We start from the raw sequence: 57,671 nt of genomic DNA, 5'->3' as shown, positions 1-57,671 counted from the left end.
GCTTCGCTAACGGCTGCGGAGTTTTGCGTATAGGGTGAACAGAAGATTAGCAGAACAGATCAAATTCCACTCGAACCCGATGCCCCGACCCGCGCGCGGCGCGGTCCCGCCAGGCAGGCAACCAGGAGCACAACACCGGCCACTGTGGCAATCATCCCGGCCGCGCTGACGGCGTTGTCATAGCCGAGCAAAATCGGTCCATAGCCTGCCAAAACATAGCCAATCACTGCCGAAAATGCAGCAAAGGCGACACTCCAGCCGATCTGGCGCACGAGACTGTCCGTCATCAGACGGGCAGCGGCTGGAGGACAGATGAACATAGCGATGACGATGATCGATCCGACCGCGTCAAAGGCCGCAACCGCCGCCAGTGCCGCCGCCATGACCAGCCCCAGTCCGATGAGGCCGACCGGCAGACCGATCGCGGCGGCATAGCCCTCGTCAAAGGTCGACAGCTTGAGCGGGCGCCAGAAGATCACCGTCAGCAGGATGATCAGTCCGGCGACAATGGCCATCCGGGACAGTTCCGGCGGCAGGTCGGCAAGGGCGACGGGATCAAGCAGCGAGTTCCAGCTTTCAGCCGACAGCCAGATGAGACTTTCCAGATTGCCGTAGAGCGCATGCTCGACATCAAGATGAACCCGGCTGGTGTTGCTCTGCTCCAGGAGCAGGACGCCGGCGGCAAAGAGGCCGGTGAAGACAACGCCCATGGCCGCGCCCGGTTCGATGCGGCCAAGACGCCGGATTAACTCGATCAGCACAACCGACACCAGCGCCGCCCCTGCCGCCCCGAGCAGCATGGGCCAGGTTTCCAGCGATCCGGTGACAAGGAAGGCAATGATGATACCGGGCAGGACAACGTGGGAGATGGCATCGCCCACCAGCGCCTGGCGCCGCAGGATGAGGAAATTGCCCGGCAGGGCGCAGGCGATGGCCGCAAGCACGCCGATCAGCAACGGGGTCAGGCTGAGCTGGACGAATTCCGCACCCATCGGTCAGGCTCCTGCGGCTTTGGGACCGAGATGACGGTCGAGACTGGCGATCTCGTCAGCGGTCAGAACTTCGGCGATCCCGGTCAGTCCGTCATAGCGGCCGGTCACGGCCTCCTGCGGATGCAGCTGCCGGGCAATGCGCCAGCGGTTTTCATCCAGCAAGGCCCGTGCGGCCTCCGCCCTGCCCGCTTCCGTCGGCTGCCGGTCGGCGCGCAGATACCCGGCCCGGGCGAGAACGCGGAGCGTCAGCCGGTCGTGGATCGGCTCGCCATGCGCCAGCGCGAGCAAACCCTGCCTGAGGTGAACCTTGTGCTGGAACCGGCGGTGCGCCACTGCGCTCGCCAGCACGCCGCGCCGCGGCGCAACGAGCAGCGACAAGACGAACAGCCCGACGCCCACCAGGACGATGATCGGACCCGTCGGGAGATTGGGGGAAGACGCGGAAATGGCCGAGCCGACATATCCGGCAAGCGCACCAAATACCCCGGCGAGCACGGCGACCGTTCCCGTCCGCTCGCTCCAGAACCGGGCTGTCACCGGGGGAATGACCAGCAGCGCAACGATAAGGATGAGGCCGACCAGCTTCAGGCCGATGACGGTGATCGCCAGCACCAGACCCAGCATGACCGCATCCATGCGGGTGACTGAAATGCCGGTCGCCTCGGCATAGCCAGGATCGAAACAGACGATGGTAAGCGGCCGGCGGAACAGGAGAATGAGCAGCGCGCAGAGCGCGCCACCGGCGGCAATCAGCAGGGCATCCGCGAACAGCATGCCGGCGGTCGAGCCGAGCAGGAAACCCTCCAGCCCCGCCTGCCGGCCGCGGTCCATCACCTGGATGACCGTCAGCAACACAATGCCGAAGCCGAAGAACACCGACAGCACGGCGCCGATGGCGGTGTCCTCGGCAAGGCGCGTGCGGCGGGTGATGGCCGTAACAGCCAGCAGCCCCAGCCCAGCGGAGAGCGCAGAGCCGATCAGAAGGCCGACCAGGGAACGGCCACTGCCGCCGAAGGCGACCATGATCATGAAGGCAAGGCCGACGCCGGGCAGCGTCGCATGCGCAATGGCATCGCTTACCAATGTGCGCTTGCGCAGGAACAGGAAGGTACCCGCCGCACCGGCGGACCCGCCAAGCAGGGCCGCACCGATGCCGACGAGCGCGGCGTTGTAGCCAGCGCCAAGTGTCAGCGCCTCGAGGAAGCTGGCCAGAGCAGGCGGCAGGACGGAGAGGAGCGTGCTCATCGGATCAGGCCGGCAGCCGCAGCTGTTCAAGATGGCCGCCAGCCAGCCGGCCGCCATAAGTCGCCTGCAGGTTGGCCTCTGTAAAGGTAGAGGCAACCGGTCCTTCGGCGATCTTGCGCAGGTTGATCATCAGGCAATGATCGAAATAGTCCGTCACGGTGGCGAGGTCATGATGGACGCAGACCACCGTCCGCCCCTCATCCTTCAGCGACTTCAGCACATCGACAATGGCGCGCTCGGTCGCGGCATCGACACCGGCGAAAGGCTCGTCGAGCAGATAGAGATCAGCGCGCTGCGCCAGGGCGCGGGCAAGGAAGACGCGTTGCTGCTGGCCACCGGACAGCTGCCCGATCTGCCGGCTGGCGAAATCGGCCATGCCGACGCGGTCAAGACAGGCGGCAGCAAACTGCCGGTGCCGGCTGCGAACGAAGCCGAGGAGCCCCAGCTCGCGCGACAACCCCATAAGCACGACATCCTCGACGGTGGTGGGAAAATCCCAGTCGACGGAGGCGCGCTGCGGCACATAGGCAATACGGTGCCGGGCGCGGGCAAGCGGAACACCGAAGACCTCAACCCGGCCCGACAGCCGCGGAATAATGCCGAGAGTGGCCTTGAGCAAGGTGGACTTGCCGGCGCCATTCGGCCCGATGATCGCGGCCATTGCCCCCTCGGGGATCCTGGCTTCGACGGAAAAGACCGCCGGTTTGCCGCCGTAGGAAACGGTCATTTCGGACAGGGCCAGCGCGGCCACACGGTCCCGGGCGTCAGACTGGCCGGATGTGTCGGAGGCAACGAGTTCAAGCGAGGGAGATGTCATGATCCTGTCCTGTTGCCGCACATCCGTGTTGCCTTTGGTTCAAAGCCCGGCGGAAAGCCGCCCGGTCCTGCCATCAGCGGGCGCTGTCCCGCCCGATGCCCTGGTGATCAGGGTGACGTTGTGGTCGATCATTCCAAGATACGTACCTTCATAGGTGCCGGTTTCACCCATCGCATCGGAGAACAGCTCGCCGCCAATGCGCACCTCGTGACCCTTCGCCGCAGCCCCCTCGATCAGGGCGCGGATGTTGCGGTCAGAGACGGAACTCTCGACAAAGACCGCAGCGATCTTGCGGCTGACCAGCAGATCAACGAGCTCGGACACACGGTTGAGGCCGGCTTCGCTCTGGGTCGAAATGCCCTGGATGCCGATCACCTCATAGCCATAGGCGCGGCCGAAATAGCTGAAGGCATCATGAGCCGTCAGCAGCACCCGCGACCCCTGCGGCACGCTGGCGAGAACCTCCCGGCTGTAGGTATCCAGCGCGGCAAGCTCGGCCAGATAAGCCTCGGCATTGGCCTTGAACGCTGCGGCTTCAGCTGGCTGTGCCTCGGTCAGCGCATCCCGAACAGCGACAACGACGCCGGTCCACAGCGCCGGATCCATCCAGACATGCGGGTCATAACGCCCGGCGTAGTTCTGGTGCCCGAGCAGACGGGACTTGTCGACTGCCTCGGCAACCGCGACGACCCGGCGCTTCTTGCCCAGATCGGCGAAGAAGTCCTCCATCTGCGCCTCGAGATAGAGACCGTGCCACAGCACCAGATCGGCCTTGGCCATGGCGACAATGTCGCTGCGGGTCTGGCGGTAAGAATGCGGATCAACGCCCGGGCCCATCAGTGCGGTAACCGTTACCGCATCCCCGCCAACGGCGCGGGCCGCGTCGGCAATCATGCCGGTGGTCGCGACCACAGTCAGCGGCGCTGCCGAAAGAGCTGGCACCCCGCCGGAGAGCAGAACCGTGACGGCGATCAACGCCGATTTCAGAATTCCCCGTCGAGCGAACACCATGTCTCAGGCCCCTTCCCTGCCACTGTCGCGCGGCAGCGCAACAAAGGCAAATGCTTTTAAGAATGACTTGCAAGAAACATGGTGCAATTGCGAATGAGTTGCAAGAGCGAAAATGAAGAAGGTCGATGGCATGGGCGAGAGTGCGAGATGCGAAGCGGCGCGGCGGAGGAGGAGCAGCCAGAGCAAGGCCCCTCCCTCGTCGCTCCTGAGAAGGCAGGAGCCCAGTAACCCGGGCGGCTTCGGCTGAAACACCCAACGCCCACCGGGAGTACTGGATCCCCGCCTTCGCGGGGATGACGGCAGAGGGGAGGATAGCGGAGCGGAGACGGCTCGCGGAGTGGCGAAGCGGCGCGGCAAAGCAGCCAGAGCCAGCGCCCATCCCTCGTCGCTCCTGCGAAGGCAGGAGCCCAGTAACCGGGGCGGCCTCGGCTGAAACACCCAACGCCCACCGGGAGTACTGGATCCCCGCCTTCGCGGGGATGACGGCAGAGGGGAGGATGGCGGAGCGGGGACGGCGGAGGGCGCTGCGGAGGGGCTCCGGGGTTACGAAACGGCGCGGCAATAGCCGTCCGCGCCTGACCTATCCCCTCGTCGCTCCTGCGCAGGCAGGAGCCCAGTAACCGGGGCGGCCTCGGCTGAAACACCCAACGCCCACCGGGGATACTGGATCCCCGCCTTCGCGGGGATGACGGCAGAGGGTAGGATGGCGGAGCGGGGACGGCTCGCGGGGCGACGCAGCGAGGGGCGGTGGAGAGGGCGGCGAAGTGGGAAGGCGCGCTGAGAGACGGCGCGCGACTCGAAGACCGCGTCAGTGGTGACTATTGAACCAACTACCGGCAGGCCAGGTCGGCGTTGCAATGGGTTTGGCGGAAGCGGGATATCAGCTGCTGCATGGCGCTGCCGTCGTCGCCAGTCTCCGGCATCGAGCAAACGAGTTCGGGGTGCTCTGCGAGAAGGCCATTGAAGGTGCCTTCCCAGTGCGGCTCGCTGTCGAGCATCTGTTCAGCTGAATATAGAAGGTGGTCGACAAAGGCCTCATACGCCCCGGCCTTCGGCCCTTTCATCAAGGCGCAGGCGTCCTCGGGCTGGGCAAACTCCGGACTGCTGATCGCAAGTGCGAGATGGCCACGATAGGCATCGCGCGCGGACTGGAGCCGTTGAAGCCTGTCTGCCTCGTCAAGCTGGATTTTCACGGCCAGCAGCGCACCAAGGGCAATGAAAGCGGTAAGAAGAGCCGCTACGGCATTCAGGGTCTGCGCATGTCGGGTCAGCCAGTTCATGCCGCAGGCACCTGCTGTGTGGCGCAGTGGATTCCGCCGCCGATTTCGCCAAGAGCATCTGTGTTCAGCATGATGATGCCCCGTCCGGGGTAGTGCCGGGACAGAGCATCGTGTGCGACAGCGTCCGTTTCCGGGTCGCCGAACTCCGGTGCGATGACTGCCCCGTTACAAACAAAAAAATTGACGTAGGAAGCTACGAAGTCATCGCTCTTCACCCGGCGCCGGTTCGGCTCTGGAATGACATCAATGCTGAGCCCCGCCGAACCAAGTGCGCTATGAGTTGCAAGCGCTGCTTTGTGGAATGCATCACGCGGGTCCGGGTGATCGGGCAAGTTGATCAGGACACGGCCGGGACCAGTGAGCCGGGCCAGACTGTCGATGTGGTAATCGGTGATGTCCTGATCCTTCACCCCGGCGGACCAGATCATCCGGTCCGCGCCATAGGCCGCCAGCAGTCGTTGTTCGATGTCATCGCGTGACAGGCAGGGGTTGCGGTTGTCATGGACCCAGCAGCTTTCATGAGCGAGCAACAGTCCGTGCCCGTCATGTTCAACGCCGCCGGCCTCACCGATCAGGCCGCTGTCAACAAGCGGGACGCCAAGCCGTTCGCCAACACGGCGTGCTATCTGTCCATCTTTGACGTGAAGCTGGCGGTTGCCCCAGCCGTTGAACGCGATGTGGCTGATGACCGGGCGGCCGGTCGCAGTACGGGCAAATAGCGGACCGGAATCGCGGCACCACAGGTCTTCGGTCGGGATATCCCAGAGCTCGACAGTGGCCGACAACAGCTTGCGGGCAGACCCGTGCAGGCTGGCGTCGGCCAGCATGTAGACCGGCTCGAATTCTGAAATCGCATTTGCAATATCGGCGATGGTTTCCTGCAGCATCAGCAGGAAGACCGGGTCAGTGTGCACCTTGCGGCTGGCAGGCCACTGCATCAGCGTCGCTTGATGTGGCGCTTCTTCGGCTGGCACGTGCAAACGCTGAACGGAGCTGGCCATTCCGTTTCCGGGCATCAGCAGGGACGCACCGGCTGCAAGGGCGGACTGGCCAAAACGACGTCGGGTCATGAACACTGAAAGCACCTTCCCTAAGGGTTACATCTATCCGTCAAATTGCCATGGAAGGGAAGTGGGCTTTCGCAGCTTCTGGCCTGCAGGGCTTGCCATCCTACAACACGCTGTGCAGGAGTGTCGGCGGACGCGAGCAATCCGGGGGACCGGCACGGCCCCCTTTTCCCTTTTCCGCAAGGAGCCGACATGCGCCGCGAAACCGACAGCATGGGGGACATCGATGTTCCCGCCGACCGTTACTGGGGAGCGCAGACCCAGCGATCCCTGACCTATTTCGACATCGGCATCGAGAAGATGCCCATCGAGCTGATCCATGCCTATGGCGTGCTGAAGGAGGCTTGCGCCGAGACCAATCGTGACCTCGGCCTGCTGCAGCCGGATCTGGCGGCGCTCATCATCGCAGCGGCGAAGGAAGTCACCGCCGGCACGCATGATGACCATTTTCCGCTGCATGTCTGGATGACCGGCAGCGGCACCCAGACCAACATGAACGTCAACGAGGTCATCTCCAACCGCGCCATCGAAATGGCCGGCGGTGTGCTCGGCTCGAAGAAGCCGGTGCATCCCAATGATCATGTGAACATGTCGCAGTCCTCGAACGACACGTTCCCTGCGGCCATGCACATGGCAGCCGTGCTCGAGGTGACGGGCAAGCTCCTCCCCGCCGTCCGGTTCCTGCGGGACGGGCTGGATGAAAAGGCAAAGGCCTGGGATCACATCATCAAGATCGGTCGCACGCATCTGCAGGACGCAGTGCCGCTGACGCTGGGCCAGGAGTTTTCCGCCTATGTGACCATGCTGGACGAGAACATCGCCCGCATCGAATGGGCGCTGGGGGATGTGTACAAGCTGGCCCTCGGCGGCACGGCGGTGGGCACGGGCATCAACGCGCCAAAGGGCTTTGCCGAGGCGGCGGCAGCCCGGATCGCAGCGCTCACCGGCCTGCCTTTTGTCAGCCATCCCAACAAGTTCGCCGCGCAAGGGGCCCATGACGGGCTGGTGATGCTGCATGGCGCGCTGAAGACGCTGGCAGGCTCCCTGTTCAAGATCGCCAATGACATCCGGCTGCTGGCCTGCGGTCCGCGTTGCGGCTTGTTCGAGCTGATCCTGCCGGCGAACGAGCCGGGCTCGTCGATCATGCCGGGCAAGGTCAACCCGACCCAGTGCGAGGCGCTGGCCATGCTCTCGGCTCAGGTGATGGCCAATGACGTTGCCGTGGGTTTTGGCGGGGCCAGCGGCTATCTCGAGATGAATGTCTACAAGCCGCTGATGATCAACGCGATCCTGCAGTCGGTGCGGCTGCTCACGGACGGCTCGCGTAATTTCCAGAAGTTCCTCGTCGAGGGTCTGGAGGCCAACGAGCCGCGCATCGCCGCCTATGTCGAGCGCTCGCTCATGCTGGTGACGGCGCTGTCACCGGTGATCGGCTACGACAAGGCCAGCCACGCCGCCCATCACGCCTTCGAGCACGACCTCTCCCTGCGCGAGGCCTGCCTGGCGCTGGGCTTCGTGGCGGAAGAGGACTTCGACCGGCTGGTCGATCCAAAGCTGATGCTGGGGCCGTCGTTGTAGCGCCACCGTTGGCAATTTGCTCCGCGTCACCCCGGCCAAGCGCAGCGCGAGCCGGGGCCTACTCGCTCCCTGAGCGGTGGGAGAATGTCGAAGCGTGGCGGCGGGTGTCACATATGGCAATTCTGCCTGTGACGCCACAGGGCCGGCCTTAACTGCTCTGGAAATGAGTAGGCCCCGGGTCTCCGCTTCGCTGCGCCCGGGGTGACGTCCGTGGCAGCTTCTCAAAGCAAAAGGGCGGCGCGAGGCGCCGCCCTTTATCCTCTCAGCCGTGCCTCATTTGCGGCCGCGGTTCATGGCGGCGGCGAGGGCGGCGGCCATGGCGCTGTTGCCGCCGCCGCTGGGGGCAGGAGCACCGCCCGGCTTGCTACCACCACGCGGACCGCCACCACCACCCGGACGCGGACCGCGTGGGCCATCGCGATCAGGACCGCGCGTGTCGGCCCGCTCGCGGCCGGCCTGATAGTCGGCGGCCTTCTTCATCGTCAGGGCGATGCGCTTGCGCTTCACGTCGACCTCGACGACGGTGACGGAGACGATGTCACCGGCCTTCACCACCTTGTGCGGATCATCGACAAACTTGTCGGCCAGCTGCGACACATGCACGAGGCCGTCCTGGTGCACGCCAATGTCGACAAAGGCACCGAAGTTCGTGACGTTGGTGACAGTGCCTTCCAGCTTCATGCCCGGTTTGAGGTCCGAGACCTCCTCGACACCGTCCAGAAGCGTCGCGGTCTTGAACTCCGGGCGCGGGTCACGGCCGGGCTTTTCCAGCTCAGCAATGATGTCGCGCACGGTGGGCAGGCCGAAGCGCTCGTCGGTAAACTGGGCCGCATTCAGCGTCTTCAGGAAGGCGCTGTCGCCCATGATCTGGCGCACATCGCGGCCGCAGGCCTGCACAATGCGGGCAGCGAGCGGATAGGCTTCCGGATGCACGGAGGAGGCATCGAGCGGATTGTCGCCTTCGCGGATGCGCAGGAAGCCGGCGCAGAGCTCGAAGGCTTTCGCGCCAAGACGCGGCACATCCATCAGCTGCTTGCGGCTGCGGAAGCCGCCGATCGTGTCGCGGTGCTCGACGATGGCTTTCGCCAGACCCTCGCCAAGGCCAGAGATGCGGGCGAGCAGGGCCGGAGAGGCGGTGTTGAGATCCACGCCAACAGCGTTCACCGCATCTTCCACCACCGCGTCCAGTGCACGGGCGAGCTTGGTCTGGTTGACGTCATGCTGATACTGGCCGACACCGATGGACTTCGGCTCGATCTTCACCAGTTCGGCCAGCGGATCCTGCAGGCGGCGGGCAATGGAGGCCGCCCCGCGCAGCGACACGTCGACGCCCGGCATTTCCTTCGAGGCAAGTTCCGAGGCCGAATAGATCGACGCGCCAGCCTCGTTGACGATGACCTTGATCGGACGCATGGCGACCGGAATATCGGCGATCACCTCGGCGGCGAGGCGGTCGGTCTCGCGGCTGGCGGTGCCGTTGCCGATGGCAATCAGCCCGACCTTGTGCCGGGCGATCAGCGCCAGCAATGTGTTGCGGGCCCCGGCGACATCGTTCTTCGGCTGGAACGGATAGACCGTTGCCGTCTCCACCAGCTTGCCGGTGGCATCGACCACGGCAACCTTCACGCCGGTGCGGATGCCGGGATCAAGACCCAGCGTGGCGCGGGCACCGGCGGGAGCGGCCAGCAGCAAGTCCTTGAGGTTGCGGGCAAAGACCTGGATCGCTTCCTCCTCGGCCTTGTCGCGCAAGGTGCCCATCAGGTCGAGTTCGAGATGCAGGGCGAGCTTCACCTTCCAGGTCCAGCGGGCGACATCCATCAGCCACTTGTCGGCCGGGCGGCCCTGATCGGAAATGCCGGCGGCATGGGCGACCATGCGCTCGGCCGGCTTCAGCCCCTCGGTGACATCGGCGTCCACCGTCAGCTCCACCGCCAGCACGCCTTCGTTGCGGCCACGGAACAGGGCGAGCGCACGGTGGCTCGGGATCTTGGCCCAGGTCTCGGTGTAGTCGAAATAGTCGGCGAACTTTGCGCCGGCTTCCTGCTGACCGTCGATCACCTTGGAGGTGACGACGCCCTTGGCAACCAGATGCTCGCGCAGACGGCCGACCAGTTCGGCGTTTTCGGAAAAGCGCTCCATCAGGATCTGGCGGGCCCCATCAAGAGCGGCCTTGCCGTCGGCCACGCCCTTTTCCTCGCTGACGAAGGCAACGGCCTCGCTCTCCGGCGACAGCATCGGATTGGCCAGCAGCGCATCGGCCAACGGCTCCAGTCCGGCCTCGCGGGCGATCTGGGCCTTGGTCCGGCGCTTCTTCTTGAACGGCAGATAGAGGTCTTCCAGCACGGCCTTGGTGTCGGCCTTGGCGATCTTGAGCGCCAGATCGTCGGTCAGCTTGCACTGTTCCTCGATGGATTTCAGGATCGCGCCGCGCCGGTCTTCCATCTCGCGCAGATAAATCAGCCGTTCTTCCAGCTTGCGCAGCTGCGTGTCATCCAGCCCGCCGGTGACTTCCTTGCGGTAACGGGCGATGAAGGGAACGGTTGCGCCTTCATCGAGGAGCTGGACCGTTGCATTCACCTGCGCCGGCTGGCAGGCGATTTCCTCGGCAATGCGCCGGGCGATGCGCAGGGCCACCTCGGGCGCGACCTGGGTCTTCCGGGCTGCGGCGGGCGTTGCGGCAAAGCCTTCGGGGCTTTCGCTGAAATCGGACATGGGCGGCGCTCCAGTGATGTCGGTCATGATCGGGCGGCGACCATAGAGCGGAGCTGTGCGGCAATAAAGCGGCATCCCGCAGGCGATTCACAGTTGCCGCGCCTGCCTGACCCTGTGCCGGCCGAAAACACCCCTGCCAGAAAAATGCAAAAGCGCCTGAAACTTTCCGGCGAGGCCCGCCGTAACTCCTCCTGAACGCCCCGAGAGAGGGCGCTTCGTCACGCAAGAGGAGACTTTCGATGCAGACCCTGATCAAGACCTCGCTTCGTGCCGGCATCGCTGCTGGCGTCCTGGCCCTCATGGGTGTCACCGCCATCGCGGCCGGCATGACCAAGGAAGTCGGCGGCGCTCCGATGTATCCGGAAAAGAACATCGTCGAGAACGCCGTGAACTCCAAGGATCACACCACGCTGATCGCCGCCGTCAAGGCCGCTGGCCTCGTCGACACCCTGGCTGGCACCGGCCCCTTCACCGTTTTCGCCCCGACCAATGACGCCTTCGCCAAGCTGCCGGCCGGCACGGTCGACACGCTGCTGAAGCCGGAAAACAAGGCCCAGCTGACCAAGATCCTCACCTGCCATGTGGTGGGCGCGGAAGTCATGTCCGACGCCCTGTCGAAGATGATCACCAGCGGTGAAGGCAGCGCCAAGATCGAAACCGTCGGCGGCTGCACCTTCACGGCCAAGGCCATGGACGGCAAGATCATGATCGAGGATGGCCAGGGCAACATGTCCACCGTCACCATCGCCGATGTCGATCAGTCCAACGGCGTCATCCACGTCGTCGACACCGTCCTGCTGCCGGCCAGCTGATCAGCGTCTCTCCTCGCAACAAACCCCACCCCCGGTGCCCAGCGCCGGGGGTGTTCTTTTTGGTCCGCGAATTGCTCCGCCATCCTCCCCACGGTCGTCATCCCCGCGAAGGCGGGGATCTAGTACCCCCAGTGAACCTTGGGTGCTCCAGCCGAAAGCGCATCGTTTACTGGGCTCCTGCCTGCGCAGGAGGGACGAGGTAGTAGGTAAGGCGGGACCAGATTTCAGGTCAGCGCGGTTCGGGGATCAGTTTGCCGGAGTAGACGACGGGGCCGGTCGGGTCGCCGTTGGGGGAGCCGCCCTTGGGTTCGAGGGTGATGGCGATGGCGGCATCGGTGCGGCCATAGTCGGCATCGCGGACCGGCAGATGGGTGATATCGGCGCTGTCCGCCAGAACGCCGAGAGACAGCGGCGGGCGGCTGCCGTCACCAGCAAGATACCAGACTTCAAGGCTGCGGTCGGCCGGCTGCTCGGCGCCGAGATCCCGCAGGGAGACGATCCCGGTTTCAATATCGACGCTGACAACAATCGCCGGCTGCGCGCCGTCGCGGTTGACGACGGCAAGATACTTCTGCCCGGCCACGACAGGCTCCGCCTCAGGCAGGGGGGCCAGCAGCAGGGCCGCAAGGCTGGCAGCAAGTGCTGTGCTGGTGGCGGCAGCGGCAAGCGCAGCCGCGCGCCAGCGGTTCAGGCGGCGCAGGAGAAGGTCAGACGCCGGTGACACGGATGAAGCGGCCAGAACCGGCGCAGCGGCGGTCTCGTTCTGTCTTTCGAGCTGGGCCTCGATACGCGCAAAGAGATCGGCCGGCGGAGCAACGGGAGGTACGCTGTCATCCAGCGGGGCAAGGCGCTGGCGCCAGTCCGCGACCAGCCGGGCGAAGTCCGGATCGGTTGCCAGACGCAGGTCGGCATCGCGTCGCTCACTCTCAGACAGGCTGCCCAGCACGAATTCACCGGCCAGAGCGTCAAGCTCGAGCCGGTCATCGGGTCCGGTGGGGGCAGTTCCTGGCGGTGTGGAGCGTCCTGTCATTCGCGGTCCATGCAATCCTTCAACCGCATCAGGCCGCGGCGGAGCCATGTCTTGATCGTGGCCTCGGGCCTGTCATATCGCACGGCCAGTTCCTCGCGGGAATAGCCTTCGCAATAGGCAAGCACGACGCAATCGCGCTGGATATCCTCCAGTTCGCCCAGACAGACGCGCAGGGTGCTGCGGTCGGCATGACCCATGAGCCCGGCGGCCGGATCGGCAATCGCCTCCAGTTCGCCCTCCTCCTGCACGACCTCCAGCGACTGGGCCCGCCCACGGCGGATCTGGTCGATGGCCGCGTTGCGCGCGATGGCGGCGAGCCAGGTGATCGGGCGGCCGCTTGCCGGGTCATAGCGGGCAGCGTTCTGCCAGACCTTCACATAGGCTTCCTGCAGCACCTCCTGCGCCTTGTCCCTGTCCCTGCAGATACGCAGGACCACGCCGAAAAGTTTCGCCGAGGTTGCATCATAAATCGCACGGAACGCCGACCGGTCGCCCCGCGCCGTCGCGCTGATCAGCGGCGCGAGGTCGAAGGCCATCTCGGCGGCAAGAGTGTCGGCAACGTCCGGCACAGGATCTCCCCGTTCCTGCAGGGCGCGTTGCCGGAGGGCAAGGCCAGGTCGGTTCATGGGGAAGATACGGCAACCGGCGGAGGGTGGATCAGAACCAGAGCCTCATTAGCCCCTTCACCTGACGATGGTGAGCCGTTCCGCGGCGCGGGTGACGGCGGTGTAGAGCCAGCGATCGCGGTGTTCGCGGAAGGCGAAGCTTTCGTCGAAGAGGACGACGCTGTCCCATTGCGAGCCCTGTGCCTTGTGCACGGTGAGGGCATAGCCGAAGTCGAACTCGTCGGCCTTGCGCTTCAGGGCATAGGGGATCTGCTCGGCCCCTTCCTCGAACATCGCCGGCAGCACCTTGACCTCGACGGACTGCTTGGACGGTTCATCCTCCGGCATGATGTCGAAGCGCAGCGTGTTGCCGCGCGGCGGCTTCAGGCGCTTGACCTGCCACAGGCCGCCATTCAGGAGGCCGCGAGCCTTGTCGTTGCGCAGGCAGACGAGCTTGTCGCCGACGGCCGGCATCGGCGTCAGGAAGCCCTTCAGCTCGCGGATGCGGTTGTTGTAGAGGCGGCGGGTGCGGTTGGTGCCGACAAGCACCTGGTCGGCGGCAAGGATCTGGTCCTTGTCGATGTCGCGGCGGGAGATAATGCTGCTGGCGCCGAAAACGCCGTAGTCCAGCGTGCCGCCCTCGCGGATGGTCATCGACATGCGCACGATCGGATTGTCCTGCGCCTGGCGGTGCACCTCCGTCAGCATCACGTCTGGCTCGGCCTCGGTGAAATAGCCACCGCCCTTGACCGGCGGCAGCTGCGCCGGGTCGCCCAGCACCAGAACCGGGGTGCCGAAGGAGAGAAGGTCACGGCCGAGATCCTCGTCGACCATCGAGCACTCGTCGATGACGATGAGTGAGGCCCGCGCGGCGGCGCTGTCGCGCTTCAGGGCAAACTGCGGCCCGGCATCCTCCCCCTCCTCGACGATTTCCTCTTCCTTCGAGGCGCGCGGACGGTAGATGAGCGAATGGATGGTACCCGCGTCGGTGCAGCCCTTCTGGCGCAGGACATGGGCAGCCTTGCCGGTGAAGGCGCCGAAACAGACGTCGCCATCAATGCCCTCGGCCAGATGCCGTGCCAGCGTGGTCTTGCCGGTTCCGGCGAAGCCGAACAGGCGGAACACCTGCTTGTCGCCGCGCTTCAGCCATTGCGCGGCATCCATCAAGGCCTTTTCCTGCTGCGGCGACCAGAGCATCCGTGCGATTCCCGTTTCGTTCGCTGAAGGCAATAGCGGGTTTTGCCGCTTGGCGCACGTCTCAATCAATCCCGGTTTCACAGACGTGCGCATCCGGCTATGACAGGGCGAGATGGAGGGCCTTGATCCGATGGATGCGCTTGAACGAACCCTGATGACGATCAGCTGTGGCGACTGCGACAGCCTGCCGAAGGTGGCCGATGCCGGACGGATCGTCGATGGGCCAGGGTTTCCCGTGCAGATCATGCATAACGGGGTGAAGGTGCGCGCGGGCGGATATCACGGCGACTGGATGGCGCAAGTGATCCGGTCGCTGCGCGGACACCATGAACCGCAGGAAGAACTGGCCTTCAGTGCCCTGCTGCGCCTGTGCCGGCACAACACGCTGATGGTGGAGCTGGGCTGTTTCTGGGCCTGGTACAGCCTCTGGTATCTCGACGAAATCCCCGGATCGCGCACGATCTGCGTCGAACCGGACGCCCATAACCGCAGCATCGGCGAGACCAACGCGGCGCTGAACGGATGCGCGAGCCGCATGGCCTTCCACAGCGCCTGGGTGGGCGGGGAAGACCTTGCCGCAATGACGCTGCACGCCGAAAGCCTGCGCCAGGACGTGACCCTGCCCTGCTACAATTTCGACAGCGTGATGCGGCTCGCCGGCGGGGAGCCGATCGAGATGCTGCATCTTGACGTGCAGGGCGCGGAGACGTCCTTCCTGCGCTCCATCGGCGCGGCGGGTCAGGCGGGCAAGGTGCGGTTTGTCGTTGCCTCCACCCACCACAGCTCGATCTCGGGATCGACGACGACGCATCAGGATTGCGTCGCCGCGCTGGCGGGCCTCGGTGCCCGCATCCTGGTGGAGCATTCGGTGCAGGAATCCTTCAGCGGCGACGGTCTGGTGGTGGCAAGCTTCGCCAGCCAGGACCGGCATGTGAGCCTGCCGCCGATCTCCCGCAACACGCCGGAGCGCTCGTTGTTCCCGGACCTGTGAGGCGAGCGAAGTCCTGCAAGACAACGGCACTTCGACCAGCCGCACCACTGCTACCCCCCTCTGCCCCCTGACGGGGGCATCTCCCCCTCAAGGGGGGAGAGGGGCGCAGCAATCGGTGCCAAGTCAACAGCAAGCCAAAGCCCTCTGCTGCAAAAAGGCCCGCGCCGGGGAACCGGGCGGGCCTTTTGATTGGGGGCAAGTGTGTGACGGGTCAGGCCGCGGTAGCGGCCTTTTTGGCGGCAACGCGCTTGCGGATCGCCTCGACGCCGGCGTCCGGGGTCGCGGCGAAGAGCGTCTTGGTATAGGCATGCTGCGGATTGTCGAAGACGGCTTCACGCGTGCCGTATTCCACAACCTCGCCGTAGTACATCACCATCACCTTGTCGGCGAGGTAGCGCACGACCGAGAGATCGTGGCTGATGAAGACATAGGTGAGGCCCATCTCGTCCTGCAGGTCCTTGAGCAGGTTGAGGATCTGCGCCTGGACCGAGAGGTCGAGCGCGGAAACCGGCTCGTCGAGCACCAGGAGCTTCGGCTTCAGCATGATCGCCCGGGCAATGGCCACGCGCTGGCGCTGGCCACCGGAGAACATGTGCGGATAGCGGCCGTAATGCTCCGGCTTGAGGCCGACCTTTTCCAGCATGGCAAGCGCAGCATCGCGGCGCTCGTCTGCGCTCATGTCGGTGTTGAGCAGCAGCGGCTCCTCAAGCACGTGCCCGATCTTCTGGCGCGGATTGAGCGAGCCATAGGGGTTCTGGAACACGATCTGCACCTTGCGGCGCATTTCCTTGGAAATGCCGGTCTTGCTGATGTCGATCTTCAGGCCGTCGATCTCGACGGTCCCTGCGGTCTGCGGGTCGATCATCGACAGGATGCGGGCCAGGGTCGACTTGCCACAGCCGCTTTCGCCGACGACGGCGAGGGTCGAGCCGCGCTCGACGTCGAAGCTGACACCCTTGACCGCCTGCAGCACGCGCGGCTTGGAGAACAGGCCGCCGCCGATGACATACTCGCGGGTGACGTCGCGCACCTTCAGGATGGGATCACTCATGCGCGGGCCTCCTCGGCAGCGAAGGACTTTGCAAAATCGCTGACGGTCGGCAGCCGGTCGCCCGTGGCGTTTTCCGGCAGCGCGGCGAGCAGCGCGCGGGTGTAGGGGTGCTTCGGCGCCTCGAACAGGGAGAGCACGTCGGCCTCCTCCATCTTCTTGCCCTGGTACTGCACGATGACGCGGTCGGCGGTTTCGGCCACGACGCCCATGTCATGGGTGATCATGATCAGCGCCATGCCGCTGTCGCGCTGCAGCTGCATCAGGAGGTCGAGGATCTGCTTCTGGATCGTCACGTCGAGCGCGGTGGTCGGCTCGTCCGCGATGAGCAGCTTCGGCGCGCAGGCGATCGCCATGGCGATCATGACGCGCTGGCACTGGCCGCCCGACATCTGGTGCGGGAAGGAGTTCATCCGCCGTTCCGGCTCGGGGATACCGACCGAGCGCATCAGCTCCAGCACCCGTTCGCGGCGCTGGCGGCCGGAGAGGTTGGTGTGGACCTTCAGCGCTTCCTCCAGCTGGTAACCGGCGGTGAAGCAGGGATTGAGGCTGGCGATCGGCTCCTGGAAAATCATGGAGATGTCCTTGCCGATCACCTTGCGGCGCTGCTTCGGCGTCAGGGTGCGAAGGTCGAGACCTTCGAACTCCATCTTGTCTGCCGTGATCGTCGCGGTGTCGGGCAGGAGCCCCATGGTCGCCAGCATGGCCACAGACTTGCCCGAGCCGCTTTCGCCGACGATGGCCAGAACCTCGCCGGCATCAACCGTGTAATCGACCCCATCGAGCGCCCGGAACGGGCCCTTGGCGGTGTCGAATTCAACCCGAAGGTTGCGGATTTCGAGAAGCGCCATGGATTTAGCTCCGCTTCAGCTTGGGATCGAGCGCATCGCGCAGGCCGTCGCCGACCAGGTTGATGGCAAGCACCGTGATGAGGATGGCAAGGCCCGGGAAGGTGACGACCCACCAGGCGCGCAGGATGAACTCGCGCGCTTCGGCCAGCATGGTGCCCCATTCCGGGGTCGGCGGCTGTGCACCCACGCCGAGGAAGCCGAGGGCGGCCGCATCCAGGATGGCGTTGGAGAAGGACAGGGTCGCCTGAACGATCAGCGGCGCCAGACAGTTCGGCAGGATCGTCTTGAACATCAGCCGGAAATGACCGGCACCGGCAACACGGGCGGCGACCACATAGTCACGCGAACGCTCGGCCAGGACAGCAGCGCGGGTCAGACGGACGAAATGTGGTTGCAGCACGATGGCGATTGCGAACATGGCATTCATCAGGCCAGGCCCCAAAAGCGCGACCACGACGAGGGCCAGCAGCAGCGACGGGAACGCCAGGATGATGTCCATGATGCGCATGATGAACGTGTCGACAGCGCCGCGCATGTATCCGGCGATAAGGCCGATGATCACGCCGCCCGTCAGCGCCACGAACACGACAACACAGCCGATGAACAGCGAGTACTGCGCGCCGTAGATCAGACGGGACAGCATGTCGCGACCGACCGGATCAGTGCCCAGAAGGAAGTCCCATTTGCCGCCCTCCTGCCAGACCGGCGGAACGAGGAAGCTGTCGCGATACTGCATGTCCGGTGCATGCGGCGCGATCAGCGGCGCGAACACGGCGGTCACGACGAGGACCAGGAACACGGCAAGGCCGATGACGGCGCCGCGGTTCTGGGAGAAATAGTACCAGAACTCGGCCAGCATTGCCCGGGTGGCATTGCGGCTTTCGCGTTCAAGTTTTTCGACGAGGGCGGAGCTGTCCGCCTTGGGAGAGGTGCTCATGAGAGTTCGGTCCTTCCGCTCAATTGTGGCGGATGCGCGGGTTTACGAGCCCGTACAGGATGTCCACGATCAGATTGACCAGCATGATGATGGCAGCAATCAACAGCAGGCCGCCCTGAACCACCGCGTAGTCGCGACGAGCAATGCTGTCGACAAGCCACTTGCCGATGCCAGGCCAGGAGAAGATCGTCTCGGTCAGGATCGCACCGGCCAGCATCACGCCGACCTGAAGGCCGATGGTGGTGATGACAGGGATCAGGGCGTTGCGCAGGGCGTGCAGGCCGATGATCCGGTGCGGCGGCAGACCCTTGGCCCGGGCCGTGCGGACATAGTCCTCGCCCAGAACCTCAAGCATCGCCGAGCGGGTCTGGCGCGCGATCACGGCCAGGGGAATGGTTGCCAGCACGATCGAAGGCAGGATGAGATGCCGGACCGCTGACAGGAACGCCCCCTTCTCGCCTGACAAAAGGCTGTCGATGAGCATGAAGCCCGTGACCTGCGGGAAGAAATACATCAACGAGATGCGGCCCGAGACGGGCGTCCACTGCAGGATGCCGGAGAACAGGATGATCAGCAGCAGGCCCCACCAGAAGATCGGCATCGAATAACCGATCAGCGCCGTGCCCATCACCGTCTGGTCGATGAACGAGCCGCGCTTCACCGCAGCCAGGATGCCGAGCGGAATGCCGATGGCAACCGCGATCAGAATGGCGCAGAACGAGAGTTCGACAGTGGCCGGGAAAAGTTGCAGGAACTCATCAAGCACAGGTCGCTTGGACGCAAATGACGTGCCGAGATCGCCCTGGAACAGGTTTCCAAGATAAGCAAGGTACTGCTCCCAGATGGGAAGGTCCATGCCCATCTGGCGCATCAGTTCCGCCTTGCGCTCTGGCGACATTCCACGTTCGCCAGCAAGCAGCTCAAGCGGATCCGCGGGCAGAATTCGGACAAGTCCGAATGCGACGATTGTGACACCGAGAAAGGTCGGGATCAGCAGGCCTAGGCGACCGAGAAAAAAGCGAAACATGGCGATGTCCGGATTTGAGAGAACCGGCTCGCAGGGGGAAAACTCCCGCTACGGCCGGTTCGCCAAAAGCGAAGGCACCGGCGGGTTTTCCGCCGGTGCCGCTGAATGCCGGGATTATTCGGCGACGTCGACGCCCTCGAAGGAGTGGCCGCCGAGCGGGTTCATGACGTAGCCCGAGACCTTCTTGGACATCGGCATGAACACGACGGAGTGAGCGATGGTTGCCCACGGAGCCTGTTCCTTGAACACGACCTGAGCCTGCTCGTACAGCTTGGTACGCTCAGCCTTGTCGGTTACGACCTTGGCCTTCTGCACCAGAGCTTCGAACTCGTCGTTGCACCACTGGGCGCGGTTGGAACCACCCACAGCGTCGCAGCCGAGCAGAACGGCGAGGAAGTTGTCCGGATCACCATTGTCACCGGTCCAGCCGAGGAGCACGGCACCGTCACGGTCCTTGGCGCTCGAACGCTTGAGGTATTCACCCCACTCGTAGGAAACGATCTCGACCTTGACGCCGACCTTCTCGAAGTCAGCCTGGATCAGCTCGGCCATGCGGCGGGCGTTCGGGTTGTACGGACGCTGCACCGGCATCGCCCAGACCTTCATGCTGAGGTCCTTGACGCCAGCTTCCTCGAGCATCTTCTTCGAAGCTGCCGGATCGTAGGCGTCGTCCTTGATCTGGGTGTTGTAGGACCACATGGTCGGCGGGATCGGGTTGGTCGCGGCCTGGCCGGAACCCTGGAACACGGCGTAGAGGATGGCGTCCTTGTTGATCGCCATGTTCAGCGCCTTGCGGACCTTCGGATTGTCGAAGGGAGCCTGGGTGGCGTTGTAGGCCAGGTAGCCAACGTTCAGACCCTGCTGTTCCATCATCTGGAGGTTCGGATCGGTCTTGATGGCAGCGATATCGGCCGGAGCCGGATACGGCATGACATGGCACTCACCGGCCTTCAGCTTCTGCAGGCGAACAGCTGCGTCCGGCGTGATGGCGAAGACGAGGTTGTCGACCTTCTGCTTGCCACCCCAGTAGTCCTGGTTGGCGGCGTAGCGGATGACGGCGTCCTTCTGGTAGCCGACGAAGGTGAACGGACCGGTGCCGACCGGCTGCTGGTTCAGGTTGGCCTTGGTGCCAGCCTTGTCGAGCTGTGCGGCATATTCGGCCGACATGATCGAGGCGAAGTCCATGGCGAGGTTCGCCAGCATCGGAGCTTCCTGGCGGGTCAGCACGAACTTGACCGTGTTGTCGTCGACCTTGACGATTTCCTTGATCAGGGTCGGCAGCGACATGCCATCGAAGTATTCCCAGGTCGCGCCTTCCGTGTAGGTGTTCCACGGATTGTCCTTCTTGCCCTGACGCTCGAAGGAGAAGATCACGTCGTCGGCGTTGAAGTCACGCGACGGGGTGAAATAGTCGGTCTTGTGGAACTTCACGCCCTTGCGCAGGTTGAACGTGTATTCCAGGCCGTCCGGCGAAACAGTCCAGGATTCAGCGAGGCCCGGAACAACTTCCGTGGTGCCCGGCTTGAACTCGACCAGACGGTTGTAGATGGCCTTGGACGAAGCGTCGAACGTGGTGCCGGAGGTGTAGAGCGCGGGATCAAAGCCTTCCGGCGAGCCTTCCGAGCAATAGACCAGCGTCTTCGCCTGGGCGCCGGTCGCGGCAATCGCGATCACGCTTGCCCCGAGAAGCGCGGCCTTCAGGGTGGTGCGGATAGTCATCAAACTGTTCTCCCCTTGATGAGAAAAGCGGATCTCGCAGCTTTGTGGTCGTGCGAAAGTTTATCGACCCGCTTGCAGCGAAATAAGGCCGGTTTTTGCGCCGAAATCAACCGACAAAAGATTTCGATGTTTTGGGTTGAAACGAAATTTTTTAACTTGGTCAAATTCACTGACCTAAAGGGGCAAGGGCTATTTCTTGCTGACTTCTGGCCCTGAAACGCCGATCCATAGTGCGCCGCACCATGATCTGATTTACGCCACAAACTCGACAAATTTCAATTGGTTAGACAGATTGAACCTGTCCGGAACCACAGAGCCGCAGGCAGTCAATATTTTGCAATGCAGCACAATTCTTGGCGCTGATTTTATGTACGCACTTATACGTACATCAGTCAAAATGTTTCGCTAAAGGGGAAGGATGCGGTTTTTTCTTCTCACCGCATCCCCCTATTTCTATCATTCATGTCGCAGCCAATCAGGCCCCTGCGGGGCCTTTTCCGCTCTCTGCAGGAGCATCCATCGCAGGTGCCTTAGCGGCAACCGGTGGCTCAGATGCAATGTGATACGTCACCTGCGGGAATGGAATGTCGATCTGGTGCGTATCGAAGGCCCGCTTGAGGTGCTCGTTATAGGCCCGGCCCGTCGCCCATTGCGCTCCAGGGAAGGTCTTGATGCGGGCGCGCAGGTTGACGGCAGAATCGGCAAAGGCGATGACGCCGTGCATCTCGAGATCGCCAATGATGCTGCCGCCGGCCGGCGACGCCTTCAAGGTGTCGAAGGCCTCCTTCATCGCAGCTTTCGCCACGTCGATATCGGTCGAGTAGGACACGCCGATCACCGCCACGTGGTAGGAGAAGTCGCGCATGAAGTTCGACACCATGTCGACGCTCGAGAACGGGATGATGTGCGTGGTGCCGTTGATGTCGCGGATGCGGACCGAGCGCACCGTCAGCCGCTCCACCGTTCCGTTGATCCCGGCGACCGTGATGACATCGCCCTCGTTGATGGCGTTCTCGATCTGAATGAACGCGCCGGTGATGATGTCCTTGACCAGCGTCTGGGCACCGAAGGACACCGCAAGACCTATGACACCGGCACCGGCGATCAGCGGCCCGATATCCAGCCCGAGCTCGGACAGGGTCAGCATGCCCGTCATGACGATGACGACGACCGTGAAGGCGTTGCGGAACAGCTGGAACAGCGTCCGCTCACGTGCCGAGACAATGGTGTCACCGGATGGGCGCAGACGCAGGTCGATCCACGACATCACCGCAAGCCAGGCCGCGCAGCCGAGCAGGATGACAAAGGCGGCGGACGCAAGCTGACCGACGATGTCAGCCCCCGCCCCGGCTTTCAGCCAGCCACCGAGGTCAATCACCGACCAGGCATCGAGCAAAAAGGCCAGCGTGAGGATGAGCAGCACAAGCCGCACGGCCTTCAGCAGATGCGGCACGACAGCGTTGACCCGGCCCTCAAGCGCGGGAAGCGTCTCCTTGATGTGATCCGGCAGACGAATGCCACCCGCAATCGCGCGGGTCAGCACCATCGAACTGATACCGCCAACGACAACCGTCACGATCGAGAAGAACGTGGCACTGACCACGACCTCGATGGCCTCGAGAGGCCGCGTGATCCAGATTCCCAGAACCACAAGCGTGTAGAGGATCGCGATGGCGGCCCACACGCGCCCGAGCAGATGCATGGCGCTTCGCCCAAGCTCGCCGTCCAGTGTTGCCGCGTAGGCCTGAATGGCAAGGCGAACGCGCGCCGCGTTGGCAACGACAAGCCAGATCGCAAACCCGGCAGCCGACAGGATGATGATGACCCGCAAGGCATTGCCGATGGCCAGCGACATGGTCATGTTGGCGATCGGAACCGCCAGGATCACGCCATAGACGAGATAGGACAGCAGGTTGCCAACCCGGATGGCCCAGTAGCGGGCAGATGCGGTGGAGAAGGGAACGAGGCGCACCGCCTCATGGTCCGGCGACAGCAGTAGCCGCACCATCACCCGCGAGACGCCTGCGGCAAGGAAGGCATCCAGCGTCAGGGATTCGACCAGCGTGATATCACCGCCTAACGTTTCAAGGTGAAGTGTGCCGGCAACCACGGCTGAGACAATCAGCGCGAGGAAGATCGCCGCCAGATCTGCCAAGCCCAGGCCGATCAGCAGGCCGACGCGCCACATCCAGCCGCGGGCGCCGAAGCGCCGAACCAGCCATGTGGCGCCAAAGCGGCCGCCGAAGCGCAGCAACCAGTAAGTCGACAGCGCCACCCCAAGAACAACGGAAAGTTCCGCCGCGATTTCCCGGACCTTGTCCCACTTGACCTGGATCTGGCCGGTAAACAGCAGCTTCAAGCCCTTCAGCGAGACGGAAATCCGATTGAACACTGACGCGATGTCGCCGAAGGCCTGCCGCGAGAAGTCGCTGATCTGGCCCGAAAGGGCCCGCTCGCCAGCTGTGCCGCCACCGTTCGCGGCTGTGCCGGGCTGGGCCGATTGGCCGACGGCCCCGCTCTTGCCAAGCCCCTCGAGCAGACCGACCAGCGCGGCGCGGCCAACCGGGTCCTGCAGAACCTGGACCAGGGCATCACGAGCGGCTGCGATCTCTTTCCGGGCTTCCGTCGTTTCCGCAGGCGCAGCAGGCGAAGCAGGCGCAGCCGAAGCTGGCTTGTCGGAGCCAACAGCTGGCGTGGCGGCCTTGTCCTGATTCTCTGGCGATGCAGCTAGTGGCGCCTGGGTCTGGCCGGTGGGCGTTGCGGCAGCGGCCGGCGGCGTTGCGGATTCAGCCGGCGTGGCGGCAGGCCGCTCAGCGGACGACTGGGCGACAGCAAGCCCGGATGCAGCCCCGAGGAACGCAAGAAAGGCGAAAAGCACCAAGAGGTTGCGCACCAAGGCAGTGCAACGGCTCAGGGCAGGAGAGACGGGGATCTTCAGCAAATCAATCATGACCATCAAATACCAAACAGCAGGCTGACATGCACTGCATCGCAGGCAGAAACATGGCGGCGCGATCAGCTGCGTAACGAAAGCCTAACCAGGTTTGGGCTATGCTCCGTTAGTTTTACGGATGGGGCCATGCTGACGAATCTTCTCGCACTCGCGCAGGAGACAACACCGGAAGCGCGCGCAGCGCTGATGCAGAAGACCGCTGAGGTTTTCCTGCAAGGCGTAGGCACGCATACCCCGGCTGAACTGGCCTTGTTCGGCGATATTCTGCTCAAGTTGCTGGACCATACGGATGAACCGGCACGGGCAACGTTGTCGCGCACGCTTTCCGCCTGTCCGCAGACGCCGTCTCCTTTAGCGCTGCGTCTGGCAACCGACGTCCTTGCCGTCGCAAAGCCAATGCTTGAACGGTCAAAGGCCCTTACGTCAAAAGACATCATCGCATTGGCGCGCCGGCTTGATGACAGCCATCTGCAGATCCTGGCCGGACGGCGCGACCTGCCGAGCCCGGCCGCCGACACGCTGGTGCGCCGTGGCAGCAACAAGGTGCTGCGCCGGGTTGCGACCAACCGCACGGTGCGCCTGTCCGACTGGGCGATGCGCAACCTGGCGGAATCGGCCCTGCGGGATGCGGTTCTGCGCGAGGACCTGACAACGCGCGGCGACCTGACCCCGACCATCTGCAGTTTCCTGATGCCGCATGTGAACGCAGCCACGCGATCGCGTCTGGAAGCTGTCGCCAGTGGCCAGATCACACCGGACGAGCTGGACGCCATTGCCCGGCGCCGCGCACTGCGGCGTGCTCTTGGCATCCGGCTGGACACGTTCGAGATCGGCAAGCTGTGGCAGATCATCGAAGCCAATTTCGCGACGCTCGACGACCTCCTCATCCTGATGCTGGAGGACGACCGGCTGGGCCACGCAGCCGAGCTGCTGGCGCTCTCCATCCGGGAGAACCGGCAGGTCCTGCGCGATGCCGTGTTGTCGGGAGATACCGACAAGATCATCGAGGCGGCACGGAAGGCTGATCTCGAGGACACGACGTTCGAGGCACTGGCCCGGGCGCGCTGCCGGTTCCTGCGGATCCCGGAAAACCAGGCCCTGGCGCTGTTGCGGCAATTCAAGCCAAGACCGAACGACAAGCTTTCGGAAAAGCGCAATTCAAGTGGCTTTGCCGCGCGGCGTCCGTCGAACTAGACCAGACTGCCCTTCACTGCGCTGCCGGCGAAGACCGCGCACCGGTCCAAACTCACCTGAAAACTACAAAGGCCCGCGCGATGCGCAGGCCTCGGCATTTCCGGCGGCTGCTGGACGGGCGGGGAAAAGCCCGTCTGGCACCCATATCTTGCAGCGTCGATCGTTTTTCAGCGGGCGCGCATGCGGCTGGCGACTTCGTCCATCATCGCCTGCTCGGCCATTTCCTGGGCCTCGCGCTCGCGCTGATGATCGCGCTCCTCGAGCTGCTCGAACTTCTTCAGTTCTTCAATCGACAGCGACAGTTCCTCGCGGGCCCGTTCCAGCTGGTCATTCAGCTCCAGCGCGGAATTGCGCAGATTGTCGCGGCGGGTCGCGGCGGCCTTGGCAAAGGTTGGATAGGCAAAATGCGAGACATCGGTAATGCCGACGCGCTCCTGCTCCGACCGGATCTGATCATCCAGTTCATCCGCCATACGGTTAAAGTCGGCGATCATGGACTCGATCTGCATCAGGTGGCGGCGCTTCTCGTCGACCTGGAAGCGCTTCAGGCGAATGAGGCTCTCTCGGGACTTCATGACTCGTTACTCCCCTTTGGCCCACTACATTAACCGGGACTCATTTCCAAAAGGTTGGCGAGCATCACATAGCCCTCATCGAGAGAGGTGGCCTCGCCCTTCCCTTGCGTCAGAAAGGCTTCCATCGGCTCATGCCGACCGATTGCCTCATCAACAAGGGCATCCGAGCCACGCCGATAGGCCCCGAGCCGGATCAACTCCTCCATGTCGGAGAAGGTCGCCATGAGCGCCTTGGCCTTGCGCAGGATGGGCAGATAGTCCTCCGGCACGCAGCGGGGCATGGTTCGTGAGACCGACTTTAGCACATTGATTGCCGGATAGCGCCCCCTCTCCGCGATCGCCCGCTCCATCACCACGTGGCCGTCGAGAATCCCGCGCACCGCATCGGCGACGGGTTCGTTGTGATTGTCACCCTCGACGAGGACGGTGAACAGGCCGGTGATCGATCCGGAGCCGACCTTGCCCGGCCCTGCCCGCTCGAGCAGCCGCGGCAATTCGGTGAAGACCGTGGGCGTATAACCCTTCGAGGTCGGCGGCTCTCCGATGGACAGGCCGATCTCCCGCTGCGCCATGGCAAAGCGGGTGATGGAATCCATCATGCAGAGCACCTTCTGCCCCTCGTCGCGAAAATGCTCGGCGACCGTCATCGCCAGATAGGCAGCCTGGCGGCGCATCAGCACGCTTTCGTCGGAGGTGGCGACAACGACCACGGAGCGGGCCAGCCCCTCCTCACCGAGATCATCCTCGATGAACTCCTGAACCTCGCGGCCGCGTTCGCCGATCAGGCCGATGACGGAGACGTCGCAATCGGTGTTGCGCGCCAGCATCGACATCAGCACGGATTTGCCGACGCCGGAGCCGGCGAAGATGCCCATGCGCTGCCCTTCGCAGCAGGTGACGAACGTGTTGAGCGCCCTGACGCCGAGGTCCAGCGGCCCACCGACGCGCGCCCGATCGGCGGCAGGGGGCGGGGTCGACCGAAGCTTGCGGGCCATCTCGCCCCCCGGCAAGGGCCCCTTGCCGTCGATCGGCTCGCCCATCGCGTTAATAACTCGGCCCAGCCAACCACTTGCAGGATGCACGACACTGTCGCGAGAGGAAATCACCGCCCGGCACCCCATCCGCACCCCCTCGAGACCCGAGAAAGGCATACAGAGGGCGTGACCTGAGCGAAAACCCACGACTTCGGCAAAAACTGGCGGAATGCCCTCACCAATATCGATGGCGAGCCGCGCGCCGACGCTCATTTCGTGGATCGGACCGGCGATTTCGACGAGCAAACCCTGCACAGCCACCACCCGCCCCCAGATTTCGGTGGCCATCAACGATTCGATCTCGGCAAAGAGCGATTTCAGGGCTGGAACTCCTCGGAAAGGGGCTGTCGGTAACCGAACGTTTACGTCTCTGCTTAATGTTAATGAACGAAGCGTTGAGAGGCGAGAGCCATTTCAGGGCGGAACGGTACTGGATGAAATGAGTCTGGACGGAATCGGCTAGCCCGATTTGTTCATGTGAAACGTTAAGTGGGATCGGGATCAGATTTTTCTTGATTCTCAATTCCTTGGCGCGTTTTTCACAGATTCGTTCTCATAAGGCTTGCTGCTGCGAATCAGAATTTGTTAACCATTGGCCATTAGCTTTGAGTCGGGGTTAACAGCAGTCCTTCGTAGCAGGCACCGACAGAGCCGTTGCGACTTGCCCAGGATAGGCAGCACAAGGGGATTGGCATGCGTGTATTGTTGATTGAGGACGACAGCGCCACGGCGCAGAGCATCGAGCTGATGCTGAAGTCCGAAAACTTCAACGTCTACACGACAGATCTTGGCGAGGAAGGCATCGACCTCGGCAAGCTGTACGATTATGACATCATTATGCTCGACCTGAACCTCCCGGACATGTCCGGTTACGAGGTTCTTCGGACACTGCGCGTGTCCAAGGTCAAGACGCCGATCCTGATCCTTTCTGGCCTTGCCGGGATTGAGGACAAGGTGCGCGGTCTCGGCTTCGGCGCCGACGACTACATGACCAAGCCGTTCCACAAGGACGAGCTGGTTGCCCGAATTCACGCCATCGTGCGCCGCTCGAAGGGCCATGCCCAGTCGGTCATCGTCACGGGCGACCTGCGCGTCAACCTGGACACCAAGACGGTCGAAGTGGCCGGTCAGCGCGTCCATCTGACGGGCAAGGAATACCAGATGCTGGAGCTGCTCTCGCTGCGCAAGGGCACCACGCTGACCAAGGAAATGTTCCTGAACCATCTCTACGGCGGGATGGACGAGCCGGAACTGAAGATCATCGACGTGTTCATCTGCAAGCTGCGCAAGAAGCTGGCAGCTGCAACGCACGGCAAGAACTACATCGAGACTGTCTGGGGCCGCGGTTACGTGCTGCGCGAGCCGGACATGGAAGTGGCTGCCTGATCCTACGGATCGCCTCTTCGCTCCCTGCTTCAAAAAAGGCCTCGCCGACGGATCGGCGAGGCCTTTTTCTTTGGCGTTTTCGGGGGGTTAAAGGTTGAACTGATAGGTCGCCGGCACGTAGCGGAAGCCGGTTCCGGCTGCTTCGACGAAGCCGAGCGCCGGAGCGGGCATGTGATAGCCAACGAACGGGATCCGGTCGCTGGCGAGCATCCCAAGCATCTTGCGGCGGGTGGCTGCAGCTGCGGCCTTGTCCATGTCGAAGCGGACTTCCCAGTCAGGATAGGCCAGGGACCAGACATAGTGGTTGGTCATGTCTGCGGTGATCAGCAACTGCTGACCGCCAGACTCCAGCATGTAGACCATGTGCCCCGGCGTATGACCAACAGCCGCCATGCCGGTGATGCCGGACGCAACGCTGCCGCCATCGCCGATGAAGGACATCTTCTCGGCAAAGGGCGTGATGTTGGTGGCCATCAGCTTGGCGACACCATTGCTGGCCGGGTCCTGCTTGGACCAGAAGTCGAACTCGCCCTGCCCTGTCACATAGCGCGCATTGACGAAAGCCGGGGCGCCGCCCTCGATCATGCCGCCGATGTGATCGGGGTGCATATGGGTGAGCACGACAACGTCGATCTGTTCCGGCGTGTAACCGGCTGCGGTGATGGCTGCGCGCAGGTTGCCACGGCCAGGACGTCCGCCTTCACCAACGCCGGTGTCGAACAGCACGAGTTCCTTGCCGGTGTTGACCAGCGTGGGCGTGAAGGAATTGCGGAACTTGTCGATGGGCAGGAAGTTGGCCTGCGACACGGCGTTGAATTCCTCGGCCGGGACGTTGGTGCCAAAGGTCTTCTGCGGTTCCTCACTGACGGCAACGCCATCCAGGAGCGTGGTGACTTCGAACTCGCCGAGACGATAGCGGCTGATCATCGGGACCATGCCCGACTGCTGCGGCGCGGCTGCATTGGCCATCCCCGGAGCAAGGGTCACGCCCGAGATTCCGGCAAGCCCGAGCCCGGCGGCCCCGGCCAACAAGCCTCGCCGGGACATGGAAATGGTCTGATCCGTCATTTTGCCTCCTTCGGGCCCAAGGCCCACCTGTTCATGACGCAGCCTCCGGCTGGACACCGGATCGGGTTCCCTACGCCACCGGGACCGTCAAGGATTGCATCAGAACAAGAAGTCGGCCGCATCTGACGGCTTTGTGATCATTACGTGATGAAATGCAAAAGGGCCGGTCACTGGACCGGCCCTCAATCAGATACGGGATTGCACGGCTCATTTCAGTCCGAAGCTGCTTGCCATGGCCATCCGGGGGGCTGCAGAGGCGCCTGCGGCCTGCTTCAGCTGATACAGGCCACGCTGACCTGCGACCGGCTGGAAGGCATCCGTGAGGCCAACCACGGTTTCAGCGGCACCGAGAACCAGGAAGCCGTCCTCCGGCATCATCTTGGCGATGCGCTGGAGAATGTCGATCTTGGTCTGCTGGTCGAAATAGATCAGCACGTTGCGGCAGAACACGATGTCGAACTCGCCGAGGTGGCTGAAATTCTCCAGAAGGTTCAGCTTGCGCCATTCGATCATGGCGCGCAGGTCCGGATTGATCTGCCAGAGATCACCCTGCTGGGCGAAATACTTCAGCAGCATCTGGATCGGCAGGCCGCGCTGGACTTCGAACTGGCTGTAGATGCCAGCCTTTGCCTTCTCCAGAACTTCGGAGGACAGGTCCGTCCCGAGGATCCGGAAGCGCCAGCCGGCAACCTTGTGGGCTGCTTCCTTGAGGCAGATGCCGAGGGAGTACGGCTCCTGGCCCGTGGAAGCTGCAGCACACCAGATCTTGACCGAGCGCGAGCTGGCCCGCTTTTCCAGCATGGCCGGAAGCATGATGTTGTTGAAGTGCTCGAACGGCGTCTTGTCGCGGAAGAAGAACGACTCGTTCGTCGTCATCGCCTCGACAACCGCGTTGGCGAGCACCGCGTTGCCACCACGCTGCATGGCCATCACCAGGCCGGACAGCGTGTCGATGTTGTTCTTGCGAGCAACCGGAACCAGTCGGCTTTCGACCAGATACTGCTTGTCGTCGGACAGCACCAGACCCGAGCGCTCCTTGAGGAAACGCTTGAGGAACTCATACTCAGTCGGGGTCATCGGGCACTCCCCTTCAACACGCGAACGATCTTGGGACCGATTTCCATCAGGGGCAGGATGTCGCTGCACAGACCGGTGTTGGCGGCTGCTCCCGGCATGCCCCACACCACGCTGCTGGCTTCATCCTGGGCAATGATGCTGCCACCGCCGGCGGAGATGGTTTTCACACCGTTGGCGCCATCAGATCCCATGCCAGTCAAAACGACGGCGAGGGTGGCCGAGCCATAAGCCTTGGCGACGCTGTCGAACAGCGGATCGACGGCCGGCTTGCAGAAGTTCACCGGCGGATCATCGGTCAGGCGCACCTTCACGGCGCCGGCGTCCTTTTCCAGGATCATGTGCTTGCCGCCCGGAGCGACATAGACATGACCCGGCTGCAGCACGTCACCGTTTTCGGCTTCCTTGGACGGGCGTCCGGAGGCCTTGCCGATGTGCTCGGCGAGAATAGCGGTGAAGGTGGGCGGCATGTGCTGGGTGATGACGACAGGAACGTCAGTTACCGTCGAGCCGATGTCCTTCATCAACTGCTGCAGCGCCTGCGGGCCGCCCGTTGACGAACCGATCGCGAGAATTCGCGGACGGGCTGAAGAGTACGGCTTGACCTGGATACCGGCCTTGCCGCTTTCGACGCGGGCACCCGGCATCGCCGGTTTGGTGGCCAGCGCGCCGACCGGCGCCTGGGAAGCGGTCTTGCCGGCGTTGGTCTCGGCGCGCATGGTCTTGCCGCGCCCGGAGAGGCGGCGCGCCCGCTCGCCCAGAACCTTGACCTTCTCGATCAGTTCACGGCGGAAATCGACGGACGTGGTCAGCTCGGACGTGGTTTCCGGCTTCGGAACATAGTCCGCGGCGCCAAGTGTCAGGGCCTTCAGCGAAATATCGGCATTGCGGCGCGTCAGCGTCGAGGCCATGACGACAACAAGGTCGCGCTTCTTGGCAAGCATCAGCGGCAGGGCGGTCATGCCGTCCATTTCCGGCATTTCGATATCAAGGACGACCACATCCGGGTTGGAGCGCAGGATGTCGTCAACGGCAAGCTTGCCGTTCCGGTGCGAGGCCACAACGGCAAGGGCCGGGTCAGCGTCAAGCCAGCGGCCGAGCAGGCCACGGATGACGACAGCGTCATCGACGACCATCACACGGATCGGATCCGTGTTCGGCGTCGTGCCGGTGCTGGGGTTCATTTGTGCAAAGGCCATGTGGCTACCCGTTCAGGAGGGTTTAGATGAGGCCGACTTCCTGGAATTTCGCTTCGACGATTTCCCGGTCAAACGGCTTCATGATGTATTCGTTGGCCCCGGCACGAATGGCCCGGGCGATATGCGCCACATCGTTTTCCGTGGTGCAGAACACCACGATCGGCTTTTCGCCACCCGGCTCACGGCGCAGGCTCGTGAGGAACTCGAGCCCATCCATCACCGGCATGTTCCAGTCGAGCAGGATCGCATCCGGCATGGAATTGCGGCATGCATCAAGCGCCTGCTGACCGTCTTCAGCTTCCGTGATCTGGAACTGCAGATCCTCAAGGATTCTGCGAGCGACCTTGCGAATGACGCTGGAGTCATCCACCACGAGACACTGTTTCATCTGTTTCATCTCCACATTGCCAGGGCAGCGCTTGTCGATGGCCTCAGGCGGCCATCGGTTCGCTCATCATCGCCCCAAGCAGGCGCTCCACATCGAGGATCACCATCAGCCGACCATCCAGACGGTGCACGCCGGCGGAGATTTCCGCCCAGCGCTTGTCCAGGTTCTGCGGGTTCGGCTCGGCCGTCTTGGCGGACAGGGTCAGGACTTCGCCGACCGTATCGATCACCAGACCGTAGGACTCGTGCTTGTACTCGATGCCGACGGCCATCATCTGGCCATCCTGGCGCGGCGGCAGGTGCAGGCGGCGGCGCATGTCGATCGCGGTGACGATACGGCCACGCAGGTTCAGCACACCGGCAACTTCCGGCGCCGAGAGCGGCACGCGGGTGACGCTCTCCGGCACGAACACGTCGTGCACCTGGGAGATCGGCAGACCAAACAGCTGGCCGCCGATAACCACGGTGACGTACTGGATCATGTCGCTGCCAGAGGCGACGCTATGTTCCAAGACACTCATGCGGCAACTCCCATTTCACCCGAGAACACATCCTTGAGCGCGGCAATCAGACCCGGACGGTCGAACTTCGCCACGTAATCATCAAAGCCTGCCTGACGGCCGCGTTCGATCGAGGCCGGGGTGACCATGGCCGAGAGGGCCAGGACCGGCATCTTGCGGAAGCGCGGATCGCGGCGCAGGGCTTCACAGAACTCGAAGCCATTGACGCGCGGCATTTCGATATCGCTGACCACGGCCTGGAATTCGGCGCCGCTCTCAAGCAGCTCGAAGGCTTCGTCCGGACCGGTGCAGGTGGTGACGTCGTAGCCAGCCGCCTTCAGCACCGGGGTCAGCATGTTGCGGAAGAAGGCCGAGTCGTCGACGAAGAGGATCTTCTTCGTCAGCGAGCGGATGTCCATCTCCTTGCGCATGAACCAGTCTTCGAAGGCCTGCGGCAGGTAGTAGCCAAGGTCGAGGATCTCGGTCGCGCGTTCCTTGATGACCGCCGAGCCGAGGATGCCCGGGCGTTCGGAGCCAACTTCGATGTTGAGACGGTCCTCGACGATGTCGACGATCTCGTCGACCACGAGGCCCATCGAACGACCGCTGTCGGAGAACACCAGCATCGGCTGGGTCCCTTCGAGCTTGTGATGATCGCCCTCGTTGACATAGACCAGCGGCATCAGCGAACCGCGGTACTGCACCAGGTCGCGACCGTTGGAGCGTTCGATCTTCGAGACTTCGAACTCTTCCAGACGTGTAACGAGCGACAGCGGCACGGCCTTCGGCTCCGGAGCACCGGCGCGGAACAGCAGCAGCGAGATCGGCTTCTGGCCATCCGACGCAGCGCGACGGTTTTCTTCGGCTTCCTCGTTCTGCTCGGCAACCGCGCTGGATGCCTGGCTGGCCATTGCAGAGGCAATGCCGTTCGGATCGATGATCATGATCACCGAGCCGTCACCCAGGATGGTGTTGCCGGAGAACATGTTGAGGTTGCGCAGCATCGTGGACATCGGCTTGACGACGATTTCCTCGGTGTGGAAGACGCCGTCGACCACAACGCCGAAGGTCTGGCTGCCAACCTGCATGACGACGATGAAACCATTGTCGTCGTTGATCGCGTTCTCTGCGTTCTCGCCCTCGTAGATGCCGAGGAGCTGCGACAGGTGCAGCAGCGGAAGCAGCTTGTTGCGCAGACGCAGGACCGGGGTGTTCTTGATCCGCTCGATGCGGTGTTCGGAGTTGGTCTGCACGCGGACCAGCTCGACGACCGACAGCTGCGGGATTGCAAACCGGTCACCGCCGGCTTCGACGATCAGCGTCGAGACGATGGCGAGGGTCAGCGGGATCTTGATGATGAAGCTGGAGCCCTTGCCCGGCGTGGAACGCAGGTCAACGGTACCGCCGATCAGCTCGATGTTGTTGCGCACCACGTCCATGCCGACGCCGCGGCCGGACACGCTGGTGACAGCAGCAGCGGTGGAGAAGCCGGCCGCGAAGATGAAGCGATGGATCTGCGCATCGGTCATCTTGTCGATTTCGGCTTCGGTCGCCAGACCGCGCTCGACAGCCTTTGCCTTGATCTTGTCAACGTCGAGGCCTCGACCGTCGTCCTTCACCTCGATGATGATGTGACCGCCTTCGTGGTAGGCCGACAGGGTGATGATACCCTTGTCCGGCTTGCCAGCAGCCCGGCGCTGTGCCGGCATTTCGAGGCCATGGTCAGCAGAGTTGCGGACCATGTGGGTCAGCGGATCCTTGATCATTTCAAGGACCTGGCGATCGAGTTCGGTCTCGGCGCCGATCATTTCGAGTTCGATCGGCTTTTCGAGTTCCTGGCTGAGGTCGCGCACGATGCGCGGCAGCTTCTGCCAGGCGTTGCCGATCGGCTGCATGCGGGTCTTCATGACGCCTTCCTGCAGCTCGGCCGTCACGTTGGACAGACGCTGCAGCGGCACCTTGAATTCGCTGTCTTCATGACGGCGCACGATTTCCAGCAGCTGGTTGCGGGTCAGCACCAGCTCGGAAACCATGGTCATCAGGTGTTCGAGGGTCTCGACGGCGACGCGGATCGACTGGTTGGAGACACCGCCACCGGCGGCTGCCTTCTTGTCGGCCTTGTCTTCGTGATCGTCATCCTTCGGCGCGGCGGCAGCGCGCGGCGCAGGCTTCTGGGCCTTCGGCGCAGGAGCCTCGACAACGGCTTCGACCGGTGCGGCCACTTCGACTTCGATTTCCGTCTCGCGGAAGGCGCGCTCGAGTTCGTCGAGGGAGACCTCGCCCGGACGCAGGGCGCGCTCAAGTGTCTGGTCAGGGACCTTGATCGCCGGTTCGGCGACCTCGGGAGCCGGGGCCGGGGCTGCTGCCTTCACAGGGGCCGCAGCCGGCTTTTCCGCGCTCATCGACATGCGCTCCAGTTCGGAGATCAGGTCGCTGTCATCGCCCTGCGGCTCTTCACCCTCGGCGGCCTCGAGATCAGCCAGGATCTCCTTGATCCGGTCGATCGAGTTGAGGATCAGCGAAACCGCTTCCGGGGTCACCGGCACGCCATCGCGGAACTTGCCCATCAGGGTTTCGGCAGCGTGCGCGATCCCTTCCAGACGGGGGAGCCCAAGGAAACCGCAGGTTCCCTTGATGGTGTGCACCAGCCGGAAGATGTTATCCAGGATGGTGGCGTTGTTCGGCTCCTGCTCGAACTTGACGAGTTCGACGTCAACAACATCGAGACTTTCGCTGGTCTCGGTCAGAAATTCTCTGAGGAGGTCGTCCATGGCCTGCACTCACCCGACGGTTACTGGTTCCGCGCCCCGAAGGACGGCTGGACCGGGATGTCCATGGGTGAGAGGTTGGCCTCAAACAGTTAAGATAGGTTGAAACAAACAGCTGTGCTCGAATCTGTTTTTGTCAGAGTTGACGTGCGGTAAGCCTGACCAGGTCGTCTTCTTTTACAAGGTCGAGCTTCATCCCGCACTCGCGTGCAAGCAAAAGTGTGTAAATTGGCTGAACAGAATGCGCATCAACGCGCTCGGGTTCTTCGCCGCCGAGTGTCGCCTGCATTCCCAGCGGAATCCTTGGATTTACGCCCTTTGCAGTCAGCTCGAAGTTCGGCTTCGCGGGCTCTCCGGTCATGCGGATGATGATCTCGCCTCCGCGCGGAACGCACTGGTTGGCAATCAAGAGCAAGTTTAGCAATAGTTTAACCAAGTTTTTCGGCATCAGGTGCCGATCAACCTGCCAATTGAGATTGGACTTCTCGTTCTCCATCAGCGCCGTGGCAACGGACTGGGCATCCCCCAGATCGATTTCGGCGCCAGCGGAACCAGCTGCACCAAAGGCAAGACGGGCAAACTGAAGCTTGGCGGATGCCTGACGCGCGCTCTTGCGGATCAGGTCCATGGCGAACTCGCGCATGTCGCCGGCATTGTCATCGTCGAGCACTTCGAGCCCGTTGATGATCGCTCCCACAGGAGAAATGATGTCGTGGCAGATCCGGCTGGAGACCAGCGCCGCAAGGTCGAGCGAGGTGAGGTCTTTGAGTTCGGACATGCGTGTCAGTCTCCGGTTCTGCGAAAGCCGTCGGGTGATTCGCTGCTGCAGCGCAGAGGGTTACACAGCCCTGCGCGCCCTGCCAAGCGCAGGGGCCTATTTGCGCGGCTGGCAGCCAGTCTTCGCGGCATTTGCCTGTGCATCGGGCAAGGCTGTCTCTCTTTCCACCAGGAACAGGAAGCGGTTCACAGCGGTGTGGAAGAAGTACAGCCGGTTGTCGATGATGGCAAAGATGGACGGATTGCCCGCTGTCGCATAGCCCTCTGCCAGTGCATAAGCCCCGCACCCGGCAAACTGCGGCGCATAGACCTCAGGTGAGCGCTCGAACGCGGCACGGTTGCCCTCGTTGAGAAACAGCCACCGCGCGCCGCGCCAGGCATATTCCAGCTTCGGAGTGCCCATGCGTGGCCGGCGGTCAACGAAGAAGGCGACAGGGTCATAGCCGCCCAGCGCATAGCCTGTGACTGGATCGGCGAGGAAATAGGCCGGCCGCGCCTGCAGCGGCATCACGCCGCCGGCACCAAGCACAATCGCAAACGTGACCAGCGCCAAACGGACCTGCCGACATCCGGCCACAAGGAACTTCCGCAGCTCCGGCCTTAGCTTGGTCAGATTTCGTCTACACTCTCGCATCGATTCGGAGCCGAACTTCCTGTCAGCCGGCGATTCGCCGTCCTGCAAGCCTAGCACGGGTGGACCACCGGACGGCCGAAATGAGGCAGGCAGTCAGCGAAGAACGGACTTTGGACTGGAACCTTTGCCCCCTTGCGGGATTGTTCCGCACAGACGCCAGATCCCGGTTCGGCACCGCCGGGGTCCGAGCCAGAGAAGGAGACTTGCAAGGATGCGCAACCTGACCCGCCCTGCCGCCGCCCGTCGCCATGTCCTGCCGTTCGCAGCACTCGCTCTTGCCTTTGCGCTGATACTCTCTGCCGGAGCAGATCGCGCGCTCGCACAATCCAACGCGCCCGGCGGCGCAAACTACAGCCAGCAGGAAATCGTCGATGCCGGACATCGGTTCTTCGGCTCCGTTTCCGGCGGCCTCGCATCGGTGATCGAGAATGCTTTCAAGAGCTACGGCGAGCCGAATGGCTACATCCTGGGCGAGGAAGGCTCCGGCGCGCTGATTGCCGGCGCGCGCTACGGCGAAGGCGACCTGTTCACCCGCAATGCCGGCAATCACAAGGTTTTCTGGCAGGGGCCTTCAATCGGCTGGGACTTCGGCGGTGACGGTGCCCGCGTGATGATGCTGATCTACAATCTGCCGAATGTGGAATCGATGTATCAGCGTTACGCCGGCGTGAATGGGTCCGCCTATCTCATCGGTGGCTTCGGCATGACCGTGCTGAACAACAACAACATCCTGGTTGTTCCGGTAAAGGCCGGCGTCGGCGCACGCCTTGGCCTGAACATCGGCTATCTGAAGTTCACCCAGCAGCCGACCTGGAACCCGTTCTGACAACAGGACTATCGGGGCAGCGGCGCACAATTTGCCAGCCGCGCCCCCTTGGCCTTCTCACTGCCCTCGGGTAATCATGGGGAGGCGGTCCGGTAGCGGACCCGGACGAGCCGGCGAGGCAGCGCGTGATCGAAGCGGCGATGTATGCATTCCTGGGGTTCCTGGCAGCCGGGCTGCTGGCACTCCTGCTGTTGCCCGCCGTGTGGCGCAGAGCTGTGCGGCTGACGCGCGAGGCTGTTCTGGCCACGCATCCCTCGACCTATCGGGAAGTGAAGGCGGCGCAGGATGCCGTGCGCGCCGAGGCGGCCCTCACCCACCGCCGGCTCGAGCGCGAACTCGAGCGCCTGAAGGCGCAGGCCGCGCAGGCACGTGCCGAGGCCGGCAAATACTTGCCAGACCGCCTCGCCATCCAGGCCGAACGCAAGGAACTGTCCGAACACCGGCGCGAAGTGGACGCGCTGCTGGCTGCGCAGACCGAAGACAACACGACGCTGAAGGAAGACCTGGCGCTCGCCCGCAGTGAGGCGCAGGAGCTGGCACAGAACCTGGCACAAGCGAAGCAGGAACTGGCCGAATTGCGTCAGTTGCTCGATTCCCGGCGTGGCACAAGTTCCGATCCGTTGGCTGCCGTCACGATCTCGGCGCTTGAGGCGCAGATCGCCAGCCTGCAACGACAACTGGCCAGCCGCCAGACGCCCTCCCCTACCCCGCAATCCACCGGCGAAGCCGTCGCTGTACAAGTGCAGCCGGATGCAGACAGCGTTGGCCTGCGCCGGACGCTTGCGCAGCTTGAGAGCGAGCTGATGGATCGGGAAGCTGACTTCATCGCGGCACAAGCGGATGTGGCCCGGCTGACCTTGCAGCTGGATCTGGCAGGTGGTCTGCCCGACGACATGATCGCGCAGATGGACGTCAGCCTGAAGGATGCCGCCCGCGACAACGCCCGGCTCGCCGCGCGTGCCGCAGCACAGGACCGGGCCTTGACCCGGACCCGCAGCGAGATCGCGCGCCTGACGGCAGAACTGGCCACGAGCCCCGGCGTGCAAGCCCTGCGCGACGAGCTGAAGGCCCTGGCGGCACAGGTTATTTCTGCAAAGACGGCAGAGGAGACGGGCGACAAGCCGAAGGCGCCGCGCACACGCAAGGCAGCGAACAAAGCCGGGACCGCAGCCTCAGCCTCCGAGTTGCCCGCTCCGGCCACGCCGGCAACGGCTGCGCGCCTGTCTGCCGTAGAAATTGCCGGGCGGATCGTCCGTGCCAGCGCCGCCGCCCGCGAAGCATTGGCGACATCTACAGCTCCGCAGGCCGAGCCGGTCGCTCCAGAAACAAAGCCGCGCCGTGTCGCCAAGGCAGCCGAGACCTCCGGTGCACCAGAGGCATCCGCCGCACCGCAGCAGCAGACACCGTCGCCGGCACAGGCGTCAGGCGATCCCGCACCGCGCGGTGGCCGGGAAGGCAAGAAGCAGGTCGTTGCCTGACGCTTTTTGCGCAAGCTGCGTGGTCGGTTGAAGACGCTCGCAGTGTTGCAAGCGGGCACATCAGCGCGGACTTGATCGCAGCCAGCAGCTGGATTCAGGCAAACAAACAACATTGTCCAGCTGGCAGGCCAGCAGTACATCTTCAAATCTGATCGGGAAAGTTGGTACTCCCAAGGGGAATCGAACCCCTGTTTCCGCCGTGAGAGGGCAGCGTCCTGACCGCTAGACGATGGGAGCGGCTGCAACGGGCAAAGCCGTGTCGTTGCGAGACCGCCCGTATAATTGTTTGCCGGCTGCAAGGCAAGCGGTTTTTCGGACCCTGAACTGGCTGCGGTGACGTCTCTTCCCTGCTGTCCCGGCACGAGGCCGGGACGGCGCGGAGGGGGTGGGTGAGCTGCGGTGAAGGCGTACCCCGAACCGGAGTGCTGAGTTGGTGGCGAGGTTTGGTGGCGCGCAGCTGCTTGCTGAAACGCCCTCCAGCTCAGGGCCTTGTAAGCGTTGTCCGGCCGAGAACCTTGCCGGTGGCTGTGTCCATGCGCTGGATGACCGTCGTGGTCCCGTCCTGGACCAGCAGGTACAGCACGCCGTCGGAGACCGACAGGCTGCGGACCTCGCCGGCCCCTTCAAGGGCGATGGATTCCGGCCAGTTTCCACCCGGCACCTTGCAGACGGAATTGACCTTGTAGATGATTGCTGCCAAGAGGGCACCAATGCCGGCGATCATGATCAGGGTCGAGCCGGCCACCAGCCGGCGCAGACGCGACTGCACACGCAGCACCGCAGGATCAAGCGGCGCTTCTTCAGCGTTCCCCGGCTCGCGATCATCAAAGGCAGACTTGGTCATGACAGACAGAACTCCAGTACAGCCGACGTTCGTGGACGAAGGCGAAGACGGGCACGACGACGCGGTTTCCGGCTTCGTAGCCGGGCCAGACGACGCGGGCAAGCGGCTGGATGCGGTTCTGGCTGCCCATTTCGCCGATCTCAGCCGCAATCGCCTGCAAAACCTCATCAAGGCCGGCGAGGTCTCGGTCAATGACAAGACCGTGAAGGAAGCCAAGTACAAGGTTCACGACGGCGACAGCCTGACGCTCACCCTGCCCGAGCCCGAAGATCCGGAGCCGCAGGGCGAGGATATCCCGCTCGACATCGTCTACGAGGACGACGCGCTGATCGTCATCGACAAGCCGGCCGGACTGGTGGTGCATCCTGGCGCGGGCAACTGGACCGGCACGCTGGTCAACGCGCTGATCCACCATTGCGGCGACAGCCTGTCCGGCATCGGCGGTGTGCGGCGGCCCGGCATCGTGCACCGGCTGGACAAGGACACGTCCGGCCTTCTGGTGGTGGCCAAGACGGACCAGGCGCACAAGGGCCTGTCAGAGCAGTTTGCCGATCACGGCCGGACCGGACCGCTGGAGCGTTCCTATCAGGCGCTGGTCTGGGGCGCGCCTTCGGGCCTGCGCGGCACAGTCGATGCCAACCTCGCCCGGTCAGAAGCCAATCGGCAGAAGATCAACGTGGTGCGCACCGGTGGACGCCATGCCGTCACCCACTGGCAGGTGCAGGAACGCTTCGGCCCGGCTGACCAGCCTTCGCTGGCCGCGCTGGTCGAATGCATGCTGGAAACCGGCCGCACGCACCAGATCCGCGTGCACATGGCCCATGTCGGCCTGCCGCTGATCGGCGACCATGTCTATGGCGCCGGGTTCAAGACCAAGGCCAATCCCCTGCCCGAGCCGCTGCGCTCGGAAGTGCTGAATTTCCCGCGTCAGGCACTGCATGCCGGACTGCTGGCCTTCGAACATCCGGTCACCGGCGAGACCATGACCTTCGAGAGTGACATTCCGGACGACTTCAAGGCCCTGCTGGACGCATTACGAAAATTTTAGGTTCGGACGGGTGCGCCCGGTCCTGTAATTGACGCAATGCTACTTATATCCTTCTGCATCGGCGAGCCGGGAACCGGACGCCGGTGAACCGCGTTGCCACAGGATGACCGGCACAAATCGCCTCTCCAGACGTCCGGGATGGACAGGGAGCGGGCCGCCGGTCAGGGGGACGCCAGCCAAGAAGGGGGCGCATTTCATGGCCCGGAATGTACCAATGCTTGTCGCCGGTGAAGGCGGCCTGAGCCGATATCTTGATGAAATCCGCCGGTTTCCGATGCTGGAGCCGCAGGAAGAATACATGCTCGCCAAGCGCTACCGGGAGCATGATGACCCTGCAGCCGCCGAGAAGCTGGTGAACTCGCATCTGCGCCTCGTGGCGAAGATTGCCATGGGATACCGCGGCTATGGCCTGCCGATCGGCGAAGTCGTATCGGAAGGCAACGTCGGCCTGATGCAGGCGGTCAAGCGCTTCGAACCCGAACGCGGCTTCCGCCTCGCCACCTATGCCATGTGGTGGATCAAGGCTGCGATCCAGGAGTACATCCTGCGCTCGTGGTCGCTGGTCAAGATGGGCACGACGGCCAACCAGAAGCGTCTGTTCTTCAACCTGCGCCGTCTGAAGAGCCGCATCCAGGCTCTGGATGAGGGTGACCTGAAGCCGGAACAGGTGCAGGAAATTGCCACCAAGCTGGGCGTGACCGAACAGGACGTCGTGTCGATGAACCGGCGCCTTGGCGGCGATGCCTCGCTGAACGCCCCGATCCGTTCTGCGGAAGCGGAAAGCGGCGAGTGGCAAGACTGGCTTGTCGACGAGAGCGACAGCCAGGAGACCCTGCTCGCCAACCAGGAAGAACTGGACCAGCGCCGCAAGCTGCTGTCGGATGCGATGGAAACGCTGAACGAGCGTGAGCGGCGCATCTTCGAGGCCCGCCGGCTTGCCGAAGAACCCGTCACGCTGGAAGACCTCTCCGCCGAGTTTGGCGTCAGCCGCGAGCGCGTGCGCCAGATCGAGGTGCGGGCGTTCGAAAAGGTGCAGCAGGCCGTGCAGAAGAGCGCAAGGGCTCTGGAACAATCGACGCTGAACTGAGCTGTTTCGTCCCCTCCCCGCGTCCCGGCACTTCGCCGGGACGGCGCGGCCGTGCGGTCTCTGACCCGCGCCCGATTGCTGTGCTTTCCCCTCCCGCAAAACGTGTTTCGTCCCGGATCATTCTGATCTAGGGTGCTGCATTGTCAGCACTTTGTGGGGAGCACCGTGGCGCTCAGACGTTTGACGGGAAAGCGGTTTGTGGTGGGCTTTTGCGCTGCCCTGACGCTTGGCCTCATGACGGCGATCCGCGCGCTGAACCCGGATTTTCTCGTCTCGGTGCGCGAACTGACCTTCGATTACCTGCAACGTCTGGCCCCGCGCGCCTACCAGGACCTGCCGGTGCGCATCGTCGACATCGACGAGGCGTCGATTGCCGCCTATGGGCAGTGGCCCTGGCCGCGCAGCCGCATCGCGGAGCTTGTCACCGGGCTGAACGAGCTGGGCGCGGCGGTGATCGCTTTTGACGTGATCTTTGCCGAAGCCGACCGCTCCTCCCCCGTCCGCCTTGCCGAGACGCTGGATCTTGGCGACCGGGCCGACGAGGCCGAAATCCGCGCTGCCCTTGCCCGCCTGCCCGACACGGACAAGGTGCTGGCCGAGGCACTGGCCAGTGCGCCGACCGTGCTCGGCTTTGCGGTTCTGCCAACGACCGCACCGCGCCTCCCGGCGCAAAAGGCCGGCATTGCCTTTGGCGGCGCCGATCCGGCAACGATCCTGCCCACATTCCCCTCGGCCCTGGCGGCCTTGCCCGTGCTGGAAGAGGCTGCCAGCGGCACCGGCTCGGTGTCCCTGTCCGCCAGCGACACTGGCGGCGTGGTGCGCCGGATCCCGCTGCTGTTCTCGGATGGCAAGACGGTGTTTCCGAGCCTCGCCATCGAGGCCCTGCGCGTCGCGCAAGGCGCCAGCGGCCTGATCGCGCGCAGCAGCACCGCCAGCGGCGAGACCACAGGCGAGCGGCCCGCGCTGACTGACCTCAAGGTCGGGTCCTTTGTCGTGCCAACCACCGCCATCGGTGAGCTGTGGGTGCATTACGACAAGGACCGGCCGGAGCGCTATGTCTCGGCACTGGATGTGCTGGATCCGGCCAGACGCGCCGCCTTGCGCAGCCGGATCGAAGGCAACATCGTCTTCGTTGGGACATCCGCCGCCGGACTGTTCGATATCCGCGCAACACCGCTTGGCCAGCTGGTGCCGGGGGTGTCGATCCATGCGCAGGCCACGGAACAGATCATCACGAATGATTTTCTCGTCCGGCCGGACTGGGCCGACGGGCTGGAGTTGATTGCCACCTTCGCCGGCGGTTTCCTGCTAGTGCTGCTGCTGCCGTTTGCCGGTGGCCTCGCAACCGGATTGTTTTCGCTGCTCATCGCCGGCGGCCTCACCGGCGGGGCAATCTATCTCTACCTGACCCGCAACCTGTTGATCGATCCGCTCTATCCGTCGGTCACGGCCTTCGTGGTCTTCGCCGTGGGCATGGCGCTGCTTTACGTGCTGACCGACAAGGAAAAGCGCTTCGTGCGGCAGGCCTTCAGCCAATACCTGTCGCCGGATCTGGTACATCAGCTGGAGAAGCGGCCGGATCAGCTGGTGCTGGGCGGGGAGCTCAGGCCGATGACCATCCTGTTCATGGACGTCCGCGGTTTCACGCCGATTTCGGAACAGCTGACGCCGACGGAGCTGGTGCATTTCCTCAACACGCTGCTGTCGCCGCTGTCCGACGCCATCCAGGCGCATGGCGGCACCATCGACAAATACATCGGCGATAGCATCATGGCCTTCTGGAATGCGCCGGTGACCGAGGAGGACCATGCCGCCCTCGCCTGTGCCGCCTCGCTGGAGATGCTGCGGATCGTCGAGCAGCTGAACGAGACTGATGCATTCGCCTTCAAGGCACGGGGCCTCCGGGCGCAAACAGTGCAGATCGGCATCGGCCTCAACACCGGCGAGGCCTGCGTCGGCAACATGGGATCAAGCCGCCGTTTCAACTATTCCGTCATCGGCGATGCGGTGAACGTCGCCAGCCGGATTGAATCCAGCTGCAAGGGCGTCGGGGCGGAATTGCTGGTGTCCGGCGACACCCGGACCGAGGCGCCCGATTTCGCCTATCTGGAGGCCGGCGCCATCCCGCTGAAGGGCAAGTCGCTTCCGGTCAAGCTGTTCGCGCTGGTCGGCGATGAAGACCACAGACGCACCGAAGAGTTCCAGAAGCTCGAGCTCCAGCATATGGCGCTGGTCGAGGCCCTGGATGAAGGCGCCGCACGGCGGGCGGACGAGGCTCTTGCCGCCTGCCGCGCGCTTGCCCCGCAGTCGCTCGGGCCCTTCTACGACAAGATGGCCGAACGCGTGGCCGGCCTTGCCATGGCAGCGCAGTAAGGCGCAGAGGCAACGCACCGGAACAAGCTCCGCGCTGTCCCGGCCTTGTGCCGGGACCCGTAATGGCCTCGCCGCGTCGCATCCATCTTCAGAGGAAGCGCGATCCTGACAGGTCCCGGCACAAGGCCGGGACAGCGCGGAGCGTGGTTGTCCTTCCGGTTCAGAGAAATCCCCCAAACCCCTCCCCACGAGGGGGAGGGAGCTTCGAGACTCCGGCACGGTTGAACTGTTTCAGCTCCGTATTTCAGCACACACTGCTGACACTGCCGCTTCGGCCAGACTGCAGGAGCGGCAGTGTCAGGGGGGTCAGTTCACTTCCCGGGCGTAGGTTTCGACCGGGGGAACGGACTTGATCAGTTCGCTGTCCTTCAGGAAGGTGGCGAAGCGGGTGTAGCGGGCGGCGTCCAGCGCGCCCGGACGCTTGGCAAAGCGCGGCAGCGTATCGGCCCAGGCCCGGCGGTTCAGCGTGTCATCGAGGTTCGGATGTGCCGCGATGAAGGCTTGCCACGCTTCGTCCGGGTGGTTGGTGAGGTATATCGTTGCCTTCTCGACGGCAGCGAGGAACTTCGGCAGACGCGGATCGTCCAGCTTGTCCTTGTGCGCGACATAGATCAGCTCGTCGAACACGGGAACACCGTTCTCTTCCGGGTAGAAGGCCTTGCCCTTCTTGCCCTCGATCTCGATCTGGGTCAGCTCGAAATTACGGTAACCACCGATGATGGCATCGACCTGACCGGACAGCAGCGCCGGCGACAGGGCGAAGTTGACGTTGATCAGCTCGACATCGGTGATGGCAAGCCCCTGCGACTTCAGCATCTGGCCAAGCATCGCATCCTCGAAGCCGGAGACGGAGAAACCGATCTTCTTGCCCTTCAGGTCGGCGAGGGTTTTGATCGGGCCATCCTCCAGCACGATCAAGGAGTTGAGCGGCGTCTCGACCAGCGTGCCGATCCAGCTGAGCGGCAGTCCTTCGTCAATCTGGGCATGCAGGGTCGGCTGATAGGAGACCGCGATCTCGGCCTGGCCGGCGGCAACCAGCTTCGGCGGCATGGACGGATCGGCCGGTTCGATCAGCTCGACCTCAAGACCTTCGGCCGCGAAGAAACCCTTCTGCTTGGCAACGACAAGCGGGGCGTGATCCGGGTTGGTGAACCAGTCCATCAGGACGGTAAGCTTCTCGGCGGCAAGGGCCGGTGTCGTTGTGAGCAGCGCGGCAGCAAGCGCGAGGGACGCAAGACGGGACAAGCGGATACTCCTTGGGTTGAAGCCCGGCAGCAGCGCCGGGACGGGGAAGAACAAGACGGTCTGGCGAAAGGCTGGATCAGTCTTCAGGCTGCCAGGAGACCAGACGGCGGGTGAGCCGGTCGGCGGCAAAACGCAGGGCCAAGACCATGGTGGCCAGCAGGAACAGGGCTGCAAACATCACATCAGTCTGCATGCGGGCGTTGCTCTGCAGCATGATGAAAGCCAAGCCGCCCTTGGCCCCCACCCATTCGCCGACAACCGCACCAATGGGGGCGAAGACGGCAGCAATGCGGATGCCGGAGGCGAGCGCCGGCATCGCCGAGGGAATGCGCAGCAGGGTCATCTCCTGCCAGCGCGTCGCCCGGTAGAGCTTTGAGAGGTCGGCCAGTCCAGGATCCATCCGGCGGAGGCCATCAAAGAAGCTGGACGTGACGGCAAAGAAGATGACCAGCACCGCCATCACGATCTTGGACGCAAGGCCAAAGCCGAGCCAGAGCACAAGAATGGGGGCGATGGCGAAAACGGGCAGCGCCTGGGTGACAAGGACGACCGGCAGCAGGCCGCGCCGGACAAGCGACGACAGCCACATCACCAGCGCCACCAGCATGCCCGCCGCAACGCCGAAGACAAAGCCCAGCAAGGTCTCGGTCAGCGTCAGCCCTGCGTGATACAGCAGGAACGAGGGTTGGCGAGCAAAGGCCTCGACCACGGCCCATGGCCTCGGCAGCATGTAAGGCGGGATTTCGGCAAGACGGACCAGCAGGTCCCAGGCCAGGAAAAGGACACCTGCGGTCACAAGGCCACCGGCAAGATCCTTCCACTGGTCGGAGCGGAGGAAGCTGCGCGGGCGGTTGGAAGGATCTGGCTGGCGTGCGAAGGACTCAACCGCGGCCCATGGCCTTGGCAGCATGCAAAGCGTGATTTCGGCGAGAGGGATCAGAACGTCCCAGGCCAGGAAAAGGACGCCTGCGGTCACAAGGCCGCCGGCAAGATCCTTCCACCGGGCGGAGTGGAGGAAGCTGCGGGGGCGGTTGGCCACGGCAGGGGCGGCCGCAGAACGAGACAAGGGCCCGAGCGGGCCTGAGGCAATCGACACGACAAGGATCTCCCGTCATCGGTACAACCGAACGCGCATGGAGACCCGGGATAAGGCTAAAGGCTTCCGTCCCTTCGCCGGCATGACCCGGATCAGGTTCTAAGGGTTCGGCGTCGAACGCCATCTCAGCTCACTTCGGAGCACCCCTCGGACCGGGACCGAACATGCGTGTTTGCGCCGGTCTTGGCAAGATGGAAAATCAGGATGATTGCGCGGCGAAGGATTACGCGGGGGCACGGGACGGTTTCGTCGCCATGAAGGTACCACCGAAGTCACCCCGGGCGAGCAACGCGAGACCCGGGGCCTACTCGCTTCCAGAGCGCCAGCGATGTCCGCCGTATTCCGGAGGCCGCATCGGTAACAGCGTTCTGCAGGACGACGGCAGTGTCACAATCTCCGCTCTTGGAACGAGTAGGCCCCGGGCTCGCGCTGCGCTTGGCCGGGGTGACGCGGAGCAAGGCTTGACCTGTCCGCCAAAAAGCAAAAACGGGGCCCGAAGGCCCCGTCAGAACACGATCTCCGCAGGATCAACCCTTGGTCCAGGAGGCCATGGCCTGTTCCAGGGCGCGGGCACCGGGCGTGCCTTTTTCGAGCGTCAGGATGGCGCGTTTGCCGGTTTCATACAGCATCGGGATGTCGATCCAGCCGCGTTCGCGCAGGAGAGCAAGGTTGCGGTCGCGTTCGTTGTCGATGCTGGACAGGGCGATCCAGAAGAAGCCCGGCGCGACCTTCACCGACGCGCCCAGCAGCGCATCGCCACGGGCTTCCTCGGTCGGCTTCATCACCAGACCGGGGACATTGGCGACGTCCTTGCCGGAGAAGCCATCCGGGATCTGATACTGGATCTCGACGAGGTGGCTGGCGGGCAGCGACGCATCCGTGTTGGGCTTGATCCGGACCGACACAGCGATGTTGCGATCCGGGATCTCGGCCTGTGCCGCCAGAACCTGAACCTTCTTGCCGGCGCTGTCGGTTTCCTCGATCACGCTCCAGGCGACGCGGCCCTGCGAAGCCGTGCCGGAGCCGGAGGCGTCTTCGCCTTCCTCGTAAAGGATCGAGCGCTGCGCGACGATGGATTCAGCCGGAACCTCGGCCGGAGCCGGAGCTGTCACCGGGGCCGCAGCCACGGGCGTCTCGACCGGCGCCGACGTTGCCGGGGCAACCGGGGCCGGAGTGATCGCGGCAGGCGCAGATGCTGCTGGCTGCTGCGACGGCGTGATCAGGGTGGTGGTGACCGTCCGCGCATCCGGCGCGGCAGCAGGCTCGCCGCTGTCGGTGAGCAGGCGATCGTTGGCCTTCTCGATCTTGCCGTTTTCCCCTGCAGCAGGCGTGCCCGACGACGGCTGCGCCCCCTGATCGGACGGAGCAACGGCGACGGCAGGCGTGCCATCTCCGGAGAAGAGCCCGGCAATCATGTCGCGCTGGCCGAACAGGACCGCCGCGAGGCCGATGATGATGAGAACAAGTCCGCCCAGCAGAGCGTAGCGGGTGATCGGCACACCGCCGCCGTCGCGGTCCATCTGACGCGCGCGTGGCGCCTTGCGCTCAGGCGCAGCTGCAGCCGGGGCGGCGACGCGGTCCGGGGCCAGCGCCGGCTCCGGGCGCCGATCCAGGCGAGGGTCCTGACGGGGGTCGGGGCGCGGATCGGGGCGCGGATCGCTGGCACGGGAGGCGACAGGCGCAACAGGATCAAGGGACGGCCCGGCTGCGCGCGACGGCGCGGCGGGGGCAGAAGGCTCGGCGCCAAAGCTGGGCTCACGGCGTGGCTGGGGTTCAGCGGGCGCGGCAGGCTCAGGCGAAAACGCCTCGCGCGCGGTCTGGACGGCGCGGGATGAGGCCTGACCGAGGCGCTCGGCTTCCTGAACGGTCGCGCCCAGCGGGGTGCGGGCTGCGGGCGGTGCCATGCCGGCAGGCGGATTGGCCACCGGGGCATCCGCCGGCTTCGGCGTATAGGCGGCAGCCGGTGCAGCGGCCGGCGCAGGATCGGAGCTGCCGGGAGCGGACCGGCTCGCCATCAGGGTTTCGCGGGCGGCTTCGGCTTCGACCTTGCGGATCGATTCTTCGAGGCGAAGCTGTTCTGCGGTGATTTCGGCAGGCGTGAGAGGGGGCTCGTAGGCCTTGAGCTGGCTGACGATCGCGTTGCGCGCGCGGCTGTAGACGTTTCTGCGGGCCGCACCGTTGTTTTCCGGCAACGAGGCGATCGTTTTCTTCAGGATCGAATAGTAATCAGCCATTGGCTCGCTCGTGAGGGGCTCCGTTGCCGCCAAACCCTGCAAATCAGGGACCGCGGACGTCAACCATTTGTAGGCGCATCACCGTCATGCGCAAGTGCCGTTTCTCACCTGCCGTAAAGGCAGAAATGGGGCGGTGCTGCCACCGCCCCCTTCATGGGGCATGCCCCTCGTCTCAATCCTGGAACGGGTTGTGCACCAGGATGGTGTCATCGCGCTCCGGGCTGGTCGACAGGATGGCGACCGGTGCACCGATCAGCTCTTCGACGTAGCGGACATATTTGACCGCCTGCGCCGGAAGTTCCGCCCAGCTGCGCGCGCCCTTGGTGGTTTCCTTCCAGCCTGGAAGGGTCTCGTAGATCGGAACGACACGGGCCTGCGCGCCCTGCGAGGCCGGCAGATAGTCGATGCGCTTGCCGTCGAGTTCGTAGGCAACGCAGATCTTCAGCTCATCGAGGCCGTCCAGAACATCGAGCTTGGTCAGCGCGATGCCGGTGATGCCCGAGGTGCAGACCGTCTGGCGGACGAGAACCGCATCGAACCAGCCGCAGCGGCGCTTGCGCCCGGTCACGGTGCCGAATTCATGGCCCCTGGTGCCGAGGAACTCGCCGATCTCGTCGTTCAGCTCGGTCGGGAACGGACCTTCGCCGACGCGGGTGGTGTAGGCCTTGGTGATGCCGAGGACATAGTCGATGGCATTGGGGCCAAGACCCGAACCAGCCGAGGCCTGGCCAGCCACGGTGTTGGACGAAGTCACGAAAGGATAGGTGCCGTGGTCGATGTCGAGCAGCGCGCCCTGCGCACCTTCGAACAGCAGGCGCTTGCCTTCGCGGCGCTGGCCATCGAGCAGGCGCCAGACCGAGTCCATGTACGGCAGGACGATGTCAGCGACGGACGCTAGTTCCTGGTAGATCGCCTCGGCGGAGATCTCGGTCTGTCCGAGGCCACGGCGCAGCGGATTGTGATGCGCCAGCAGCCGGTCGATCTTGGCCGGGAGCGTGTCGAGATTGGCAAGGTCCATCAGACGGATCGAGCGGCGGCCGACCTTGTCCTCATAGGCCGGGCCGATGCCGCGGCCCGTGGTGCCGATTCGGGTGCCCGTGTTGGAATTCTCGCGCAGGGCGTCCAGCTCGCGGTGCAGCGACAGGATCAGCGTCGCGTTTTCAGCGATGCGCAGGGTTTCCGGCTCGACGGAAACGCCCTGATCGCGCAGACGGCCGATTTCGGCAACCAGCGCATGCGGATCGACAACCACACCGTTGCCGATGACAGAGAGCTTGCCCGGACGCACGACGCCCGAGGGCAACAGGGAGAGCTTGTAGCTGACGCCATCGATGACGAGCGTATGGCCGGCATTGTGCCCGCCCTGGAACCGGACGATCACGTCGGCCTGGACCGACAGCCAGTCGACGATCTTGCCCTTGCCTTCATCGCCCCACTGGGAACCGACGACAACCACATTGGCCATTGGTGCCAAGCCCTCCTTGAAAAGGAAAAACAGGTCGGAGGCCCTGAATGCCCCCAACATACAAAGCCCCGGAGGGTACCGGGGCAAACGCGGCGGACTATAGCCACTTGCGCGCGATCATGCGAGCCGAAACGTCAGTTTTTTGCGCTTCGGCAACCTGATCCTCTTTCGGGTGGGAAGTTGGCGCGCGGCATGTTAGCCGAACGTCTCAAATGTCACCGATCGTTCCTGCCTGCTGCGGAAAATAAACAACCATGAGCCTTATCAGCTGGCTGCTTCTGGCCACTCTCAGCGCCCTGTGGGGCGGTGCTTTCCTGTTCGCCAAGGTCGCGGTCAGCGAAATCCCGCCTTTCGTGCTGGTGTTCCTGCGGGTCGCCATCGCTGCCAGCCTGCTGCATGTGGTCCTGCGGCTCTCGGCGCACCGTCTGCCGACCGACATCCGCAGCCTGGGTGCCTATGCCGTCATGGGCATCCTCAACAATGTCCTGCCGTTCTCGCTGATCTTCTGGGGCCAGACCGGAATTGCGGCGGGGCTTGCGTCGATCCTCAACGCAACGACGCCGATGTTCACCTTTGTCGTCGCCGCCCTGGTGCTGCGCCTGGAAGAGGTGGCCGGCAACCGGATTGCCGGTGTGCTGCTGGGATTTGCCGGTGTCGCTGCCATGCTGTCGGCAAGTCTGGCCGGGCTTGCCACCGATCCGCTGTGGGCGCAGGCCGCCTGCCTCGGCGCGGCGCTGTCCTATGCCTTTGCCGGCGCCTTCGGGCGGCGTTTCAGGGGCACACCGCCCCTCGTCACCGCAACCGGGCAGCTGACCGCCTCGACGCTGATCATGACGCCTGTGGCCCTGATGACGGCCGGGGACTGGTCACCCATGAATGTCAGCCTGCTTGTCTGGGGCAATGTGCTGGCACTCGGCGTCTTTGCGACCGCCTTCGCCTATCTGCTGTTCTTCCGCCTGCTGGCCCGGGCCGGGGCGACCAACACTTCGCTGGTCACATTGCTGATCCCGGTCAGCGCGTTGTTGTTCGGCCACCTGCTCCTGGGCGAGAGGCTGTACCCGGTGCAATTCGCCGGGCTTGCCGTTCTGCTTCTCGGGCTTGCCTTGCTGGATGGGCGGATCGTGACCGTGTTCCGGCGCAAGCGCGCCGGCTGAATGCAAAAAGGCCCGCCGAAGCGGGCCTTGGTGCCTTGGATCAGGATCTGATCAGAAGCGGCGGGAGATAGCGTCGCCCTGGTAAATGAGCGGCTGGGATGCGACCGGGGCGCTGTCGAAGTTGTAGCGCACGCCGAGACGGATCTCATGCGCGGTCAGGTCCTTGTAGGTCACGCGCGACTGGCCGGTGCCGACGTTGTAGAGCTTGACCGACTTGGCATCGCCGAGGTTCTTGTAGCGATAGCCGGCGTCGATGCTCCAGTTCGGCGTGACAGCGTAGGACGCGCCGGCCATGAGGGCCCAGGCGAGGTTCCACTGGCTGTGCGAGCCATCATACTTGGTGGTTGCACCGCCCGGGTTGATCGACGTGGTACCAGAGGTGTTGACCCAGGCGCCACCGACACCGGCGCCGACATACGGCGTCAGGCCATTCCAGGTGCCAACATCGACATAACCGTTCAGCATGACGGTCCAGACGTCGATCTTGGTGCTTTCCTTGGAGAAGCCACCGGTGCACGGGTTACAGACGGCATAGCCGGTGTAGTCCGCCGGGGTTTCGTAATCGACGGTGACGTCGGCGCGGAAGTAATCGTTGAACTTGTAACCGACACCGGCGCCGAACATCCAGGCGTCGTCCAGCTTGTTGCGCTGGAAGCGGAGGTTGCCGATGGTCGGATCCGAGAAGGACCCCTTGGAGTCTTCGTACATCTTGTAGCCGATGTCGCCACGCAGGTACCAACCACCGACAGCGGGCACTTCCGGGATATGCTCAATGATTGGAGCCGGCATATCAGCTGCGAAAACCGACGTCGAAATGGCCATCGCAACACCGGCCAAAGACAATTGCTTGAACACGTTGCCCATGTCCTGGTCCTTCGAAACAAGCGTCCGCACCGAACGGGGTGGGTCGCGTTGGGGAAACACAGACAGAGTTTTGGCTGTAAACAATTAAGGGCAACTTAACCGTGTTCTTTAACCGTGATTTTTTACCTTAACGAATCACTAATCAACCTGAAGCACAGTAAGCAGCCATTAACAAAAAAGCCCCGGTGCAACGCACCGGGGCCAGATTGAACGATGACTTGGCCGGTCAGGCTGCGCTGCGGGCAACCACGTCGACGATCTCGTCGACAACCTCGTTGACGAGGGCCGCATCATCGCCCTCCGCCATGACGCGGATCAACGGCTCAGTGCCTGACGGGCGGATGACGAGACGGCCAGAGGAGCCGAGACGGTCGCGGCCGGCGTCGATCGCCGTCTTGACGCTGTCGTTTTCCAGCGGCGCACCACCACGGTAGCGGACATTCTTCAGCACCTGCGGCACGGGGGTGAACTTGGCGCAAACCTCCGAGACCGGACGCCCCTCCTCGCGCACGCAGGCCAGGATCTGCATCGCGGCAATGAGCCCATCGCCGGTGGTGGCGTAATCCGACAGCACCAGATGGCCGGACTGCTCGCCGCCCACGTTGAAGCCATGGCTGCGCATGTGTTCCACCACATAGCGGTCACCAACCTTGGTACGGGCCAGTGACAGGCCCTTGCCGGCGAGGAAGCGCTCAAGACCGAGGTTGGACATGATGGTGGCGACAATACCGGGAGCCGAGAGGCGACCGGCGGCATGCCAGCTCTCGGCCACAACGGCCATCAGCTGGTCGCCATCAACAACCTGGCCACGTTCGTCGACGATAATGACCCGGTCTGCATCACCATCGAGCGCGATGCCGATGTCGGCGCGCACTTCATGCACCTTGCGCGACAGCGCATCGGTCGACGTGGAGCCGCAGTCCTTGTTGATGTTGTAGCCGTCCGGGTTAACGCCGATGGAAATGACTTCGGCCCCCAGTTCCCAGAGCGCATCGGGGGCGACCTTGTAGGCGGCGCCGTTGGCGCAGTCGACAACGATCCGCATGCCTTCCAGGCTCATGTCCCGCGGCAACGCGCGCTTGGCGAACTCGATGTAGCGCTGCTGTGCGCCATCGATCCGCTTGGCGCGGCCGAGCTCGTGCGAACCGGCCAGACGCGGGGCGAGATCACTCTCCAGCAACGTCTCGATCTCCAGCTCGATCTCATCCGACAGCTTGAAGCCGTCGGGGCCGAAGAACTTGATGCCATTGTCGGCAAAGGGATTGTGCGAGGCGGAGATCATCACGCCGAGATCTGCCCGCAGCGAACGGGTGAGCATCGCAACAGCTGGCGTCGGCAGCGGGCCGAGCAGGAACACGTCCAGCCCAACCGACGTGAAGCCCGCGACCATGGCATTCTCGAGCATGTAGCCGGACAGGCGCGTGTCCTTGCCGATGACGACCCGGCTGCGATGCCCCCCGTTGCTGAACATGAGCCCGGCGGCCATTGCAACCTTCAGTGCGACTTCTGCCGTCATCGGATGGGTGTTGGCCTTGCCGCGAATGCCATCGGTGCCGAAGTACTTGCGCATGGGGAATCACTGCCTGTCTGGATAGAATTGCAAGGGTTCGTTTAACGCAAAGAGAAGCACAGCTTTGTTCAAAAAATGTGAGCGAGTGTTACGGCGCAGCGCAGATGACCTCGCAAAAATCAGAACGCCCGGCACGATGGCCGGGCGTCCTGAACTTGATCTGAACCGAATGGATCACGCGCTAGGCTGCGGTTCCATGCCGGACGGCGCACCGCCTTCACCGCCGCGCTTGGCGCCAGTGGACGGAACAGCAGACGACCGGCCGACAGGCGTGTCGTCGCCGCTGTCGCGGACAGGCGGCTTGCCCTCGAGCAGGTTCTTGATCTCTTCGCCCGACAGGGTCTCGTATTCGATCAGACCCTTTGCGAGCGCCTCAAGCTGATCGGCCTTCTCGGTGAGGATCCGCTTGGCTTCCTCGTACCCCTCGTCCACGTAACGGCGAACTTCGGCGTCGATGATGCGGGCGGTCTCTTCAGAGACATTCTGCTGGCGGGCGACGGAGTGACCCAGGAACACTTCTTCCTGGTTGTCGCCGTAGGCCACCTTGCTCAGCTTGTCCGAGAAGCCCCACTGGGTCACCATCGCACGGGCGAGGCGTGTGGCCTGCTTGATGTCGGACGAGGCACCGGAGGTAATGTTCTCCTTGCCGAAGATCAGCTCCTCGGCCACGCGGCCAGCCATCATGATCGCCAGACGCGAGGTCATCTGCGTGTAGCTCATGGAGATTTCGTCGCGCTCCGGCAACTGCATCACCATGCCGAGCGCACGACCGCGCGGGATGATCGTCGCCTTGTGCACGGGATGCGCCTTCGGAACAACCAGGGCGACCAGCGCGTGACCGGCTTCATGATAGGCCGTGCAGCGCTTTTCTTCCTCGCTCATGACCAGCGTGCGGCGTTCCGCACCCATCATGACCTTGTCCTTGGCATCCTCGAACTCGGCCATGGTGACCAGACGCTTGGAGCGGCGGGCCGCCAGAAGCGCGGCTTCGTTGACGAGGTTCATCAGGTCCGCGCCGGAGAAGCCCGGAGTGCCGCGCGCCAGCGTCTTGACGTCGACGTCCGGCGCCAGCGGAACCTTGCGCATGTGGACCTTGAGGATCTTCTCGCGGCCGGTGATGTCCGGGTTCGGAACAACGATCTGACGGTCGAAACGGCCCGGGCGCAGCAGCGCCGGATCCAGCACGTCCGGACGGTTGGTCGCGGCGATGATGATGATGCCTTCGTTCGGCTCGAAGCCGTCCATCTCGACGAGCAGCTGGTTCAGGGTCTGCTCACGCTCGTCGTTGCCACCGCCAAGGCCTGCGCCACGGTGACGGCCGACGGCGTCGATTTCGTCGATGAAGATGATGCAAGGCGCGTTCTTCTTGGCCTGCTCGAACATGTCGCGGACGCGCGAGGCGCCCACGCCGACGAACATTTCCACGAAGTCGGAACCGGAGATGGTGAAGAACGGCACATTGGCTTCGCCAGCGACGGCGCGCGCGGTCAGCGTCTTGCCGGTGCCCGGAGGGCCGACGAGGAGCACGCCGCGCGGAATGCGTCCGCCGAGGCGCTGGAATTTCTGCGGGTCGCGCAGGAACTCGACGATTTCCTGGAGATCTTCCTTGGCTTCGTCGATGCCGGCCACGTCGTCAAACGTCACGCGGCCATGCGCTTCGGTCAGAAGCTTGGCCTTGGACTTGCCGAAGCCCATGGCCTTGCCACCGGCGCCGCCCTGCATCTGGCGCATCACGAAGATCCAAATGCCAAGGATGATCAGCATCGGGAACCACGAGATCAACGCGCCGATGAGCGAGAAGTTCTCCGAGGGCGGACGGGCATTGATCAGCACGCCCTTGTTGCGCAGCTCGTCAACATACTGCGTCCCTTCGGGAGCGTAGGTCTGGAACGCCATGTTCGACGTGGTGCGCCCCGTGATCAGCTGCTGCTGGATCGTCACCTCGCGGATTTCGCCCTGGTCAGCCTGGTTCAGGAACTGCGAGAATGGAATCTCGTTGGTCGGCGCCTTCTGGCCCGGCCCCTGGAAGAGCTGGAACAGTGCGATCAGCAACAACGCGATGATCACCCAGAGTGCGAAATTGCGGAAGTTTGCGTTCATTTCGATCCCTTGTCCGCCACGCGGCGGCCAGTTACGCGGAGAACCGGTCCCCTGTTTGACCCAAAGATAGGTCGCGAGGAAGGCCCTGCCAAGGCGGTGTGGCAGTGTTGCGCAGCCGGGCTCACTTTTTTCTTAAAAAAGCTGGCGAAAGAACGGCAGGAAGCCAGATTTCGAAGCCATTGACTGAAAAGCCTCGCGAACAACCGGCAGGACTGGTGCAACTATCCCCGCAAGTCACAGGCGAAGCGGAAGATGGGAAAGGCTGACACCGACCGGCAAGGGCGCGAACCCTGGGACAACGGCGGGAGCTTCACCCGTCCCGCCGATCCTGACAAGCGCCGGCGACCGGACGAAGGCTTCGGCCGGGAAGCCGGCGCGCAGGTCACGGTCGAACCCGGAGAGTGACCCGCCCGCAGGTTCGATGCGCATTGCGCCCGCGTCCGCCGACAGGCTAAGGCGAAAACGACCATCCCAAAGCAGGGAGCTGCCCGGCTCAACATCAGCACCTTCTGCCGGCTGTCGGCCCGGCTCGCGCCAGAAGGCAACATGGCCCGGATCGGCGGAAATCACACAGCCCGCAAGCGTCTGACGGCCGATCGCATCGGAACGAAGGATCTCGTCCAGCCGCTCCAGCCGCTCAAACCGTGGCGGATAGGCCTCGCCGCCAATGTGACCGAGAATTCTTTGCAGCAGCCGCAACCGCACTTCAGCCGGCAGGGCCGTAAGGGCGGAGCGATCAAGCCAGCCCGGACCTGCCGGATGCTGGCAGAAATGCTGCTTCAACACCTGACTGCCCCAGACATCCAGCGCCTCGGCCGCCGAGGCCATGCGCTGCACTGTCGCCAGAAGCCGATCCGGATCCAGTCCCTCGTTGCCAAGGCTGGCCATCAGCTGGCGCAAGCGGACGCGCTTGAACTTCGGATTCTCGTTCGAGGGATCATCGCTATGGGCGATACCAGCGGCCGCCAGGGTCGCACGCAGGCGTCCGCCCGGAACAGACAGGAACGGCCGCAGGATACGCAGTCCGCCGGGACCATCCGCAGCATCCGGCCGCATGGCGGAAAGGCCATGCACGCCGGACCCACGCGTCAGGCGGTCGAGAAACGTCTCGATCTGGTCGTCGCGGTGGTGGGCCGTCACCAGAGCTTCGACGCCGCGCCGGGCCATGGCCGCGCCCATCAGCGCGTAGCGGGCCTCACGGGCTTGGGACTGGAGGTTTGTGAGGTCTGAAGGGGGCGACCAGATCAGCAGTTCAGCCGGAAGACCAAAGCGGGAACTGAGCGACAGGACTGCATCTGCCTCGGCGCGCGCCTCAGGGCGCAGGCCGTGATCGACCGTAAAAACAACAAGCTCGGGAGCGGGAACGCCTTCGGCTCGGCGGCGCTTCAACCAGTCAGCAGCCAGCCAGAGAAGGCAGGTGGAATCGGCACCACCGGAAACCGCCAGCGCGATCGCGCGCAGGCCAGACAGCGGGGCAAGCAGGAGGTCCACCTCCGCAGCGTCAATCGGTTGACGCGCGGAGGGGTCAGGAACAGCTGGCACGCTGCTGTTCGGCACGGGCCTGATCCCGTACAGCCTTCGGGGCGTTGGGATACTTAGTCAGAAGCTCGGAGAACGTGGCGCAGGCGGCCGTTGCCTCGCCGAGACCGTTGAGCGACAGGCCGAGCTTGAGGAGACTGTCCGGACCCTTGGCCGTGTTCGGATACTGGGTGTAGGTCTTCAGGAACGCATCCGCTGCCTGACGATAGTCCTGCTGGCCATAAAGGCTCTCGCCGAGCCAGTACTGGGCGTTCGGCACGAGATCGCTTTTCGGATAGGC

The 57,671-nt window shown here is 63.8% G+C and carries 47 protein-coding genes, 1 tRNA gene and 1 riboswitch (1 of these 49 only partly in view); of the genes, 11 read left to right on the top strand and 37 right to left on the bottom strand.

What is annotated here, in order from left to right:
• Positions 1–59: 59 nt before the first annotated feature.
• The 6 genes from OVA12_RS02515 to OVA12_RS02490 form a co-directional block, all read right to left on the bottom strand.
• Positions 60–992 (bottom strand): metal ABC transporter permease, encoded by a 933-nt coding sequence (locus OVA12_RS02515; protein ID WP_268134186.1) that lies wholly within the window; start codon positions 990–992, stop codon positions 60–62.
• A gap of 3 nt (positions 993–995) precedes the next feature.
• Positions 996–2,237, bottom strand: a complete 1,242-nt coding sequence (locus tag OVA12_RS02510) for a metal ABC transporter permease (protein WP_268134184.1) — start codon at positions 2,235–2,237, stop codon at positions 996–998.
• Between the two features lie 4 nt (positions 2,238–2,241).
• The gene (locus OVA12_RS02505; RefSeq protein ID WP_326493881.1) at positions 2,242–3,054 is read right to left on the bottom strand and encodes a metal ABC transporter ATP-binding protein; all 813 of its coding nucleotides are present in this window, start codon (positions 3,052–3,054) and stop codon (positions 2,242–2,244) included.
• A 39-nt stretch (positions 3,055–3,093) separates the two neighbouring features.
• On the bottom strand, positions 3,094–4,065 hold the full coding sequence (locus OVA12_RS02500; RefSeq protein WP_268134182.1) for a metal ABC transporter solute-binding protein, Zn/Mn family: 972 nt from the start codon (positions 4,063–4,065) through the stop codon (positions 3,094–3,096).
• Positions 4,066–4,895: 830 nt separating this feature from the next.
• Complete coding sequence (locus tag OVA12_RS02495; protein WP_268134180.1) at positions 4,896–5,345, bottom strand: hypothetical protein; 450 nt, start codon at positions 5,343–5,345, stop codon at positions 4,896–4,898.
• Positions 5,342–6,346 (bottom strand): agmatine deiminase family protein, encoded by a 1,005-nt coding sequence (locus OVA12_RS02490; RefSeq protein ID WP_268134178.1) that lies wholly within the window; start codon positions 6,344–6,346, stop codon positions 5,342–5,344. The genes OVA12_RS02495 and OVA12_RS02490 overlap by 4 nt, the downstream gene beginning before the upstream one ends.
• 258 nt (positions 6,347–6,604) lie before the next feature.
• Between OVA12_RS02490 and fumC the strand changes: the two genes are divergently transcribed.
• The gene (fumC, locus tag OVA12_RS02485) at positions 6,605–7,990 is read left to right on the top strand and encodes a class II fumarate hydratase (RefSeq protein ID WP_268134176.1); all 1,386 of its coding nucleotides are present in this window, start codon (positions 6,605–6,607) and stop codon (positions 7,988–7,990) included.
• A gap of 273 nt (positions 7,991–8,263) precedes the next feature.
• On the opposite strand, the gene OVA12_RS02480 is transcribed toward fumC, so the two are convergent.
• Positions 8,264–10,702 carry a Tex family protein gene (locus OVA12_RS02480; RefSeq protein ID WP_268134174.1) on the bottom strand — a complete coding sequence of 813 codons (2,439 nt, stop codon included), beginning with the start codon at positions 10,700–10,702 and terminating at the stop codon, positions 8,264–8,266.
• A gap of 239 nt (positions 10,703–10,941) precedes the next feature.
• On the opposite strand from OVA12_RS02480, the gene OVA12_RS02475 reads away from it, so the two are divergent.
• Positions 10,942–11,514, top strand: a complete 573-nt coding sequence (locus OVA12_RS02475) for a fasciclin domain-containing protein (RefSeq protein ID WP_106751381.1) — start codon at positions 10,942–10,944, stop codon at positions 11,512–11,514.
• A gap of 229 nt (positions 11,515–11,743) precedes the next feature.
• On the opposite strand, the gene OVA12_RS02470 is transcribed toward OVA12_RS02475, so the two are convergent.
• The 3 genes from OVA12_RS02470 to OVA12_RS02460 all read right to left on the bottom strand — a co-directional run bounded on the left by OVA12_RS02470 (position 11,744) and on the right by OVA12_RS02460 (position 14,346).
• Positions 11,744–12,544, bottom strand: coding sequence for an anti-sigma factor (locus OVA12_RS02470; protein ID WP_268134172.1), 801 nt, complete (start codon positions 12,542–12,544; stop codon positions 11,744–11,746).
• Positions 12,541–13,113 (bottom strand): sigma-70 family RNA polymerase sigma factor, encoded by a 573-nt coding sequence (locus OVA12_RS02465; protein ID WP_268134170.1) that lies wholly within the window; start codon positions 13,111–13,113, stop codon positions 12,541–12,543. The genes OVA12_RS02470 and OVA12_RS02465 overlap by 4 nt, the downstream gene beginning before the upstream one ends.
• A gap of 114 nt (positions 13,114–13,227) precedes the next feature.
• Entirely contained in the window at positions 13,228–14,346 is a 1,119-nt protein-coding gene (locus OVA12_RS02460) for an ATP-dependent DNA helicase (RefSeq protein ID WP_268134168.1), read from the bottom strand.
• A 112-nt stretch (positions 14,347–14,458) separates the two neighbouring features.
• On the opposite strand from OVA12_RS02460, the gene OVA12_RS02455 reads away from it, so the two are divergent.
• Positions 14,459–15,337, top strand: coding sequence for an FkbM family methyltransferase (locus tag OVA12_RS02455; RefSeq protein ID WP_268134166.1), 879 nt, complete (start codon positions 14,459–14,461; stop codon positions 15,335–15,337).
• A 211-nt stretch (positions 15,338–15,548) separates the two neighbouring features.
• On the opposite strand, the gene OVA12_RS02450 is transcribed toward OVA12_RS02455, so the two are convergent.
• The 6 genes from OVA12_RS02450 to OVA12_RS02425 form a co-directional block, all read right to left on the bottom strand.
• Complete coding sequence (locus OVA12_RS02450) at positions 15,549–16,388, bottom strand: dipeptide ABC transporter ATP-binding protein (RefSeq protein WP_268134164.1); 840 nt, start codon at positions 16,386–16,388, stop codon at positions 15,549–15,551.
• On the bottom strand, positions 16,385–17,236 hold the full coding sequence (locus OVA12_RS02445; protein WP_268134162.1) for an ABC transporter ATP-binding protein: 852 nt from the start codon (positions 17,234–17,236) through the stop codon (positions 16,385–16,387). Before OVA12_RS02445 ends, OVA12_RS02450 begins: the two co-directional genes overlap by 4 nt.
• A gap of 4 nt (positions 17,237–17,240) precedes the next feature.
• A complete protein-coding gene (locus OVA12_RS02440; protein ID WP_268136974.1) occupies positions 17,241–18,095 on the bottom strand; it encodes an ABC transporter permease subunit in 855 nt (284 codons plus the stop codon).
• 97 nt (positions 18,096–18,192) lie between these two features.
• Positions 18,193–19,200, bottom strand: coding sequence for an ABC transporter permease subunit (locus OVA12_RS02435; RefSeq protein WP_268134160.1), 1,008 nt, complete (start codon positions 19,198–19,200; stop codon positions 18,193–18,195).
• 114 nt (positions 19,201–19,314) lie between these two features.
• Positions 19,315–20,919: an ABC transporter substrate-binding protein gene (locus tag OVA12_RS02430; RefSeq protein ID WP_326493880.1), complete on the bottom strand. Its 1,605-nt coding sequence runs from the start codon at positions 20,917–20,919 to the stop codon at positions 19,315–19,317.
• A 475-nt stretch (positions 20,920–21,394) separates the two neighbouring features.
• On the bottom strand, positions 21,395–23,812 hold the full coding sequence (locus OVA12_RS02425) for a mechanosensitive ion channel domain-containing protein (RefSeq protein WP_268134158.1): 2,418 nt from the start codon (positions 23,810–23,812) through the stop codon (positions 21,395–21,397).
• Positions 23,813–23,998: 186 nt separating this feature from the next.
• Here OVA12_RS02425 and OVA12_RS02420 point away from each other — a divergent pair, with 186 nt between their 5' ends.
• Complete coding sequence (locus OVA12_RS02420; RefSeq protein WP_268134156.1) at positions 23,999–25,066, top strand: DUF2336 domain-containing protein; 1,068 nt, start codon at positions 23,999–24,001, stop codon at positions 25,064–25,066.
• A 167-nt stretch (positions 25,067–25,233) separates the two neighbouring features.
• Here OVA12_RS02420 and fliJ read toward each other — a convergent pair whose 3' ends face one another.
• Positions 25,234–25,641 carry a flagellar export protein FliJ gene (gene fliJ, locus OVA12_RS02415; RefSeq protein ID WP_268134154.1) on the bottom strand — a complete coding sequence of 136 codons (408 nt, stop codon included), beginning with the start codon at positions 25,639–25,641 and terminating at the stop codon, positions 25,234–25,236.
• A 29-nt stretch (positions 25,642–25,670) separates the two neighbouring features.
• A complete protein-coding gene (gene fliI, locus OVA12_RS02410) occupies positions 25,671–26,996 on the bottom strand; it encodes a flagellar protein export ATPase FliI (RefSeq protein ID WP_268136970.1) in 1,326 nt (441 codons plus the stop codon).
• A 372-nt stretch (positions 26,997–27,368) separates the two neighbouring features.
• Between fliI and ctrA the strand changes: the two genes are divergently transcribed.
• Positions 27,369–28,061 (top strand): response regulator transcription factor CtrA, encoded by a 693-nt coding sequence (ctrA, locus tag OVA12_RS02405; protein WP_161677205.1) that lies wholly within the window; start codon positions 27,369–27,371, stop codon positions 28,059–28,061.
• Positions 28,062–28,148: 87 nt separating this feature from the next.
• Here the strand turns inward: ctrA and OVA12_RS02400 are convergent, their stop codons facing one another.
• The 8 genes from OVA12_RS02400 to OVA12_RS02365 form a co-directional block, all read right to left on the bottom strand.
• Entirely contained in the window at positions 28,149–29,129 is a 981-nt protein-coding gene (locus tag OVA12_RS02400) for an MBL fold metallo-hydrolase (RefSeq protein WP_268134149.1), read from the bottom strand.
• A 207-nt stretch (positions 29,130–29,336) separates the two neighbouring features.
• The gene (locus tag OVA12_RS02395; protein ID WP_268134147.1) at positions 29,337–30,206 is read right to left on the bottom strand and encodes a CheR family methyltransferase; all 870 of its coding nucleotides are present in this window, start codon (positions 30,204–30,206) and stop codon (positions 29,337–29,339) included.
• A complete protein-coding gene (locus OVA12_RS02390) occupies positions 30,203–31,402 on the bottom strand; it encodes a protein-glutamate methylesterase/protein-glutamine glutaminase (RefSeq protein WP_268134145.1) in 1,200 nt (399 codons plus the stop codon). Before OVA12_RS02390 ends, OVA12_RS02395 begins: the two co-directional genes overlap by 4 nt.
• Before the next feature lie 22 nt (positions 31,403–31,424).
• A complete protein-coding gene (locus tag OVA12_RS02385; RefSeq protein ID WP_268134143.1) occupies positions 31,425–31,790 on the bottom strand; it encodes a response regulator in 366 nt (121 codons plus the stop codon).
• 43 nt (positions 31,791–31,833) lie between these two features.
• Entirely contained in the window at positions 31,834–32,310 is a 477-nt protein-coding gene (locus tag OVA12_RS02380) for a chemotaxis protein CheW (protein WP_268134140.1), read from the bottom strand.
• On the bottom strand, positions 32,307–35,060 hold the full coding sequence (locus OVA12_RS02375) for a hybrid sensor histidine kinase/response regulator (RefSeq protein WP_268134138.1): 2,754 nt from the start codon (positions 35,058–35,060) through the stop codon (positions 32,307–32,309). Before OVA12_RS02375 ends, OVA12_RS02380 begins: the two co-directional genes overlap by 4 nt.
• A gap of 133 nt (positions 35,061–35,193) precedes the next feature.
• Entirely contained in the window at positions 35,194–35,835 is a 642-nt protein-coding gene (chpT, locus tag OVA12_RS02370) for a histidine phosphotransferase ChpT (RefSeq protein ID WP_268134136.1), read from the bottom strand.
• Between the two features lie 96 nt (positions 35,836–35,931).
• Positions 35,932–36,387 carry a YHS domain-containing (seleno)protein gene (locus tag OVA12_RS02365; protein WP_268134134.1) on the bottom strand — a complete coding sequence of 152 codons (456 nt, stop codon included), beginning with the start codon at positions 36,385–36,387 and terminating at the stop codon, positions 35,932–35,934.
• Positions 36,388–36,679: 292 nt separating this feature from the next.
• Here OVA12_RS02365 and OVA12_RS02360 point away from each other — a divergent pair, with 292 nt between their 5' ends.
• Complete coding sequence (locus tag OVA12_RS02360; RefSeq protein ID WP_268134132.1) at positions 36,680–37,294, top strand: DUF1134 domain-containing protein; 615 nt, start codon at positions 36,680–36,682, stop codon at positions 37,292–37,294.
• Positions 37,295–37,434: 140 nt separating this feature from the next.
• On the top strand, positions 37,435–38,772 hold the full coding sequence (locus tag OVA12_RS02355; protein ID WP_268134130.1) for a hypothetical protein: 1,338 nt from the start codon (positions 37,435–37,437) through the stop codon (positions 38,770–38,772).
• Positions 38,773–38,934: 162 nt separating this feature from the next.
• Here OVA12_RS02355 and OVA12_RS02350 read toward each other — a convergent pair.
• Together OVA12_RS02350 and OVA12_RS02345 are read right to left on the bottom strand one after the other, a co-directional pair.
• Positions 38,935–39,009: transfer RNA gene (locus tag OVA12_RS02350), tRNA-Glu, on the bottom strand.
• 244 nt (positions 39,010–39,253) lie between these two features.
• Positions 39,254–39,616 (bottom strand): hypothetical protein, encoded by a 363-nt coding sequence (locus OVA12_RS02345; RefSeq protein ID WP_268134128.1) that lies wholly within the window; start codon positions 39,614–39,616, stop codon positions 39,254–39,256.
• Between OVA12_RS02345 and OVA12_RS02340 the strand changes: the two genes are divergently transcribed.
• The 3 genes from OVA12_RS02340 (at position 39,615) to OVA12_RS02330 (ending at position 44,124) form a co-directional block, all read left to right on the top strand.
• Positions 39,615–40,664 carry an RluA family pseudouridine synthase gene (locus OVA12_RS02340; protein WP_268134126.1) on the top strand — a complete coding sequence of 350 codons (1,050 nt, stop codon included), beginning with the start codon at positions 39,615–39,617 and terminating at the stop codon, positions 40,662–40,664. The genes OVA12_RS02345 and OVA12_RS02340 overlap by 2 nt on opposite strands.
• Before the next feature lie 196 nt (positions 40,665–40,860).
• Positions 40,861–41,751: an RNA polymerase sigma factor RpoH gene (gene rpoH, locus OVA12_RS02335; RefSeq protein WP_268134124.1), complete on the top strand. Its 891-nt coding sequence runs from the start codon at positions 40,861–40,863 to the stop codon at positions 41,749–41,751.
• A gap of 165 nt (positions 41,752–41,916) precedes the next feature.
• Positions 41,917–44,124: a CHASE2 domain-containing protein gene (locus OVA12_RS02330; RefSeq protein WP_268134122.1), complete on the top strand. Its 2,208-nt coding sequence runs from the start codon at positions 41,917–41,919 to the stop codon at positions 44,122–44,124.
• Positions 44,125–44,430: 306 nt separating this feature from the next.
• On the opposite strand, the gene OVA12_RS02325 is transcribed toward OVA12_RS02330, so the two are convergent.
• From OVA12_RS02325 to OVA12_RS02310, 4 genes are all read right to left on the bottom strand, one after another.
• Positions 44,431–45,375 carry an ABC transporter substrate-binding protein gene (locus OVA12_RS02325; protein ID WP_442793839.1) on the bottom strand — a complete coding sequence of 315 codons (945 nt, stop codon included), beginning with the start codon at positions 45,373–45,375 and terminating at the stop codon, positions 44,431–44,433.
• A 70-nt stretch (positions 45,376–45,445) separates the two neighbouring features.
• A complete protein-coding gene (locus OVA12_RS23865; RefSeq protein WP_326493879.1) occupies positions 45,446–46,465 on the bottom strand; it encodes an ABC transporter permease in 1,020 nt (339 codons plus the stop codon).
• A gap of 52 nt (positions 46,466–46,517) precedes the next feature.
• A riboswitch (TPP riboswitch) is annotated at positions 46,518–46,623 on the bottom strand.
• A 369-nt stretch (positions 46,624–46,992) separates the two neighbouring features.
• Positions 46,993–48,699, bottom strand: a complete 1,707-nt coding sequence (locus OVA12_RS02315; protein WP_268134118.1) for a hypothetical protein — start codon at positions 48,697–48,699, stop codon at positions 46,993–46,995.
• A gap of 172 nt (positions 48,700–48,871) precedes the next feature.
• Positions 48,872–50,164: an adenylosuccinate synthase gene (locus OVA12_RS02310; protein ID WP_268134116.1), complete on the bottom strand. Its 1,293-nt coding sequence runs from the start codon at positions 50,162–50,164 to the stop codon at positions 48,872–48,874.
• A gap of 254 nt (positions 50,165–50,418) precedes the next feature.
• On the opposite strand from OVA12_RS02310, the gene OVA12_RS02305 reads away from it, so the two are divergent.
• Entirely contained in the window at positions 50,419–51,318 is a 900-nt protein-coding gene (locus OVA12_RS02305; protein WP_268134114.1) for a DMT family transporter, read from the top strand.
• A 51-nt stretch (positions 51,319–51,369) separates the two neighbouring features.
• Here the strand turns inward: OVA12_RS02305 and OVA12_RS02300 are convergent, their stop codons facing one another.
• The 5 genes from OVA12_RS02300 to ybgF form a co-directional block, all read right to left on the bottom strand.
• Positions 51,370–52,182, bottom strand: coding sequence for an outer membrane protein (locus OVA12_RS02300; protein ID WP_268134112.1), 813 nt, complete (start codon positions 52,180–52,182; stop codon positions 51,370–51,372).
• Positions 52,183–52,408: 226 nt separating this feature from the next.
• Entirely contained in the window at positions 52,409–53,752 is a 1,344-nt protein-coding gene (glmM, locus tag OVA12_RS02295; RefSeq protein WP_268134109.1) for a phosphoglucosamine mutase, read from the bottom strand.
• A gap of 174 nt (positions 53,753–53,926) precedes the next feature.
• Positions 53,927–55,852: an ATP-dependent zinc metalloprotease FtsH gene (gene ftsH, locus OVA12_RS02290; protein ID WP_268134107.1), complete on the bottom strand. Its 1,926-nt coding sequence runs from the start codon at positions 55,850–55,852 to the stop codon at positions 53,927–53,929.
• A 234-nt stretch (positions 55,853–56,086) separates the two neighbouring features.
• Positions 56,087–57,409 (bottom strand): tRNA lysidine(34) synthetase TilS, encoded by a 1,323-nt coding sequence (gene tilS / locus OVA12_RS02285; protein ID WP_268134105.1) that lies wholly within the window; start codon positions 57,407–57,409, stop codon positions 56,087–56,089.
• A protein-coding gene (gene ybgF, locus OVA12_RS02280) for a tol-pal system protein YbgF (protein WP_268134102.1) crosses the window boundary here: on the bottom strand, positions 57,378–57,671 show its 3' portion. Its footprint extends 726 nt past the window's final position; 294 of the gene's 1,020 nt are visible here — the last part of the coding sequence; its start codon lies off the right edge, out of view; it ends in the stop codon at positions 57,378–57,380. Before ybgF ends, tilS begins: the two co-directional genes overlap by 32 nt.

Source organism: Pannonibacter sp. SL95 (assembly GCF_026672425.1).
Lineage (GTDB): Bacteria > Pseudomonadota > Alphaproteobacteria > Rhizobiales > Stappiaceae > Pannonibacter.
This window is presented reverse-complemented; position numbering and strand designations above follow the sequence as displayed.

What these genes read in the sequence shown, in the direction of transcription:
- OVA12_RS02515 (WP_268134186.1), bottom strand. Translation starts at nt 992, where the DNA reads ATGGGTGCGGAATTCGTCCAGCTCAGCCTGACCCCGTTGCTGATCGGC.
- OVA12_RS02510 (WP_268134184.1), bottom strand. Translation starts at nt 2,237, where the DNA reads ATGAGCACGCTCCTCTCCGTCCTGCCGCCTGCTCTGGCCAGCTTCCTC.
- OVA12_RS02505 (WP_326493881.1), bottom strand. Translation starts at nt 3,054, where the DNA reads ATGACATCTCCCTCGCTTGAACTCGTTGCCTCCGACACATCCGGCCAG.
- OVA12_RS02500 (WP_268134182.1), bottom strand. Translation starts at nt 4,065, where the DNA reads ATGGTGTTCGCTCGACGGGGAATTCTGAAATCGGCGTTGATCGCCGTC.
- OVA12_RS02495 (WP_268134180.1), bottom strand. Translation starts at nt 5,345, where the DNA reads ATGAACTGGCTGACCCGACATGCGCAGACCCTGAATGCCGTAGCGGCT.
- OVA12_RS02490 (WP_268134178.1), bottom strand. Translation starts at nt 6,346, where the DNA reads ATGGCCAGCTCCGTTCAGCGTTTGCACGTGCCAGCCGAAGAAGCGCCA.
- fumC (WP_268134176.1), top strand. Translation starts at nt 6,605, where the DNA reads ATGCGCCGCGAAACCGACAGCATGGGGGACATCGATGTTCCCGCCGAC.
- OVA12_RS02480 (WP_268134174.1), bottom strand. Translation starts at nt 10,702, where the DNA reads ATGTCCGATTTCAGCGAAAGCCCCGAAGGCTTTGCCGCAACGCCCGCC.
- OVA12_RS02475 (WP_106751381.1), top strand. Translation starts at nt 10,942, where the DNA reads ATGCAGACCCTGATCAAGACCTCGCTTCGTGCCGGCATCGCTGCTGGC.
- OVA12_RS02470 (WP_268134172.1), bottom strand. Translation starts at nt 12,544, where the DNA reads ATGACAGGACGCTCCACACCGCCAGGAACTGCCCCCACCGGACCCGAT.
- OVA12_RS02460 (WP_268134168.1), bottom strand. Translation starts at nt 14,346, where the DNA reads ATGCTCTGGTCGCCGCAGCAGGAAAAGGCCTTGATGGATGCCGCGCAA.
- OVA12_RS02455 (WP_268134166.1), top strand. Translation starts at nt 14,459, where the DNA reads ATGGAGGGCCTTGATCCGATGGATGCGCTTGAACGAACCCTGATGACG.
- OVA12_RS02450 (WP_268134164.1), bottom strand. Translation starts at nt 16,388, where the DNA reads ATGAGTGATCCCATCCTGAAGGTGCGCGACGTCACCCGCGAGTATGTC.
- OVA12_RS02445 (WP_268134162.1), bottom strand. Translation starts at nt 17,236, where the DNA reads ATGGCGCTTCTCGAAATCCGCAACCTTCGGGTTGAATTCGACACCGCC.
- OVA12_RS02440 (WP_268136974.1), bottom strand. Translation starts at nt 18,095, where the DNA reads ATGCTGGCCGAGTTCTGGTACTATTTCTCCCAGAACCGCGGCGCCGTC.
- OVA12_RS02435 (WP_268134160.1), bottom strand. Translation starts at nt 19,200, where the DNA reads ATGTTTCGCTTTTTTCTCGGTCGCCTAGGCCTGCTGATCCCGACCTTT.
- OVA12_RS02430 (WP_326493880.1), bottom strand. Translation starts at nt 20,919, where the DNA reads ATGACTATCCGCACCACCCTGAAGGCCGCGCTTCTCGGGGCAAGCGTG.
- OVA12_RS02420 (WP_268134156.1), top strand. Translation starts at nt 23,999, where the DNA reads ATGCTGACGAATCTTCTCGCACTCGCGCAGGAGACAACACCGGAAGCG.
- fliJ (WP_268134154.1), bottom strand. Translation starts at nt 25,641, where the DNA reads ATGAAGTCCCGAGAGAGCCTCATTCGCCTGAAGCGCTTCCAGGTCGAC.
- ctrA (WP_161677205.1), top strand. Translation starts at nt 27,369, where the DNA reads ATGCGTGTATTGTTGATTGAGGACGACAGCGCCACGGCGCAGAGCATC.
- OVA12_RS02400 (WP_268134149.1), bottom strand. Translation starts at nt 29,129, where the DNA reads ATGACGGATCAGACCATTTCCATGTCCCGGCGAGGCTTGTTGGCCGGG.
- OVA12_RS02395 (WP_268134147.1), bottom strand. Translation starts at nt 30,206, where the DNA reads ATGACCCCGACTGAGTATGAGTTCCTCAAGCGTTTCCTCAAGGAGCGC.
- OVA12_RS02390 (WP_268134145.1), bottom strand. Translation starts at nt 31,402, where the DNA reads ATGGCCTTTGCACAAATGAACCCCAGCACCGGCACGACGCCGAACACG.
- OVA12_RS02385 (WP_268134143.1), bottom strand. Translation starts at nt 31,790, where the DNA reads ATGAAACAGTGTCTCGTGGTGGATGACTCCAGCGTCATTCGCAAGGTC.
- OVA12_RS02380 (WP_268134140.1), bottom strand. Translation starts at nt 32,310, where the DNA reads ATGAGTGTCTTGGAACATAGCGTCGCCTCTGGCAGCGACATGATCCAG.
- OVA12_RS02375 (WP_268134138.1), bottom strand. Translation starts at nt 35,060, where the DNA reads ATGGACGACCTCCTCAGAGAATTTCTGACCGAGACCAGCGAAAGTCTC.
- chpT (WP_268134136.1), bottom strand. Translation starts at nt 35,835, where the DNA reads ATGTCCGAACTCAAAGACCTCACCTCGCTCGACCTTGCGGCGCTGGTC.
- OVA12_RS02360 (WP_268134132.1), top strand. Translation starts at nt 36,680, where the DNA reads ATGCGCAACCTGACCCGCCCTGCCGCCGCCCGTCGCCATGTCCTGCCG.
- OVA12_RS02355 (WP_268134130.1), top strand. Translation starts at nt 37,435, where the DNA reads ATGTATGCATTCCTGGGGTTCCTGGCAGCCGGGCTGCTGGCACTCCTG.
- OVA12_RS02340 (WP_268134126.1), top strand. Translation starts at nt 39,615, where the DNA reads ATGACAGACAGAACTCCAGTACAGCCGACGTTCGTGGACGAAGGCGAA.
- OVA12_RS02345 (WP_268134128.1), bottom strand. Translation starts at nt 39,616, where the DNA reads ATGACCAAGTCTGCCTTTGATGATCGCGAGCCGGGGAACGCTGAAGAA.
- rpoH (WP_268134124.1), top strand. Translation starts at nt 40,861, where the DNA reads ATGGCCCGGAATGTACCAATGCTTGTCGCCGGTGAAGGCGGCCTGAGC.
- OVA12_RS02315 (WP_268134118.1), bottom strand. Translation starts at nt 48,699, where the DNA reads ATGGCTGATTACTATTCGATCCTGAAGAAAACGATCGCCTCGTTGCCG.
- OVA12_RS02310 (WP_268134116.1), bottom strand. Translation starts at nt 50,164, where the DNA reads ATGGCCAATGTGGTTGTCGTCGGTTCCCAGTGGGGCGATGAAGGCAAG.
- OVA12_RS02305 (WP_268134114.1), top strand. Translation starts at nt 50,419, where the DNA reads ATGAGCCTTATCAGCTGGCTGCTTCTGGCCACTCTCAGCGCCCTGTGG.
- OVA12_RS02300 (WP_268134112.1), bottom strand. Translation starts at nt 52,182, where the DNA reads ATGGGCAACGTGTTCAAGCAATTGTCTTTGGCCGGTGTTGCGATGGCC.
- glmM (WP_268134109.1), bottom strand. Translation starts at nt 53,752, where the DNA reads ATGCGCAAGTACTTCGGCACCGATGGCATTCGCGGCAAGGCCAACACC.
- ftsH (WP_268134107.1), bottom strand. Translation starts at nt 55,852, where the DNA reads ATGAACGCAAACTTCCGCAATTTCGCACTCTGGGTGATCATCGCGTTG.